The organism is Clostridium lapidicellarium (genome assembly GCF_041224415.1).
GTDB classification, from domain to species: Bacteria; Bacillota; Clostridia; order Clostridiales; family Clostridiaceae; genus Clostridium_B; species Clostridium_B lapidicellarium.
The window spans coordinates 1-57,671 of the sequence record NZ_JBGFFE010000008.1; the positions used below are offsets into that span (position 1 = coordinate 1).

The following is a 57,671-nucleotide window of genomic DNA, read 5'->3' on the forward strand; positions in this document are numbered from 1 at the left end:
AATTGCCGGTTCTTACTTTAAAATCAGCTCCGGCAAAAGGGAAAGCGGCGGTTCGGTTCCAAAAGTGCAATAGTTTACAATAATTTAGTTTAAAAGAGCAGCGAAGGTTATTATAATTAATAATCAGGTGACTCTAGATATAAAAAGAAAGATCTTATTTTTTAAATAGGATCTTTCTTATTTTTAGTTTCACGTTTTATTATAAAATTTTTAGCGGCCATTTCAAATTTATCATCCAGGGGTTTTAACTCTACATTTTCATATTTTTGCGAAAGAGCTTCGTATATAAGCCTATCTGCCAATTCAGGGTTCTTAGAAAGAAGAGAACCGTGAAAATACGTGCACAGGCAGTTCTTATAAATACATCCTTCAAAACCGTCCTCACCGTTGTTTCCGTAACCCTCGATTACTTTTCCAAAGGGCTCAAGATCATTTATGTAAGTTCTTCCGGAATGATTTTCAAATCCTACGTAGGTCTCATTGAATTTTTCGTTGTGTATAACGGTATTTCCAATGAATCTTTTATTTCCACCTTCCGTATATATGTTCAGTACACCGAGACCCGGAAGCTTTTTTCCATCTGGTGTACAGTAGTATTTTCCCAAAAGTTGATAACCGCCGCAAATTGATAAAAACACTCTTCCGTTTTGGATATATTTTGTTATTTCCTCTTTTTTATTTTGAACTAAATCTTTTGATACAATGGACTGTTCATAATCCTGTCCGCCGCCAAAAAAGGTTATATCATATTTAGAACTGTCAAAAGCGTCATCAAGGGATATATTGGATACATTTACGGATATTCCTCTCTGTTGTGCCCTGTATTTCAATATAAGAATGTTTCCAAGATCGCCATATACATTTAGCAGATCAGGGTATAAATGACATATATTCAATTCCATTTTATATACCTCCTGTTGATTCAAAAAATTACCACAATTTTTTTATATAGCCCTTTGCATTGAGAAATTTTCTTAAATTTATCATGGCAGTATAAGTGGCCAATATATACACGGTGTCCAATTTACAGCTTTTTATTTCTTCCACCAGTTTTTCATAGGTTTTGCAAAGTATGAAGTTTTCTACCGGCAGTCCTGCTATCTTCAATCTAACAGCTATATCGTATAATCTTATACCGGATATCATTATTTTATCTATACTGAGAGATGATAATTTTTCAAAATTTACATCCCATATCCAGGATACATCTCTTCCATCGGCATAATTGTCGTTTAAAAGTACAGCCAGATTGAAAGTGCTATTGTCGAGGCTTATAGTGTTTATGGCCTGATCATAACCTGCCGGATTTTTTACTAAAATTATCTTAGCTTTTTTGTCTCCTATATTTATAATTTCCTGCCTTCCGAAAGAGCTTTGCTGTTTCTTAAGGGAGTCATATATGTAATCAGTGGATATCTTGCATGTTCTAGCTGTGGAATAGGCACACAGGGCATTGTACATATTATATATGCCCGGCTGGTTTATACAGTATTCAGCGCCGTCTATTGAAACCAATGATTTTTCAGGTGTCTGAAGTTTTATTTCATCCAGTGTGTATTTTAAGTCCGGCCTCTTGTAGCCGCAGTTTTCACAATAATAATCACCTAGGTGATTATATGTGATGAAATTATATTTGTAGGGACTCTTGCATTTTTTACAAAACTTGGCGTCGGCATTGATATTTACTTTTTTATTTTTCAGCGGAGAACAGTTAAATCCGTAGTAAATGATCTTATTTGGTAAATCCAAATCTCCTAACAGTGATTCGTCCCCATTTAGAACCATGGTTGAAAGAGGAGTTTTTTCAACGCCCTTGAGGATTTTGTTCAAGGTAGTATAAACTTCCCCGTATCTATCCAATTGATCTCTGAATAGATTTGTAATGACTATAATTTCCGGAGTTGCGTATTCTGTGAAAAAAGATACATTTGCTTCATCACATTCTATAACTGCATAGCGTGGTTTACGATGTTTCCCAAATGAATAGTTTTCTATGAAACAGGAGGTTATTCCGGTTATCATGTTCGCCCCTGTGCTGTTGGTTATTACAAGTTCATTTGCATCTTTTAATATATTGTATATCATGCTTGTAGTAGTGGTTTTACCATTTGTACCAGTTATGAGTATGATTCTGTAATTCTTACATATAACCTTTAAAATATTTTTATCTAATTTCAATGCTACTTTTCCGGGAAAATTACTTCCACCCTTAAATAAAATTTTTGACAGCTTTATTATGATTTTGGAAATAATGATACTAAAAAAGGATTTTATATTAATTTTTCACACCACCTTTATATAAGAAAAAACTTAAGTAGACTAACTCGTAAATATTATAATACAATACAGTCATTTTTTACATTAAAAAAGCAAAAAAAATTTTTGACTGATCGGAAAATTGCTTATTTAATATGAGATACTATATATGAAAAAAGAATAGCATAATATTAAAAAAATAGTGATAAAGAGTATGTTATTGCAACATTTCAATCAAAAATCTTTAAAAATATATTGTTTATAATTTTTTTACTGCATTTTTGTTGCATTTTTCTTTAAATAGTATATTATATAAGTATAAGATTGTTTGGGGGGAAGAAACATGAACGCTGACTTGTCATATTTGAATATTAGTGAATATAGAAATATGTATGAAAATTTATCACCGGCGCAATTGGTGGAATTCTCAATTAAAAGAGGTGAGGGGATTCTGACCAATAAGGGAGCATTGGCAATCAACACAGGTAAATATACGGGCAGATCTCCTAAAGACAGATTTATAGTTAAACAGGGAAGTACAACGGATAAGATAAATTGGGGTAAGACAAATTTACCTATAGACGAAAAGATATTTGATAAATTATATGATAGTGTCATAAAATATTTAAAGGGTAAGGATATATTTGTGTTCAATGGATTTGTAGGAGCATTGAAAGAGTACTCCATGCCCATAAGAGTGATATGTGAAAATGCATCTCAAGCTCTATTTGCTACCCAGATGTTTAGAAGACCAAATTATGATGAGCTTGGAAATTTTCAACCGGAATTCAATGTAATAGCCGCTCCCGGTTTTAAGGCCAGGGGTAAAGAAGACGGAATTAATTCAGAAGCATTTATACTTATAAATTTTGATAAAAAAATCATATTGATAGGTGGAACTCATTATTCCGGTGAAATAAAGAAATCCGTATTTTCGGTGATGAATTTTTTGCTGCCTCAAAAAGGAGTTATGCCTATGCACTGTTCTGCAAATATAGGAGATGACGGAAAGACGGCATTGTTTTTTGGACTGTCGGGAACAGGAAAGACAACTTTGTCGGCAGACGGCCGGAGGAAATTGATCGGGGACGATGAACATGGATGGTGTGATAAGGGTGTATTTAATTTTGAAGGCGGATGTTATGCTAAGACCATAAGACTTGACAGCGAAAAAGAGCATGAAATATATGAAGCTATAAAATTTGGAACTGTTCTTGAAAATGTAGTCTTAGATAAATATAGAATACCTGATTACAATGACGATAGATATACGGAAAATACAAGGGCAGCTTATCCTATAGAGTATATAGGAAATGTGGAGAAGAGCGGAGCTGGAGGAAATCCGAAAGCTGTGATATTTTTGACAGCAGATGCGTATGGGGTAATGCCTCCTATATCAAAATTGTCCAAAGAAGGGGCAATGTATCATTTTATGTCCGGCTATACCAGCAAGGTTTCCGGAACGGAAAGGGGAATAACTGAACCTGAAGCTACTTTCTCTGCGTGTTTTGGTGAGCCTTTTATGTTAATGAATCCCATAGTTTATGCCAAGCTGTTGGGTGAAAGAATAGATAAATACAATACGGAAGTATACCTGGTGAATACAGGCTGGATAGGCGGTATATACGGAGTGGGGAAGAGAATAGATCTGCCGTATACAAGAGCTATGGTAAGGGCGGCCCTGGAAGGCAGACTTAAAGATGTAAAATTTACAGAACATCCTGTATTTAAAGTGATGATACCTACAGAATGTCCTGGTGTTCCAAAAGAGATACTGAACCCAAGAAATTTATGGAAAGACAAAGGAGCCTATGATGACAAAGCAGAGGAATTGGCTGTAAAATTTTATGATAATTTTAAAAGGTTCGATGGAATTTCAGAAGATATAAAAGACATAGCAGGTGCGGGCCCAAGAGTTAAATCCTTAAGCCATATGTAGATGTGATATCTTAACGGAGCACTGTAAAACTGCTTTGAAAAGCAATTTTGCAGTGCTCTATTTTTAATTTGTTTTTAATTTAATTTTTATGTATTGTTAAAGAACTTATAATAATAGTATAATGGTAATATTGTATTAATTATAAGTATAAATATAAATATAACAAGACATTGATGTCTTGAATATCAGACGGAAGAGGGTAAGTAAAAAATATGGAAATAATCTTTATTATCAAAGCTGTTATTATTGGAATAGTGGAAGGGATAACTGAATTTCTTCCAATATCATCTACAGGACATATGATAATAGTGGGGAATTTGATAAATTTTAAGGCACCTGCTTATAATAAAGTATACATAGATATGTTTGAAGTTGTGATTCAACTTGGGGCAATACTGGCTATAGTAGTTCTCTACTGGAACAAGATATTTAACTCCTTTAAAAATCTTGCGCCTGGCAAATGGGGGTTCAGGCTCTGGTTTAGTATTTTAGTTGCTTTTATACCTTCTGCAGCTGCCGGATATTTTTTAAAGGACATTATTCAGGAAAAGTTGTTCAATTCAATTACTGTTGCCTGTGCGCTTGTGTTTGGCGGTGTGCTCATGATATGTATGGAAAACAAATATAGGAAGGGGAACAGTACCAGAAAAATTGAAGATGTAAATGTAATACAGGCATTTAAAATTGGGTGCTTTCAGTGTCTGGCATTATGGCCGGGGATGTCGAGATCTGCATCTACCATAATAGGCGGCTGGGTTGGCGGACTCACCAATGTAGCTGCGGCAGAATTTTCCTTTTTCCTGGCAATACCAACTATGATAGGGGCGGCTGGATTATCTCTCATAAAACTAAAAATATCCATGAACTCCATTCAAATAATTGGACTTGTCATAGGATTTGTAGTGTCATTTTTAGTGGCGCTGGTAGTTGTAGATAAGTTTATAGGTTTTTTAAAGAGAAAGCCCATGAGAGTTTTTGCAGTATATAGGATATTTGTTGGAATACTGGTTATTATCTTAGCTTTTACAAAAGTTATAAATGTTTAAAAATTTCTGGTGCTGCTGATTCATCGGTGAATATATATAAATATTGTACTTCATAATATGTTGTGTACCGAGAATGGTTTGTGTAATTTTTGATTCTAAATAAAAATTATTTTCATTAACATATTTCAGTAATTTAGTGTAAAATATTTAATAAGGTTATGGCAGCTGATTTTATAAATTTTAAAAGGGGGTCACTGACGTGAGTTATAATGTTGCGGTAGTCGGATGTACTGGAATGGTTGGAAGAAAATTCCTTGAGATATTGGAAGAGAGGGACTTCCCGATAAAAAACCTGTATCTATATGCTTCTGCCAAATCCAGAGGTAAGGTATTGAAATTTAAGAATAGTGATTTTGTCGTAGAAGAACTGGAAGAGAAAAACATAAAAGATAAGAAAATAGATATTGCACTTTTTTCAGCAGGTGCAGGTGTGAGCCTTAAGTTTGCACCTATATTTTCAAGATATGGTGCAGTGGTTGTGGATAACAGCAGTGCCTGGAGAATGGATGAAAAGGTGCCTTTAGTGGTCCCTGAAGTGAATCCGGAGGACATAAAATGGAATAATGGAATAATAGCCAATCCAAACTGTTCTACCATACAGGCGGTGGTGGCAATTAAACCCCTGTACGATAGATATGGTATAGAGAGAATAGTATATTCTACATATCAGGCCGTATCTGGCGCCGGAATGGGCGGTTATAATGATCTTTTAGAAGGCTACAGGGGAAAACCTCCCAAGAAATTTCCCTATCCGATAGCGGGAAACGTACTTCCCCATATAGACGTTTTTTTAGATAACGGCTATACTAAGGAAGAAATGAAGATGATAAATGAAACCAGAAAAATCCTTCATGACGGCACTTTGAGAATTACGGCCACTACGGCTAGAGTCCCTGTAGTATACGGACACAGTGAGAGTATAAATATAGAACTTAAAAAGGACTTCAATGTAAAGGACATATTCAAACTGTATGAGAACTGTGATGGGGTAATATTAAAAGACAATGTGAAAGATTTAGTATATCCAATGCCCCTGGATTGTGCCGGAAAAGATGAGGTGTTTGTAGGCAGAATAAGGAGAGATTTTAGTTTGAATAAGGGACTTAATCTCTGGGTTGTAGCAGACAACATAAGAAAAGGTGCTGCTACAAATGCTGTTCAAATAGCAGAATGTATAATCAAGTGATTCTTAGGTCCTGCGCAGCAGTGCCTATCTTCCACTTTGAGAAGCTGGAAGTGTTAGCAGCGGCAGCGTTCGGATAAAAAGTGAAAAATAATGTATTTATTAAATATTTTAATAATGAGGTGTTATTATGAGTTTGTTTAAAGGCTCAGGAGTTGCCATAATTACTCCCTTCAATGACAATGGAGTGGATTTTAAGAAATTGGAAGAATTACTTAAGTGGCATATTAAATGTGGTACTGATGCTGTTATAATTTGTGGGACAACTGGAGAAGCTTCTACCATGACGGAAAAGGAGAAAAAAGATACTATAAAATTTACTGTAGATACGATTAATGGAAAAATTCCGGTTATAGCTGGAACAGGAAGCAATTGTACTGAGGCTGCCGTGAATATGAGCAAATGGGCGGAGAGTATAGGTGTAGATGGAGTTCTAGTAATTACACCTTATTACAATAAGACTACGCAAAAAGGGCTTGTAGAGCATTTTAAGGCAGTTGCTTCAGATGTAAAGGTTCCTATGATAATATACAATGTACCGGGAAGGACCGGATTGAATTTAAAACCTGAAACACTTGAAGAATTGTGCCAGGTAGAGAATATTCAGGCTGTTAAAGAGGCCAGTGGTGATATAAGCCAGATTGCCAAAGTGAAAGCACTGTGCGGGGATAAAATAGATCTTTATTCGGGAAACGATGATCAGACAATACCGATACTTTCTCTGGGTGGAATAGGCGTCATATCTGTACTTGCCAATATTATACCAGAAGATATGCACAAGATGTGTAAACTGTTTTTGGAGGGAAATGTGAAGGAAGCAGCGGCTATGCAGTTAAAAGCACTGCCTTTGATGAATGCCATGTTTATAGAAACAAATCCCATACCTATAAAGACGGCCATGAATATATTGGGAATGAATGTGGGTGGCTTGAGGCTTCCACTTTGCAGTATGTCAGAAAAAAATCTTGATGTGGTAAAAAGGGAACTTGGAAATTATGGCTTATTGAAATAAGATTATTGTGAGTATTTTGTGAATAGAAAGTTTATTTTCTTGAATTTAACGTGGAAGACGAATTTCTTTCACGTTAAATTGCATATAATGAGCAGCTTGAGAAAGGAGATATGTGAAATGGTAAAGATAATACTGAATGGCTGTAACGGCAAGATGGGTAAAGTTGTAAGAAGCTTGGCAGAGAAATATTCAAATCTATCCGTAGTGGCAGGAATAGATAGAAAATCAGGGCAGGGACAGGGTGTATTTCCTGTATTTGACAATATACGCAGATGTTCTGTAAAAGCCGATGTCATATTGGATTTTTCAAGACCTGATGCGATGGATTCACTTATTGACTATGGAAAAGAAAAGAATATTGGAGTAATATTTTGTACCACCGGATACAGTGAGGAGCAGATAGAAAAGATGAAGGAAGCTTCAAAATTCATACCAGTATTTCGATCCGCAAATATGTCCATAGGTATAAATGTTATAAATAAGATATTGAAGGATATAAGTGCTTTCTTATATAAAAACTTCGATATAGAAATAATAGAAAAACATCACAACCAGAAAGTGGACGCACCCAGCGGCACAGCTTTGATGCTTGGAAATACCATAAGGGATTCAATCAAAGAAAATATAGATTTTGTAAATGGAAGAGAGGGAATTAGGAAAAGAGCCCATAATGAAATAGGGATTCATTCCGTGAGGGGCGGTAGTATAGTAGGAGAACATGAGGTCATATTTGCAGGTCAGGGTGAAACTATAGAAATAAAACATACTGCTATTTCCAGAGAAGTTTTTGCAGTAGGTGCCTTAAAGGCCTGTGAATTTATGTCTGGACGAAAAAACGGACTTTATTCCATGGACAATTTGATTTCATAGAACATCGAATCAATATCTAAAAAAGAAATGGGGTGAGAGACGGTCAGTCGGAGAAATCATCCACAAAATGTGCCGGCAATTTCTCCGATCACCTGACACAGAAGCATATGAAAATATCTGAAATTATGAAACAAAGAATGATATTCTCTTTTGAAGTATTTCCGCCAAAAAAGGATCAGCCTATGGATTATCTTTTAGACACTTTGAAACATCTTTATGTTTTTAATCCTGATTTTATTAGCTGCACTTATGGTGCAGGGGGAACTAATGCGGGCCGGAATATCGAAGTCTGCAGGGCAATTAAAAAAAGTGGGAGGACTGTTCCTGTAGCTCATTTTACCTGTATTGGCAATAGCATGGAAAATATAAGAAAAAGCTTGCAGATATATTTGAACATGGGCATTGATCATGTCCTGGCACTGCGCGGCGATTTTCCAAAAGGATGGAAAGGTACAATGGGCGATTTTAATTATGCAAATGAATTGGTTGCATTTATTAGAAAAAATTTTCCTGAATTCTGTATTGCTGTAGCAGGTAATCCTGAGAAGCATTTTCAGGCTAATTCTTTTGAAGAGGACATTGCCCACCTCCGTGTGAAACAGGACTCAGGTGCGGATTACATCATGACACAGCTGTGTCATGATGTGGATCAGTATGAGTGGTGGGTTGAAAAAATCCGGAAAGCGGGCATTTCACTGCCGATTGATGTAGGAATAATGCCTGCCCTTTCAAAAGACTCCATTATCCGTATGACAGTATCCAACGGCAGTTCAATTCCAAGAGAGCTTGCAGAAATAATTGCCAGGTACGGTGATAACCCAGAGGATTTTAAAAAGGCAGGAAAAGAATATACGATAAAACAAATGTACAGGTTCATAGATGCAGGGATAAATGGACTCCATATTTATTCTTTAAATAGGTGGAAGGATGTGTCTGATATTTTAAATGAGTCCGGTATTATGGGATTTAAATAAACAAGTGCGGCAATTAAAAGTTATTTATTATCCAGCTTTCCATTCTTCCCATGGAGGACTTAAGTTTGTCCATACTGTATGCATAGGATATCCTGATATGTCCTTCGCCCTTTTTACCAAAGGCGGAACCTGGTACTACGGCTACTTTGGCTTCTTTTAAAAGTTTTTCGCAGAATTCATCACTTTCCATGTTGAAGTTTTTTATGGATGGAAAAACATAAAAGGCGCCTTTGGGTAAATTCAGTTCAAATCCCAGATACTGCAATTTATCATACATATAGTCCCTTCTTTCCTTAAATCTTGAACGCATGTAGTTGACATCTTCCATACAGCGCTTTAATCCCTCATAAGCCCCCCACTGGGAAACAGATGGAGCACAGGATACATTGTACTGGTGAACTTTTGCAATTTGATCCATAAATGTTTTTACTGCACATACATAACCTATTCTGAGTCCTGTCATTGAAAACATCTTGGAAAAACCACTGACCAATATAACCTGATCTTTTATATCACTGTATTGGGCCGGGGAATAATGCTCTCCCTCAAAGTTTATTGAAGCGTATATTTCATCGCTTATTACAACCAGTTTATTTTCCTTAATCAAATTATGAAGTTTCTTATTGTCATTTTCGGATAATACGGCACCTGTGGGATTAGATGGGTAGGATAAAACCATTGCCTTGGGTTTTTCATTTTCAAGTGTTCTTTTCAAATAGTCAAAGTCTATGGAAAAATCATCTTTTAAATTATAGGTGACTGCATTTCCACCTAAAATTTTCACACAGCTTTCATAAGCTGGATAAGCTGGATCCGGTATGAGCACTTTATCACCGGGATTTATAAGGGCGGCAAACACATCCATCAGTGCTTCACTTCCACCTACTGTAACATAGATTTCATTTCTGCTGTAATTTATTTGAAGGTTCTTTAGATATTTTGATATTTCCTCTCTGAGTTCTATAATACCGGCATTTGGCGTATATGTAGTTTTGTTGTCTTCAATGGCCTTTATCATGGCTCTTTTGATTTTATAAGGTACATTGAAATCAGGTTGGCCTAGAGTTAGTGATATTGCATCCGGGTATTTCAGAACTTTATCGTAAAATTTTCTAATACCTGATATTTTTACAGATTGTACACTTCTTGATACTCTGTTCAAATTTACACTTCCCGTCTATTTCAAATTTATTTTTTCTTTATTTTTAATATATTTTTATTATACTTTTATATTTTACAATTTTAAATGGATATAGTAAATAGATTATAGAGAGGAGAATAATAATATTGATACAAAAAGTACTGGAATTAAAGAGCATTTCTAAGAAAAGAGGAAAGTTGCGGGTATTAAAAGATATTTCCTTTTCTATAAGTAAAGGTGAAATCTGCGGATTTGTAGGAAAAAATGGTGCTGGGAAGACTACGCTGATCAAAATTATAACGGGTATGTTATTTCCAGATGAAGGTGAAATTATAATAGGAGGAAAGAGTCTTGAAACTGAAAGAGAAGAGGCATTGCAAAATGTGGGCGCTATAGTGGAAACGCCGGAGTTTTACGGATACATGACAGGAAGACAAAATTTAAATTATATAGCAAGTATGCTGGAAAATGTTACAAAAGATAAAATAGAAGATGTTATTAAATATTCTAAATTAGGTGTAAAAATTGATAAAAAAGTGAAGACCTATTCTTTGGGAATGAAGCAGAGGCTGGGCCTTGCCCAAGCTCTTATGGGTGAAATATCTCTTTTAATATTGGATGAACCTACGAATGGTTTGGATCCAATTGGAGTTGTGGAACTTAAAAAAACTATAAAGATTTTAGCTGAAGAGAAAGGGGTATGTGTTTTTATATCCTCACATATTTTAAGCGAAATAGAGAGTATATGTACAAAGGTTATTTTTATAAATGAGGGTAAAATTGTGGGAACCTGTTCTAATTTAAAACAAAATCTAGAAGAAAAATTCATAGAAATGATGGGGGAAAATGATGAATAAGTATATATGGGAGGAAGTAAAAAGAATAATAATTAAAAAGAAAATTTGGATTGTTATTGTTATTATGATTACAATTGGCTTTGGATTGATAAGTATATTGAAGACAAATACCCTAGAAGTACAAATCCAGAAATATAAGGCTCTTCTTGTCAACCAAAAAATGGGCAGGGATAAAGCTAATTCAGAACTCAAAAAAGCTGAATTTTCCAGAGATATAGTGAGTACCCAGAAGGAGATAAAGGATAAGGAAAAACAATTGAATGAAATAAAAAGTTATGATAGATCAAAACTGGATCAGCGGATTCAAAAATTGAAAAAGAAAAATAATCCTGAGAATGAATACAAGCTGCTTCAATTGAAATATGAGAAAAAATACAATATAGGAAAAAGTGAACTTATACCAAAGGGGATGTATTCAGCTATGGAAATTCTGACATATTTTATACCGGTGTTTTTTTTACTTATTCTCATTGTATTTTTATCCGATATAGTGTCAGGAGATTATTCCCCAAATACAATTAAAAATTTGGTTACAAAGCCTATTTCAAGGAAGAAAATCATTGTGTCCAAATTTGCTGCTTCCATGATTTTAAATATAGGTATGTTGATTGCAAGTACCTTAATATTCATATTGGAAGCTGGAATTCATCTGGGTTTTTCAGATTACAGACTGCCTTTTGATGTAGGTGCAAGGTATGTTTTTGACAGTTCTCTTACGTTAAGTCCAATAACTTCACAGATGAAGTATGTGAGTGGAAGCAGATCAATTATTCCACTCTGGAGTGCAATTATCGAATTGCTATTGATTGCAATAATTGTTTCAGCTGCTATTATATCAATAATTTTGCTCATATCGGTTTTCTGCAGAAATTCACTTGTTTCCTCCCTTGTAAGTTTTATACTAATTGGAGGAACAGCTGTCTGGTACCTTTTTGGTTTTGCAGGCAGATATGTTGTATCGGCAAAATACGGAGCTTTTGTAAAATTTCTGCCCATTCCATATATAGTTGATGTAATGGGGGTTTTAAGCGGTGATATTTCTGTGCAGCTTACCAGCACTATAAATGTGTTTTCTGTATTGATGGTCTGTTTGGCATGGACTTCAATTATGCTGTTTTTGAGCAGTTATGTTTTTGGTAAGAGGGATTTTGATTGAAAATACAAAGTGCTATAATTTTAAATTGGGTGATTGTTGTGAAGAAAAATATATTGATAATAGATGATGACAATGACATAAGAAATATGCTTGTGAATTATTTTAAAAAGGAAGATTACTTGGTGTATTATGCTTCTGATGGAGAGAAGGGTCTGCAAATTTTGGAATCCAAGTCAGTTTCTCTGATAATTCTAGATATTATGATGCCAAAGATGGATGGCTATACCATGTTGTCTAAACTCAGAGAATTCTCAAGTGTGCCTGTTATACTTCTCACTGCAAAAGACCAGCAAATGGACAAGATAAGGGGATTTATAGTTGGATGTGATGATTACATAGTAAATCCCTTTGATTTTACAGAACTTTCATTGAGGGTGTTAGCTGTACTCAGAAGATCTAAAGTCAGTAATACCCTGCAGAACCACGTGTTGAAAATTAGGGATATAGAAATAAATACCCTGGAACATACAGTAAAAAAAGATAATAGGGAAATTGTACTTACTCCGAAGGAATATGAGATTTTGTATACACTGGCATCAAATAGGGGTCGGGTATATTCCACCAGAATGCTCTATGAAATAATTTGGAAAGATACCTTTATGGAAAATGACAATACTGTAACCATGCATGTTAAAAATTTAAGGAGAAAACTAGGAGACAGTGTTAAACAGGGAAAATATATAAAAACCATATGGGGAGTGGGCTATAAAATTGAAAAAAATATTTAAACTCAGAAGTGAACTGGTTTTTTCTGCAGTTATTTCGGTAATTGTATCACTTATACTTGCAGTTTTTTTAAGAGAATTTGTTTTGGGTTCTTTTTTAAATAGTTATAATGATACCCCCGAATATATACATAAAAATATGATTACTCCAGTTGAACGGGACTTGAAGAACATGGATATGAATGATCCTGGAGAATTACAGAAATATATGAGTGAAGAATATAGCATGACTTACTATATTTTTGTAGTGAGAAAAGACGGAAAGGTGATAGCTTCAAACAACAGGGAAATTAAAAGTCTAGATAATAATCAGATTGAAAATGGAAAGAAGACATTTGAATTTTTAAATGCCCATAGAGATAATCTGGTTAAAATAACCAGGTGTGATTATGTAAAAGATGGGTACTATTTGTATTACATATATACGGGTTATGGTAAATTGGATAATAGCAATATTGTAGGTATGATGGCAGTTTTAATCTTCATAATTGTATTTTTCATGCTCATATGGAGGCGTATATCTTATATATCCCAAATAAAATCAACGGTTAGAAGTATCGCTGAAGGTGATCTATCCAAAAGAGTTCCTCTTAAATACAAAAATGAACTCAGGGAATTATCCGAAGATGTAAATTACATGGCTTCAAAAATAGAAAGGGAAGAGAAAAACAGAAACGAATTTTTTACTAATATATCCCATGATCTGAGAACTCCTTTGACCACTATACTGGGATATATAGATATGATTAAAAATGGAAAATATGATTCAGAACATGAACTCAATGATTATATAGATATAATGAACAGAAAAGGATTGTATTTAAAAAACATGCTGGATGATTTCTTTGAATATTCAAAATTGGCTTCCAATGACATAATACTGGAAAAACAATATTTGCAGTTAAATGAACTGGCAAGGCAGGTAACCGAAGAAGATGAAGATGAATTTATACGGAAGGGCTTGAAGTTTTCACTCAAATTACCTCAGGAATCTATTGGTATTGAGGTAGATCCCGATCTATTTTTAAGGACAGTAAACAACCTTTTAAGTAATGCACTTAAGTATTCTAAGAATGGTACGACTGTTGAGCTCAAGGCAGGTAGGGAAAAATACAATGATAGTTTTTATTCAGTAGTTTCAGTGTCAAATATTCCTAAAGTTCCAATTGATGATGAAGATATGGAGAATTTTTTTGAGAGATCATACAAGAGGGATTTATCTAGGAAAGAAGAGGGCAGCGGCCTTGGGTTGTCAATTGTAAAAGAAATAGTTAAACTTCATGGTGGGTTTGTAAAGGTGTTTAGAGAAAATAAAAAACTGACATTTAAAATATTTCTACAGATGAAATGTTAAATTTAAGTGAATTGATAATTTGATTTATAGGGTGAAAAGATATAACTTGATTGCTGAATTTCAGTAACTAGGTTATATCTTTTTGGGTTTGGAGGCGCCACCCAGATTTGAACTGGGGATGAAGGTTTTGCAGACCTCTGCCTTACCGCTTGGCTATAGCGCCCTATCTAAAATGGAGCGGAAGACGGGATTTGAACCCGCGACATCCACCTTGGCAAGGTGGCACTCTACCACTGAGTCACTCCCGCATGCTTCAAAATAATGGTGGCCAGACCAGGAATCGAACCAGGGACACGAGGATTTTCAGTCCTCTGCTCTACCGACTGAGCTATCTGGCCCAATGGCGACCCAGAAGGGGTTCGGACCCTCGACCTCCGGCGTGACAGGCCGGCACTCTAACCAACTGAGCCACTGGGCCGTAATCATAATATGGTGGGCACAACAGGGCTCGAACCTGTGACCCCCTGCTTGTAAGGCAGATGCTCTCCCAGCTGAGCTATGCGCCCATAAGCACATTATTACCACGACAATTCATATTATATATTGAGTTCTAGATATTGTCAATACTCTAGGCAAAATTTAAAGTTAAAAAAGTGATTTTAGATTTATCCAATTTTGCAATGTCGATATTTGACAATAGAAATTTGAATATAGATTTTGTTTGGATGCATACTATTTTTGAAGGGAGTGTGAAAGATGCTGCTATTAACAATAGTTTACGATAAAGAAAGAAAAGAGATAATACAGGGAATTCAAGAACTAAAAGAGTATTTCAGACATAAAGGTGTGCTTATTGGAATATATGAAAGTATGGAATCTAATACTCACTTCCTTAAGTTATTTTGTGATAGGGAAATTGATAACAAGCTTAGAAATATATTTAATATGTATATTGCAAATATTATATACAATATAGTGATAGAAGAATTTTGTGAAGAGGATATCTTAGCTTTTTTATCCAATGAATATTTTTTCCTTAAATATGATGAGCTGGAAGAAATCAGGCTGGAGAGCATGAAGGTGCTTGAAGGCGGAATGAAAATTATAGATGAAAATTCAATATCATGTATAAATAAAAGAAATGATATACTGGATAAAATATCTAAGTGCATAAGTGAAAATAATGAAATAAATATAGATGGATTCATAACTTTTAGAATAAAAGAACTTCTGGGTGATCTGGAGAGTATAGTTGACAAAGTAGTGGAAAAATATATGGTAAACAAGGAATACAATGAATTTATAAAACTTTTAAAATATTTTGTAGAAATTCAAGAAAGTAAAATAGATTATTTAAGTATAATAATTGACAATAATGGAAAATATATAATAAAAGATGGAGAGAGGGATATAACAAGAAGTTTTTTTAAGGAATTCACAGAATTAAATCATGACGAAAATATGACTTCGGATTTGGATGACATTTTGATAAGTGCACTTATAACTGCTTCACCCAGTAAAATTGTAATTCACTGTGCTGAGAATTGTAGGAATCCAGAACTTATAAATACTATTGAAAAAGTTTTTACCGGCAGAGTTAAATTTTGCAATAATTGTAGTATATGTGAGTCTATAAAAAATAATTTTAATAGAATTTAATTTTTTTATTGACAGAGTCATTTTAGAATAATATAATAAAGCCAAATAGAAGTAAAAACTGTGAAAGGGAAAAGTAGACGGATCAATTATTTTAAGAGAGAGGAATTGCAAGCTGAAAAATTCCTTAGGTAAAATCTGTTGAAAAACCACCCGGGAGTTGTATACTGAATTTTTATTAAGTATTTCCGCTGGCCAGCGTTAAAGGTTGAGAGAATAGTGTATGAGATCTTTGGCTTTATACTGTTAAGTTGGGTGGAACCGCGGTAATACTCGTCCCATAAGAGGGAGGAGCTTTTTTTTATTCATTTTTATACTTTAACCAAAGATTGGATATTTTTATTTTATTATCAGGTGAATGATGAAATTACTTGAAAAAGGAAATTTTTGAAATCGGAAGATTTATTAAGGAGGAATAAATAATGTTAAGTATAACTCTTATAGACGGTAAAAAAATAGAAGTGGAGAAGGGTCCAAAGGTAATTGATGTGGCCGGAAAATTGAGTACTTCTCTGAAGAAAAAAGCACTTGGAGCTAAATTAAATGGAAAAGTAGTTGAACTCAATCAGCCGATAAATGAGGACTGTAAACTTGAAATCCTAACTTTCGATGATGAAGACGGTAAAAAGATATTGAGGCATACTGCTTCCCATGTGCTTGCTCAGGCCATAAAGAGACTTTATCCGGAAGTTAAACTTGCCATAGGGCCTGCCATAGATTCGGGATTTTACTATGATGTGGATGCAGATTTTTCATTTACACCGGAACTTTTGGTTAAACTTGAAAATGAAATGAACAAGATAGTAAAAGAAAATATTAAATTGGAAAGATTTGAACTTCCGAGAGAAAAAGCTATAGAGTTCATGAAAGACAGAAAAGAACCATATAAAGTACAGTTGATAAAGGATTTGCCGGAGGATGCAGTCATATCTTTTTACAAACAGGGTGATTTTGTAGATCTCTGTGCAGGGCCGCACTTACCTTCTACCGGAAAGATAAAGGCGATAAAACTTCTTTCTATAGCAGGTGCTTATTGGCGTGGGAACGAAAAAAATAAGATGCTGCAGAGGATATATGGAACTGCCTTTGAAAAGAAAAGTGATTTGGAAAACTATTTAAAGATGATGGAAGAGGCTAAAAAGAGAGATCATAGAAAACTGGGCAAAGAATTGGATCTTTTCAGCATGCATGAAGAAGGACCCGGATTCCCGTTTTTCCATCCAAAGGGAATGATAATTAGAAATGAACTTCAGAATTTTTGGAGAAAAATGCATAGAAAAGCCGATTATGATGAGGTAATGACTCCAATTTTATTAAATGAGGAGTTGTGGCATCAATCGGGACATTGGGATCATTATAAGGAAAATATGTATTTTACTAAAATAGACGGCGAAAATTATGCTATAAAGCCTATGAACTGTCCGGGAGCTATACTCATCTATAAAAACAGCATACGTTCTTATAGGGACCTGCCTAAGAGATATGCTGAAATGGGAATTGTGCACAGACATGAGAAGTCAGGGGCACTTCACGGACTTATGAGAGTAAGGTGCTTTACTCAGGATGATGCCCACATATTTGTGGCAAGGGATGACATCACTCATGAAATCACTCAGGTTATAAAACTTATAGATGATTTTTACAAGGTATTTGGATTTGAATATTTTGTTGAACTTTCAACAAGACCTGAAAATTCCATGGGAACTAAGGAAGAATGGGACGCCGCAACTGACGGACTTAAAGATGCACTTAAAGTGTCCGGCCTTGATTATAAGATAAATGAAGGAGATGGGGCTTTTTACGGACCCAAGATAGATTTCCATTTAAAAGACTGTATTGGAAGGACATGGCAATGTGGAACAGTGCAGTTGGATTTCCAGATGCCGGAGAAATTTGATCTAACTTATATAGGGGCGGATGGAGAAAAACACAGACCGGTTATGGTACACAGAACTGTATTTGGTTCCATAGAGAGATTTATAGGAATACTCATAGAGCACTATGCAGGAGCATTTCCAGCTTGGCTTGCACCGGTACAGGTAGAAGTCATGGATATTACAGATGATCAGAAGGACTATGCAGATAAGATAATCAAGGAGCTTAAGGATGAGGATATAAGAGTGGAAGCTGATCTCAGAAATGAGAAGATAGGCTATAAAATAAGAGAAGCCCAGATGCAGAAAGTACCTTATATGATTATTTTGGGAGATAGAGAAGTGAAGGAAAAGGGTATATCTGTGAGAAGTAGAAAAAATGGAGATTTGGGTTCCATGTCACTGGATGATTTTATAGCGAAACTTAAAGAGGAAATTTCTCAAAAAGTGAGTGATGTATAAGATTGGAAGAATTTGATGTTGACTTGCAGTGACAAAAATAGTATAATATAGTTCGTTAAGTAGAAACCAGCCGTTTCTCACCTTACGGCATGGCCAGTAAGGTTTGTGAAAGCTTTTTATGAATTTTTATTTCATGTATGTAGAGGACGGCAGAAGCCGTCCTTTTTTATTTTAATGTTTTTGTTTAATTCACTTAGGAGGTGAAGAATATAAAGAAAGGTTTTCTTTTAAATGATAAAATAACTGCAAAAAAAGTAAGAGTTGTTTCCAATAACGGAGGTAATAAGGATGAGATTGTGCCTTTAGAAAAGGCTTTGAAACTTGCGGAAGAGCAAAATTTGGATTTGGTTTTGATATCTCCGAGGGCGAATCCCCCTGTTTGTAAAATAATGAATTATGGGAAATTTATCTATGAACAATCCAAGAAGGAGAAAAAGGCTAGGAAAAAACAAAAAGTTATAAATATAAAAGAAGTAAGACTCAGTCCTACTATTGAAGAACATGACATCGACATTAAAGCGAAAAATGCAAAGAAGTTTTTGCTTACTGGAGATAAGGTCAAGGTTACTGTAAGGTTTAGAGGTAGAGAAGCCGGTCATTCTTTCATGGGTAGAAAGATTTTGAATAATTTTTATTCCAAACTTGAAGATGTCAGCTTAATAGAGAAACAACCAAAACTTGAAGGCAGAAACATGACTATGACATTGTGGACAAAGAAAAATAATTGAAGGGAGGAAATTGTTATGCCAAAAATGAAGACAAAAAGAAGTGCGGCAAAGAGATTTAAGGTTACAGGAACAGGTAAGTTAAAGAGGGCAAAAGCTTATAAAAGTCATATATTGACTAAAAAAAGCACAAAAACTAAAAGAAATCTTAGAAAAGCGGGATATGTATCAAAAACTCAGAAAAAAATAATGAAAAAATTGATACCTTATGTATAAGTAAAAAATTCTAAAAAGGAGGTTTTAAAATGGCAAGAGTAAAAAGGGCTGTCAATGCTCGTAAACATCACAGAAAAGTGTTAAAGCTTGCAAAAGGATACTACGGCGGTAAAAGTAAATTGTTTAAAGCAGCTAATGAAACAGTTATAAGGGCTTTGAGAAATGCATATGTGGGAAGAAAATTAAAGAAGAGGGATTTCAGGAAACTCTGGATAGCTAGAATAAATGCAGCAACTAGGATGAACGGACTTTCTTATTCGAAATTCATAAATGGAATAAAAACGGCAGGTATTGATATAAATAGAAAAATGCTTTCGGAGATAGCGATAAAAGATCCTGAGGGATTTACAGAACTGGTTAACATAGCTAAAAAACAATTGAGTGCATAGATTAGAACTTAATGTTGACAATAGGTAAAACTACAGGTATCATTTAAAAGTATAGATAATAAAAAAGTTTAAATTCTTATACTGTGAAGGAGAAAGTAAGTATATTTGATATTTTTCAGAGAAAAAAAGTTAAGGCTGAAAGCTTTTTTAAAATGCTGTATGCTGAAGTTCACTCCGGAGTACTGTCTGTGAAATAAAAGTAGCAGTTGGCGGTAATGCCGTTAGATTTTCAAAGAGAATATTATTTATATAATATTAATTTGGGTGGTAACGCGGAATGCAGAAATTCGTCCCTTGTGGGATGAATTTTTTTTATTTAAATTTAAAGCTGGGAAGGAGAGAATTTAATATGATTAGAGAAAAATTGGAGAAGATTAAGGAAGATGCTCTTAAAGAATTAAAGAACAGGGAAAACAGCTTCAGCATAGAGGATATAAGAGTCAAATATCTGGGTAAAAAAGGTGAATTGACTAAGATACTGAGAGGAATGAGAAACCTTTCCCCGGAAGAGAGACCTGTAGTTGGAAAGCTTGCCAATCAAATAAGATCAATTCTGGAAAATGCCATAGAGGAAGAATCAAAAAAGGTAAAGAAACTTAAGACGGAGGAAAAACTCAAAAGTGAAACAATCGATATAACAATGCCCGGCATAAGACAAAATATCGGGAAATGCCATCCACTTGAACAGGTTCTGGAAGATATGAAGGAAATATTCATCTCCATGGGATTTACTATAGAAGAGGGACCTGAAATTGAAAAGGACTATTATAATTTTGAGGCATTGAATATACCTAAAAATCATCCGGCTAGAGGAGAGCAGGATACGTTTTACATAAACGACGATGTAGTACTTAGAACTCAGACGTCGCCTATACAGATAAGAACTATGGAAAAACAGAAACCACCCATAAAGATGATATCTCCGGGGAAGGTTTACCGCGCGGATTCAGTGGATGCCACTCATTCGCCTATATTTTACCAGATGGAAGGCCTTGTAGTAGATAGGGGTATAACTTTTGCAAACTTAAAGGGGACTTTGGAATTATTTGCCAAGAGGATGTTTGGAGAAAACATGAAGACAAAATTCAGGCCACATCATTTTCCTTTTACAGAACCCTCTGCAGAAATGGATGCCACCTGTTTTGTATGCAACGGCAAAGGCTGCAGGGTATGTAAGGGAGAAGGATGGATAGAACTTTTGGGGTGTGGTATGGTTCATCCCCAGGTGCTTAGAAATTGCAATATAGATCCAGAGGTTTACAGTGGATTTGCTTTTGGAATGGGTGTTGATAGGATGGTTATGATGAAATACGGCATAGATGATATAAGAAATATGTATGAAAGTGACATGAGATTTTTAAATCAGTTTTAATTTAAACAATAAAATAAATGGAAGGGAGATCTTTTTATGAAAGTTCCGGTAAATTGGTTGAAAGATTATGTGAATGTAGATATTACAGGAAAAGAATTGGCAGATAAATTGACTTTGAGCGGTTCGAAGGTAGAAGAAGTGATTACAACTGGTGACGAGATTAAAAATGTAGTTACAGGGAAAATAATGAAGATAGAAAAGCACCCTAATGCAGATAAATTGGTAATATGTCAGGTAAATATAGGAAAGGATGAACTGCTTCAAATCATAACAGCTGCCACTAATATGAAGGAAAATGATGTAGTTCCTGTTGCACTTCATGGTTCTGTAATTCACGGAGGTGTGAAAATAAAGAAGGGGAAATTGAGGGGAATCATGTCAAACGGTATGTTTTGTTCTGAAGAAGAGCTGGGGATTGCCGGTGATAAGCCAGTGTATGGACTTATGATTTTACCTTCAGACACTCCTGTTGGCAGGGATATAAAGGATATATTGAATATGACAAACACCATATTGGATTTTGAGATAACTTCCAACAGGCCCGATTGTCTCAGTATCATAGGAATGGCCAGGGAAACTGCGGCAACTTTAAATGAAAATTATAAAATGCCTCCATGTAAATATACTGCATCTTCAGATAAGTACATAAATGATAAATTGAAGGTTGAAGTGAAAGATAAACTCTGCAGGAGGTATATGGCCAGAGGAGTGGAAGATGTAAAGATAGAAGATTCTCCCCAATGGATGCAGGAAAGGCTTTTGGAGGCAGGAGTCAGACCCATAAATAATATGGTTGATATAACCAATTTTGTTATGCTTGAAACGGGCCAGCCAATGCACGCTTATGATATGAGATATGTGAGGTCCAATAAAATAGTGGTTGAAAGATCAAAAGGCAAAGAAGAATTTATCACTCTGGACAATGAAAAAAGATTGCTGGATGAAAATATGCTTACCATAAGAGATGGAGATAGAACCATAGGTATTGCAGGAATAATGGGGGGACTTGATTCGGAAGTCAGGAGCGATACTTCGTCTATAGTATTTGAAAGTGCTAATTTCAATGGGACCAATGTAAGAGTTTCCTCTCAAAATCTGGGAATCAGAACAGAAGCTTCATCCAGATTTGAAAAAGATCTCGATCCCAATTTAGCTGAAATGGCCGTAGACAGAGCTTGCTATTTAGTAGAAAAATTGAATGCAGGTAAAGTTATGAAGGGAACTATTGACATATATGGTGAAAAAATTGAACCCGGCATTTTGAAAGTGAATTACAATTGGATAAATAGCTTTTTGGGTACTGAAATACCTGAAGATGAAATGGCCAATTGTTTGAACAAACTTGAATTGAATACTCAGGCTGAAGGTGAAATTCTAAAGATATATATACCTACCTTTAGAAGGAGGGATATAAAGATAAAGGAAGATATTGCCGAAGAGGTAGCACGAATGTACGGATATGATGCCATACCTTCTACTGTAATAAAAAGTGTAAGTACCAGAGGAGGAAAAAATCCAAAACAGAAATTAGATGATAAGATATTGAGTACACTTACATCCAGCGGGTTAAATCAGTCTATAAGTTATTCCTTTATTAGCAGAAAGGCTTTCGATGAGATACTTTTACCGGAAGACAGCATCCTTAGAAATGCAGTGGCTATAAAAAATCCATTGGGAGAGGATTACAGTATAATGAGAACAACCACAATTCCCTCCATGATGGAATCTTTAAGCAGAAATTATTCCAGAAAAAATGAACTGGCCAGATTATTTGAAATAGGTAAAGTGTATATACCGGAGGGAGATATAAACAAACTGCCCCAGGAAAAAAATATCATAACTATCGGTATGTACGGCAAGGTGAATTACTTTAGTTTAAAGGGTGTAGTTGAAAATATATTGGAAGCATTGAATATAGAAAGATTTTCTTTTGAAAGGGAAAGCGATAATCTGACTTTTCATCCGGGGAAAACTGCATCACTGTATATAAAGAGGGATTTTGCAGGTATATTGGGTGAAATTCATCCCGGTGTATTGGATAATTACAGGATCGATGAAAAATGTTATGTGGCTGAATTGAATTTGGATGTGCTCTATAAATATGCAAACAGGAAAAAGGAATATAAACCGCTCCCTAAATTCCCAGCAGTTACGAGAGATCTGGCAATACTGGTGGATGAAGATATTTTGGTAAAGGAAATAGAAGACGTTATAAAGAAACAGGGAGGAAGTATGATAGAGAGCGTAAAGCTATTTGATGTATATAAAGGCAAGCAGGTTGCAAAAGGGAAAAAGAGTGTAGCCTATTCCATATCCTACAGGCTTGAAAATAAGACCCTCACAGATAAAGAAGTAAATAAAGTTCACGATAAGGTATTGAAGGCATTGGAACATAAGTTTGGAGCACAACTCAGATAAATGTAAGTTATTCTGAGGTTCAGCTGTAAACTTCTCTGGACCTTGGAATCACTTGATGAATATTTAAACTTGAATATAATATTTAACATATACAGTATTTGTGATAAAATATTCTTATAGAGAATAGGGAGAAACAGGATGGATCTGAGAGGGTGTTTAATAAATGAATGTAGTTACGGTGTTTATAAATGGAATTGAATATAATTTAAAGGGCGACGAGCAAGAGGAATATTTACATAAAGTAGCCAGTTATGTGGACAAAAAGGTAAAAAACATATTAGAAAATAATAGTAAATTAAGCACTTCCTCAGCAGCTATTCTATCTGCTCTTAATGTGGCGGATGATATGCTGAAGGTTAAGGATCAAAATGCTGATCTGTCAAAGCAGGTGGGAGAGCTAAAAAAAGTTGAGAAGGTTTATGAAGATCAGCTTAATTCTTTAAAAAAACAGCTTAAATATACGGAAGAGCTCAATGAAGAGCTTAAAGAAAAATTAAAAAAAATTCAAAACAGCGGCCAGTTGAAGGAAAAGGACAAACAAATTGAAAAACTCCAGGAGGAAATAGAAATAATAAAGGAAACCACCCAGAAATATGTAAAGGAAAATACAAAAATTGTAGAGGAAAATAAGGAACTGAAATTTCAAATCCAATCCGAGAAGTATAAGATAATAGATCTTCAGCACAAATTAATAGAAAATCAAATAAATTTAGCAAAAGAAAAAAAACAGAAAAATCCTCTTTTAAATAAAGGGACAAGATAGAGTTCGAACTGATAATAATATTAGTTCGAATTTTTTTTATATCCGATGAGCAAGATATGCATATAATAAGTTGAGAGATAACTTGTCTGGAAGGATTTATTTGTTATGAAAATTTTATTTTGCATTAGGGGGGACTGTTTTAGAGATTTTGCAGGGGATTCTGTACAGCTTATCAAGACGGCCCAGTATTTAAGAGAAAAGGGATTAGAAATTGATATAAATACAGGTTCTGTGCGTGATTATTCTCCCTATGACATAATACATCTTTTTAATTTAACCAGGGTTGAAGAAACTTATGAATACTATAGGAGAGCTAAAGTCTATGACAAACCTGTAGTGCTGTCACCCATATACTGGAATCTAAAGAAATATTATAGTTATACAGGAGATGAAAGAAATTTATTTTTATGGGATAAACTGGATACACATAGAAAAGAAATATTGAAAGGGTGTAAATTAATATATCCCAATAGTGAATTGGAAAATGATCAGATCCGGAAGGATTTTAAAATAGATATTCCCTACAGGGTAATTTATAATGGTGTGGAAACCAATCATAAAACTTCATATAATTTTAAGAAAAAATATGGATTAAGGGATTATGTACTTTGTGTGGCAAGAATATGCAGCAGGAAAAATCAATTTGTCTTGAGTAAAATATGCAGCGAATTGAAACTGCAGTTAGTACTTATAGGAAGTATAAACGACATAAGTTATTTTAACAGATGCATGTCCTATAAAAATGTGAGATATTTGGGCTTTATGGATGAATATAGTTTATACAGTGCCTATAAATATGCAGGAATCCATGTGCTGCCGAGCTTTGTGGAAACGCCGGGCTTATCTTCTTTAGAGGCAGCCGCTGTAGGCTGTAATATAGTTTCAACTGTAGAGGGAAGTGCAAGGGAGTATTTTGGAGACATGTGCGTTTACTGCAATCCATATGATGAACACAGTATAAGAGAAGCTATAATTGACTGCCTTAAAATTAAAAAACATAAAGAACTGAAAAACCATGTAATTGAAAATTATAACTGGAGAAATTGTATAAGTCCCTTATTTGAAAGTTATAAATGTATTGCAGATTGATATAAAGCGGGAGGATACGTAAAATGGCCACTTTTATCCAAATGCCTACGATCCCTTATAACAGGATGTACCAGAGACCCCAGCAGATAATGAAAAAGTTGAGTGAAGTAGGATATACTGTTTATTATACAGATAATATAAATAAAAAATACCTTATAAAAATAAATGACAATTTATATGAGATCGGTAAAAAATATAATATCAATTATGAAAAATTAAGCAGACCTATAATATTGTGGTGTTCTTCACCGGAGCAAATAACTAGAATAAACAGTATGATCTATGATTATATAGTATACGATGTAGTAGATGACTGTTCCTGTGAATTTGAAACCTGGAGCTTATATATAGAAGATATGTTAAATGCGGCAGATATAGTATTTACAGCATCGGACAGGCTTTACCGAAAGTTTTTTTCAAGGCACAGTTATGTCTATGCAATTAAAAACGGATTGGATATAGATAATTTTTCCCCGGGTAGAAACAAGATTCCGGAAGATATTCCCCGAAATAGAAAGATTGTAGGATATGCAGGAGCTATAGCAACCTGGATAGATTGGAATTTAGTGAGATATATATCGTCAAACAACACCTATAATTTTGTGTTTGTAGGAGCCAAATGTGGGAAAATAAACATAAACTTGAACGGCAATGTATATTTTTTAGGGGAAAAGAGATATGAAGAGCTTCCCTATTATATCAATAATTTCAGCTGCTGCATCATACCGTTTAAAGTAAATGAAATGACAAATTCCTGTAATCCCATAAAATTGTATGAATATATGTCTTTGGGGAAACCGGTAGTCAGTACTGCTATAGAAGAGGTTGTGAAAGTAAAAGATCTCTGTTATATATCAGGTGGAAAATATGATTTTATGGAAAATATAATTAAATCGGTTGATGAAGACAATGAAAAATTGTCTTTATTGAGAGAAAAATTTGCATTTGACAACAGCTGGGATGAAAGAGTATGCAGTGTGCTTAAAATACTTAGATTAAATCATATATTGTAAGGTGAAAATATGGAAAATAATTTAGATAAAATCTACAGCGTACTCTGCAAAGGGTTGGAGTCAGATCCGTTAAATGTAAATTTGCTGTATGTTATGGCCGGATTATATGAGATCCAGGGTAAACTTATAAATGCTTATGTTTTATACAAAAAAATAGGTTGCATTTCTAAAGATGAAATGCTTAGTGCAGTCAAATTAAAAATTGCCAAGTATGAAAATTTAAAGAAAATAGAAGATTATAAGAGGAGAAAAAAAGTTTTAATTATTGCATATATATTCCCGCCCATAGGGGGTTCAGGGGTTCAGAGAACCTTGAAATTTGTAAAATATTTGAGAAAATTCAATTATGAACCCATAGTTGTTACGGTATTGTATTGTGAGTTTATGCCTAAAGACAATACATTGCTCTGTGAAATTCCGGATGATATTCAGATTGTTAGGATAAAAGAAGCAAGTGCGGATGAAAGGTATTATAAAGATTTTGTAGATTTTTATGCGGGGATTGTAAAGGACGATCGTCTGACAGAACAATATGAGTTTCAGTTACTAAAACTTCAAAACAATTTTAAGAGACTTGCTTTTGTCACTGATATAAATGTTACCTGGGCCATGGAAGTTGTAGATAAAATAGGAGATATCATTGATTTTGATGGCATAGATCTGATCTATTCAACTTCCGGACCCTATTCTGATCATATAGCAGGTTATTATTTAAAGAAAAAGTATAGAAAACCCTGGATATCTGATTTTAGAGATGAATGGACAAACAATCCCTATTTCGATTTGGATAGGAAATCTATATTGTATAAAATGCAGAGAAAAATGGAAGATAATATATTGAAATATTCGGATAAGGTACTGACTGTAAGTGAAATTTCAAGTGAAAATTATATAAATGAATTTCATTTACCTGAAAATAAGGTGATGACCATTACAAACGGGTACGATGAAGATGATTTTGAAAGTGTAGAAGGCTATGATAAAAAGCGAAATGATAAATTTACAATAATTTTCAACGGCTCTCTTTATTTTGAAATAGATCCGTCTTGTTTTATAATTTCTGTAAATCAGTTGATAGAGGAAAAGAAGATACCCAAAGAAAAAATAAGTGTAGAAATTGTAGGAGAAGTTGAAAGATACATTCTAGATAAAATTGTCAGTATTGATATATACGGGATAATAAAAATCTTGAGTTATATGCCGCATGTGAATAGTTTGAAAAATGCCAGCAGGGCGGATTTGCTTCTGCTGATAATTGGTGGCAGTACAAGACTAAAATCAGTTTATACAGGCAAGGTTTTCGAATATTTAAGGCTGTGTAGACATATAATATCCTTATCTCCCAGGAACAGTTTGGTTGAAAAATTGATTCTTGAAACCCGGAGAGGTAGAAATTTTGAAATCAGTGATACAGATGGTATAAAGGAGTATGTATTAAAATCTTTTGAGAATTGGGAGAGCGGTGGCAGAGAGTCCTTAGAAGTAACTGATAAAATTAAAAAATATGGAAGAAAACATCTTACGGATATTTTAACTAATACATTTGATGAAGTCATTTTTAATTTTCCCGAAGATAATTTTCATTTTGAGGAAAAACGGAGTTCATTCTATGACTTGTTATACAGAAATGGAGGTCTAAATGAAACCTATTTTGAACACTACAGCAGAACAAGGTATTTTCCTGTTTGGAGCAGGAGTATGGAGATTATAAGGAAGATAAAAGATGCCAGCATTATAGATATAGGCTGTGGTGCGGGTCAATTTGCCAATCTTGTATTTGACAATGGCATAGTGAAATACAGGGGCATAGATTTTAGCAGTGAAGCAATTAAAATAGCTAGAATAAGGAATGATAAATACAGAAATTTATTTAAAGCGGATGATGCCTATACTTCTGATATAATAAAGGAAGATTATAATACAGTCGTTTTATTTGAGGTATTGGAGCATTTGAATAGAGATTTGGAGCTGATATGGAAGCTCAGATCCGGTTCGAATATTATATTTTCTGTACCTAATTTTTACTTTAAAGGGCATGTTAGGTGGTTTAACTCCAGACTTGATATTTTAAAGAGATATAGTACTGTTGTAGATATTTACAACATTTATACTTTTAACATCGGGAGAAACAGTAAAATTTATCTGGTATGGGGAGTTAGGAAAGGATCTTGAGTTCAATTCCCTTATAAAATTATTTTATGCTGCCTAAACTGAAATCATCAGTAAAAGTCGGATTTCAACAGGCAGCCTAAGAAGATGATAAAATTTGCTGCTGTGTTTTACATTTTATATATACCTATATTTTGAAAATATTTTTTATTGAACAGTATTCGCTTGTCATTGGGCCTGAATTTACCGGCCATTTCATTATGAAAATAAGCTAATTTATGATTACCGAGCTTGTCATAACAAACGCAGAGCTGAAGATGTGGAATCCAAGTCCAGTAAGCATCATTAAAAAAGCCCAGGCTGTTTTTGGGTTTCTCTAATTTTAAAGCCATCTCATACCAGAATACAGCTTGATGTAATTTATTTTCCATTAGAAATGAAAATCCAACTCTGCAGCACCCCTCAGCCCTGGGATTGTCATACTCAAAACTTTTAAATATATATTTTCTGGACTTCTCAAATTTGTTTACTGATAAACAGTAATCGCTTATATTGCTGCATATTCTTATCTTATCTTCTGACCATCCTTTGTCTGATTTTAAAAATTTAGAATAATACTGAAAAGCCATGTTATATCTTTTATGATCGTAGAGCTCATTTCCATAGTAGAGAATGTCTCTCAGGGAAAAATGTATGCCTTTTTTTAATTTGTTTTCATACATTTGTATATTGCGGTTTGGACTATAGTTTATTTTCTTGTGTGTTACGGCAATGTCGGAATTAAAGATATTGCCATGTACTTCTAGATATTCATGAACAAAACCCACCCATTTAAAATTTCTAGAAGCCTTAACTAGCCTGTTTCTTCTATAGCTTAAGGTGGTGTTCCCATATTCATCGAATCCAACATTATATTTCATGGTTACAGAGTCTAAAGAAGAATCAAAAGACTCTTTCATGATTTTAAATTTCTTTATATCTTCGGGAAGCAAAATATCATCTGCGTCAAGCCACAGTATATAGTCCTCAGTTGCCATGCTAAACGAGAAATTTCTTGCCGATGAAAAATCGTCTGTCCACTCAAAGTCATATATTTTGTCCGTGAAATTTTTACATATATCTTTCGTGCTGTCGGAAGAACCGGTGTCTACTATTATTATTTCATCAACTAAATCTCTAACTGACGATAGACATCGTTTTATTGTATTTTCTTCATTTTTTACTATCATACATAGACTTACAGTTATGGGATCTTTCAATATATCATCTCCATTCTTTCATTTCATTGAGTTTTGAATTTTGTACTTTGATATCCGTGTAGAAGGATATATAATTTTAAGGCAGTAAATGACGGCTTATGTTTGAGAAGGTATTTTTATAAAGAACTTACTGCATAATTCAATTATGCAGCAGTCCTTTTAGTAAGAAATTGGATTAATTAATATCGACGCCTGCACTTGCATAGCCTGCGATAATTGCTGCTACATCAACACCAGATGTTACATCTGCTGAAAACACCATTAATAAACGAGTTCCTATATTTACCGGTATTGAAAGACCTGAAATTGATCCACTGCTGATTGAGCCAATTGAAATTATATTTGTCAATGCTGGCGATAATGTCACAGAAGCACCTGGAATAGGAGTAAAGGTATTATCTGGAGCGGTCGACTGATATAACTGTGCAGTAATGCTTATGGTTGATCCTATGAGGGTTAATGAAGCCGTGGTGCTAAAGTATGCAGATATTGAAGTAATAGTGCCTGTGCGGGGAACCGAAAGTGCAAAATTAAGCAAGGTATCTGCAGCTCCTGTTAGATCAATAGTGCCACCGCTTTCAATGTCAACGCCAACTGCTGCATTTCCAAACCCAATAAGGCTTACATTGCTTAAAGTTCCGCCTAAAATGGTTGTTAATGAAGTGGGAAGACCTGATGCAAATGGAATTATAGCACCGCCTCCACCAGTAGCGCCAGTAGCTCCTGTCGGCCCTGTTGCTCCGGTAGCACCGGTAGGTCCTTGTACACCTTGAGGCCCGGTAGCACCTGTTGCACCAGCTGGCCCTTGAATTCCTTGTGGACCGGTAGTGCCAGTTGCACCAGTAGGCCCTTGAATTCCCTGAGGTCCGGTTGTACCCGTTGCACCAGTAGGTCCCTGAATGCCCTGCGGTCCGGTAGCACCTGTTGGCCCAGTGGCACCTTGTACACCCTGAGGCCCAGTATCTCCTGTTGGACCTTGAATTCCCTGAGGTCCGGTTGTACCCGTTGCACCAGTAGGTCCCTGAATGCCCTGCGGTCCGGTAGCACCTGTTGGCCCAGTGGCACCTTGTACACCCTGAGGCCCAGTATCTCCTGTTGGACCTTGAATTCCCTGAGGTCCAGTAGCGCCTGTTGCTCCAGTCGGTCCCTGGATACCTTGAGATCCAGTAGCACCGGGTACTCCTTGAATACCCTGAGGTCCTGTTGGACCAATTGTTCCTGGAGAACCAGTAGCTCCAGTGGCACCTGGTGCTCCAGTCGGTCCCTGGCTACCTTGAGATCCAGTAGCACCGGGTACTCCTTGAATACCCTGAGGTCCTGTTGGACCAATTGTTCCTGGAGAACCAGTAGCTCCAGTGGCACCTGGTGCTCCAGTCGGTCCCTGGATACCTTGAGATCCAGTAGCACCTGTTGCACCGGTTACTCCTTGAATGCCTTGAGGTCCAGTTGGACCAATTGTTCCTTGAGAACCAGTAGCTCCAGTAGCACCTTGTACACCTTGAGGTCCAGTATCTCCAGGTGGTCCTTGAATACCGTGAGATCCAGTAGCACCTGTTGCACCGGATACTCCTTGAATGCCTTGAGGTCCAGTTGGACCACTTGTTCCTTGAGAACCAGTAGCTCCAGTAGCACCTTGTACACCTTGAGGTCCAGTATCTCCAGTTGGTCCTTGAATACCTTGAGATCCAGTAGCACCTGTTGCACCAGCTGGTCCTTGAATTCCTTGAGGCCCAACAGCGCCAGTAGCTCCTGTCGGCCCTGTTGCTCCGGTAGCACCGGTAGGTCCTTGTACACCTTGAGGCCCGGTAGCACCTGTTGCACCGGTTACTCCTTGAATACCCTGAGGTCCAGTTGGACCAATTGTTCCTTGAGAACCAGTAGCTCCAGTAGCACCTTGTACACCTTGAGGTCCAGTATCTCCAGTTGGTCCTTGAATTCCCTGCGACCCAGTAGCTCCGGTGTTTCCAGTAGGACCTTGAATACCTTGAGAGCCTGTCGCTCCAGTGGCACCTGTTGCTCCAGTCGGTCCCTGGATACCTTGAGATCCGGTAGCACCTGTTGCACCAGCTGGCCCTTGAATTCCTTGTAGACCGGTAGTGCCAGTTGCACCAGTAGGACCTTGAATTCCCTGAGGTCCGGTTGTACCCGTTGCACCAGTAGGTCCTGTAGGACCCGTTGGACATATAGGTGGACATATTGGATGGCAGGGATCTTCACAGGGATCCTGGTAGCAATCATCTTTTATCAATAAATATGGAGTGTGATTACCTCTACTGCTGTCATAACCTATTATTGTATTTATAATGTCTTCTGAATTAACCNTGTAGGACCCGTTGGACATATAGGTGGACATATTGGATGGCAGGGATCTTCACAGGGATCCTGGTAGCAATCATCTTTTATCAATAAATATGGAGTGTGATTACCTCTACTGCTGTCATAACCTATTATTGTATTTATAATGTCTTCTGAATTAACCAGAGTTATTCCATTATTTGTAACTGTATTTTCATACCAGTTAATAACTAGACTTGTAATATCTATCTGTATATAATTGCAAACATCTTCATCTGTTACCATTATGGTATATGGTGTTAGGGAAATATTAGGCATATTGTTCCAAGTGACTGAACTTTCGTCAAAATCACTTAAATTATTATAAATATTCACCTGCTGACACATATGCTGGCAATCGGATTGTTCTTTTCGATTTACATAAAGAAATAAAGTCGCATTTGTTATCGTGACTTCAGAAGGCAACGCATTTGTTATATCAAATTTTAATAGGCTTCTATAATTATCTGGGCATCTATTGTATTGAACATATTCTCCTGTATACAAAACAGATGATGAAACAAAATTTTGATTTGCAAAGAATTGAGATATATATACATCATCTGTCGGATAAGCCGTATAAAAAGCCATAAATTTTCCTCCTCACTTTTCGAGTACTATTCTCTTGTATAATAATTTAAAATTGTTTCAGTTATAATATATAAATTTTTTTGCTTTTTTGTTACAAATTTTAAGTGGTATTTGGTTAAAAAGATAAAAAAGATAAAATAATATATGATTTTCAATTATATTGATTTATTATATAATCTATATGGAGGAAAAAATTGATGAAAAAAATAGAACTGTTGGCCCCGGCGGGAAATCTGGAAAGCATGTATGCTGCAATTGGAGCGGGGGCAGATGCCGTTTATCTTGGAGGAAATAGATTTTCAGCAAGAGCTTATGCACAGAATTTTGATGATAAAAATATGGAAAATGCAGTAGAATATTGTCATCTCAACAATACCAAAGTGTATGTGACTGTAAATACTATAATTAAAGAAAAAGAACTGGATAAAGCTTATAGATACGCAAAACTTTTATATAATATGGGAGTAGATGCTCTTATAGTGCAAGATATAGGACTGTCTTCCGTTTTGCAGGAGATGATTCCAAACCTTGAATTACACGCGTCTACGCAGATGACTGTACATAATGGAGAAACTGCCACTTTTTTAAACAAGAGAGGATTTAAGAGAATAGTGCTTTCAAGGGAACTTTCCCTGAAGGAAATAGGGCATATATCCAAAAATCTTGGAATAGAAACAGAAATATTCATACACGGTGCACTCTGCATTTGCTATTCGGGGCAGTGTCTTATGAGCAGTATCATTGGGGGAAGAAGCGGAAATAGAGGAAGATGTGCTCAACCCTGCAGACTGCCTTATGAGATAATAGATGCAAAAGGTAAAAGCAGGAAAAAGGGATATCTTTTAAGCCCTAAGGATATGTGTACTATTGAGAATATAGGAGATATAATTAAAACTGGTGTATATTCTTTGAAAATTGAAGGCAGGATGAAAAGACCTGAATATGTTGCAGGGGTAGTAAAAGAGTATAGAAATGTGATAGATAATTTTTATAAAAACCCTGTAATGTTGAAAAATATATCTTGTCTAAATCACAGCAAGAAAAATCTTTTGCAGTTATTTAACAGGGAAGGTTTTTCAAAAGCCTATCTTTTTGGGAATACTGGAAGAGATATGATGTCTTATTCTTTTCCCAATAATACTGGAATAAAAATAGGCCGTGTTAATAGGGATGGCAGGATGATTTCCCTAACGGGAGATATATCTGTAGGTGATGGTGTGAAAATTGCAAATCAAGGTTTTGCTGTTTCAAAAATATTTAGAGGAAATAAAGAAGTACTGAAAGCCCACGGTGGTGAAAGTGTAAAGTTGAATTCCCCTGATTATAAATACAGGGAGAATGGGGAAAATGCGGTATACAAGACTTCTGATTTTTCTCAAAATAAGAATTTACGGGGAATTTATAGAAATGCACTTCTGAAAAAGTTCAAATTGTCTCTGATAGTGCGGTTTCAGCAAAAAAAGCCCATTGCATTATGTACTAGTTACGGTGGTATTGATTTTAAGGTGGAAGGCAAGAAGGTTGAAAAAGCGCTGAAATGTCCTTTGAGTAAGGAGAGAATATGCAAAAGTTTAAATAAAACGGGGAAAGAAATATTTGAATTTGAAAATATAGAATTTAAATGTTTTGAAAATGGCTTTTTACCCATATCTGCTTTAAATGAAGTTAGAAGAGATCTCCTGAAGAAAATTAAAGAATATGTATTAATTGAAAACAGAAGAGATAGCAATTTGAAAGATGAAATTCACCATCCGGCTGTTGTGAAAAATAGATTTGCCGATAAAAAATTACCTTCTAAAATAATATTTGTGAGTACCGATGAACAGTTGAGGGCGGTGCTTGAATCGGATTTTCAGTATATATGTATAAATCCATTTCAAAGAGAAAAAATTAAAGTTGATTTGGGAAGTCTTGAGCCTAAAAAAATATATGTCAAAATACCCAATATAATAAGAGGAGAATTCAGCTGTGTAAAAAAATTTATAGACGAAAATTTAGACAGCATTGAAGGCATAGTTACGGCTAATTTAGGCATGATAAATGAATTTAAAAATAAAGTGAGGATTTTAGGGGATTATAAATTAAATATAACCAATAGTCCAGCACTAGATTTTTATGGTAAAATTACAAATGGAGATTGTCTAAGTGTAGAATTGAACAGGCATGAAATAGAGGATATTATAAAAAAAAGCAATACTGAGACACAGTTATTGATATATGGGAAGATAGAACTTATGGTAAGTGAATACTGTGTTATAGGAAGTACAGTTGGAGACAAATGTAGTTTTAGGAACTGCAGCGGAGTTTGTAGAGAAGAAACTTTTTCACTTTTAGACAGAAAGAAAAAAAGTTTTGCGTTGAGAACAGATAGATTTTGCAGAAGCTATATATACAATACAGTCCCTGTTAATTTGATATCAAATGTAAAGGAATTGAGAGATATGGGAATTGACAGTTTTAGGGCAGATTTTATTGATGAAGATTATGATGAAACTAAAAAGATACTGTCATATTTTCAAAAAGAGGTATTTGAAGGTGATTTTAGCCGCTTTACCCGGGGACACTATAAAAATGGTGTGAAGTAAATCGATATTGACAGATTCATTTTTTAACTGAAGGGGTAGATATATTTAAATGAATGAAAAATCTTTAAAAATATTGGAATTCTATAAAGTAAAGGAAAAACTGAAGGAATATGCAAATACTGGTGCGGCAAGGGACTTGGTAGATAAACTTGAGCCCTATGACAATGTTTATGAGGTCAAACGACATCTTGCAGAAACTCAGGAGGCGCTGGGTCTTCTGGTATTTAAAGGCAATCCGCCTTTTGAAGGTGTCTATGATGTAAGAAAGGGCATAGCAATGGCTCAAAAGGGCTTTGTACTGGTGCCGGGGCAGATTTTGAAAATAGGTGCCATCTTAAAAGCTGCAAGGAGATTTCAAAAGTATATAAGTACTAGAGAAGATGAAAATCATTTCCAGATAATAGAAAATATATGTTCAAATATTATAATCTTAAAAGATTTGGAAAATAAAATTTCTATGTCCATAGAAAGCGAAGAGGAGATATCAGATAAGGCAAGCCCTCAATTATACAAAATTAGAAGAGATCTACAAAATAAGAATGCTTCTGTAAGAAGCAGGGTAAACTCGTTTGTGAGGACTTATTCTTCCTATCTGCAGGATAATTTGTATACTATGAGGGGAGACAGATATGTGCTGCCTGTGAAAGCAGAAAATAAAGCCATGGTACCGGGTCTTGTTCATGATCAGAGTGCAAGTGGGGCCACACTTTACATAGAACCCATGGGGCTTGTGAATTTAAATAATGAAATAAAAGAATTGAGATTGAAAGAAAAAGCAGAAGTTGATAGGATATTGACTGAATTATCAGGAGAGATATATGAAAATATACATGCAGTTGAAGTTGATGCAGATATAATATGGGAATTGGATTTTGTGTTTGCAAAGGCTAAGTTTGGAAGTGAATTAAATGCAGTCGTACCGAATGTAAATGAAAATGGGCTGGTTGATATAATAGAGGGCAAACATCCTCTTATAGATAAAAAGGCAGTAGTGCCAATGGATATGCATATAGGCAGAGATTTCAACTGTCTGGTTATAACGGGACCAAATACGGGGGGTAAGACCGTGGCTCTCAAGACCATAGGACTTTTACATATTATGGCATTGAGCGGTCTCATGATACCTGCAAAAGAAAATTCAACTATAGGTTTTTTTACTGAGATATTTGCCGACATTGGGGATGAACAGAGTATTGAACAGAATTTATCCACTTTTTCATCCCACATGACTAATATAGTTAATATAATTCAAAAATCGGATAACAGGTCTTTGGTATTATTTGATGAACTGGGTGCAGGTACAGATCCCACAGAGGGTGCAGCTCTGGCGGTATCCATACTTGAAAATTTGAAAAATAGAGGGTGTACGATAGTAGCTACAACACATTACAGCGAATTGAAAATATATGCATTGAAAAGTAAAGGTGTGGAAAATGCTTCAGTGGAATTTGATGTGGAGACTTTGAAACCTACATATAGGCTTATGATAGGAATACCGGGGAAGTCAAATGCTTTTGAAATATCAAAAAGACTTGGACTACCCCAATATATAATAGAAGATGCCAGAAAAAATATAACTGGGGATGCTCTAGAGTTTGAAGATTTAATCCAGAGCCTTCAGGAAAAAAGGGCAAAAGCTGAAAGTTATGCCAGGGAAGCGGAAATTTTGAAAAATGAAGCGGATAAGATCAGATCAAAGTATCAGCAGAAATCAGATAAGCTCCAGAATATAAGAGATAAATCCATAATTGAAGCAAAGAGGGAAGCAAAAGAAATATTGAAACAGGCCAAAGAGGATGCGGACAAAATTTTAAAGAATATGAGAGAACTTGAAGAAGCCGGGTATACTTCTTCGGCAAGACATGAATTGGAGGAAAATAGAAAAAAATTAAAAAATAAATTGGAAAAAACTGAGGAGGAACTGTATAAAGGCAGGACTGAAAAAGGAGAAAAACTTAATTCGGTTGAAGAGGGCCAGAAGGTATTTATACCTTCTTTAAATCAAAAAGTGGTGGTCTTAACTAAACCTGATGCTAAAGGAGAACTGCAGGTTCAAGCTGGGATCATGAAAATAACCGTGAAATTAAAGGATTTAAGAGCTTGTAAAGATAACTCGGACAATGGGAAAAAGAGAGTTAAGAGAGAGGCAAAATTGAATTTGAGGAGTGTTTCTCCTTCCCTGGATGTGAGGGGAATGGATTCCCTGGGAGCAATTTATACAACGGATAAATATTTAGATGATGCTTATTTAGGCGGCCTGAAGGAAGTGACTATAATACATGGAAAAGGTACTGGGGTACTTAGAAATTCCATATCGGATATGCTCAAGCGTCATTCCCATGTAGAAAGCTACAGGCTGGGAGAGTATGGTGAAGGTGGTACAGGTGTTACAGTGGTGGAGTTAAAGTAATCAAATATGATATAATTGTTATGTAAAATTTTATATTATGGATAAATTACAAAAAAGGGGGGAGAATTCATTAAATAATTGGAATTTAATATATTATTTAATGATATTATTTGCTATGAACTATGATGATGTATTAAAAAAGGCACGTGAAAATTTAAGAGGAAGCTGCAGGGTATGTCCTGTGTGCAACGGGTATGCCTGTGCCGGTGAAGTACCAGGTATGGGAGGAAAGGGAACAGGAGATTCCTTCAAGGAAAATTTTAATGCACTAAATAGATATAAGTTGAATATGAGGGTTATACACGACGCCAAAAATCCGGACACTTCTGTAGAACTGTTCGGAAAGAAGATGGACATACCTGTGCTGGCAGCTCCGGTTTCCGGAACTACTCTGAATATGGGGGGAAAGTTTACTGAAGAAGAATATATATCCTGGATTATAGGAGGATGTCTGGATGGAGGAATATATCCCATAGTAGGGGATACTGCCGTAGATTCTTTTTTGATAACTAACTTGCAAAAATTAAAGGAATATGGCGGCAGGGGGATAGCTGTAATAAAACCCTGGGAAAATGAAAATGTTATAGGTAAAATAAAAATTGCAGAAAAAGCGGGAGTGTTTGCCGTAGGTATGGACATAGATGCAGCAGGTCTTATAACTTTGGCGATCCATGGAAAGCCTGTAGGACCTAAGACAATAGACGAGATAGAAGAAATTGTTAAAAGTACCGAGCTCCCATTTATATTGAAGGGTATAATGACGGCCGATGAAGCAGAACTTGCTGTAAGAGCCGGAGTTAGTGCAATAGTGGTTTCAAATCACGGCGGCAGGGTTTTAGATCAGACACCGGGAGTGGCAGATGTCCTTCCGGATATAGCTAAAGCAGTCAAGGGCAGGGTTACAATATTAGCAGATGGCGGAATTAGGAGCGGTGTAGATGTACTTAAAATGCTGGCGCTTGGTGCAGATGCCGTGCTTATAGGAAGACCTTTTGTAACTGCATCTTTTGGGGGCCAGCGGGATGGAGTAAAATTGTATGTTGAAAATTTAAAAAGTGAATTGAAATCTGCTATGGTTTTAACGGGATGCAAGTCTGTAAAAGATATAGACAGCAGAATATTGTATAACAGATAATGGAGAATTGGTGTTTTTAATTGTGGGGATATGGAAAGGAAGAAATAAAAATGGTGAAAAAATTAGAGGAGATTTTGGATATAGCTGCAGGAAAAACTAAAAAGGTACTTTCTGTAGCTGTAGCTCAGGATGTAGAGGTTTTGAAAGCTGTTACGGAAGCGGTAAAACTTGGAATCGTAAATGCCATTTTAGTTGGGGATAAAGAAAATATAGTTGATATTTTAAAAAGGGAAAGTTTGCACAGGGATAATATAGAAATAATAGATGAAAAAGATCCGTTTAAAGCGGCGGCTGAGGCTGTAAAGCTTGTATCTGAGGGGAAAGCCCAATTTATAATGAAAGGTATGCTTAAAACGGCGGATATGCTAAAAGCTGTTCTAAACAAAGAAGCTGGGCTTAGAAGCAGCAAGCTTTTGTCCCATGTAATGATCTATGAAGTACCAGCTTATCATAAATTATTGTTTCTGACAGACGGGGGAATGCTGACTTATCCTAATTTGGAAGAAAAAATTGGAATAGTGAAAAACGCGATTTTTGTAACCAGTAAACTTGGGATAACACTGCCTAAAGTTGCCCCCATATGTGCGGTGGAAGTTGTAAATACAAATATGCAGTCAACTTTGGATGCGGCAGTACTGACTCAAATGAATAGAAGGGGTCAGATAAAAGGATGTATAATTGACGGACCAATATCGCTGGATGTGGCAGTGTCTAAAATTTCCGCAGAACGTAAGAAAATAGTAAGCAAAGTGGCAGGTGACGTGGATATATTATTGGTTCCCAACATAGAAGCCGGCAATTTGCTTGGAAAATCCATGACATATTTTGCAGGTGCGAAAAATGCAGGAGTCATAGTTGGAGCCAAATGCCCTGTAGTGTTGGTGTCCAGGACAAATAGCGCTATGTCGAAGCTTTATTCCATAGCTCTTGGAGCGGTTGTTTCTTAATGTAAATCAAAATGAAAAGGTTATTATGAAACTTGTATTTATATATAGAGTACAATATTGTACTCTATATATTGATCTTAGAATTATCTGATTTCACGACTTTTATATATTCAACCTCGGGGTCTTCCGTACCTTGAATGGACAAACCGGTGCTTTTCAATTCCCGGACATAATCTACTATTTCTCTTGTTATTTCCTCTCCGGGACAAAGTACGGGTATTCCAGGTGGATACGCCATTAGAAATTCACCGCTTATCATACCTACACTGTCCTTTAAGGCTACTGGAACTTTTGTAGAGTTAAAAGCCGTTCGGGGAATTATCAGTTGTTTTGGTATCGCAGGTATATCTAGAAAATCTGATTTTCTGGTTCCTTTACCGTAGTATTCACTGCTTATTTCTCTTAAGGCATGGATGAGAGCATCCATGTTTTCCCTTGTGTCACCAAAGGAGCCCACAGCCAGGACATTGTATATATCCGACAGTTCCATTTGGATGTGGTATTTGTTTGACAGAATCATCTCCAGGTCATAGCCGGTAATTCCCAAATCCCTGCAGGTTATAGTTATTTTAGTGGGATCCAGGGAAAACACACCTTCATTTCCGATTATTTCCTCTCCAAAGCAGTAAAAACCTGGAATGCTGTTTATTTCATATCTGGCATAATTTGCAAGGCTGATAGCTTTATCCAAAAGCTCTTTTCCGTGAAGGGCTATTTGTCTTCTGGCACAGTCCAGTGAAGCCATCAAGATATATGAAGGTGAAGTGGTTTGAATCAGTGATAAAACCTGTTGAACTCTCTTTGCATCTATATATTTCGATTTTACATGAAGTAGGGAACATTGAGTCAGAGCGCCAATTATTTTATGTGTACTTTGAGAACACATGTCTGCGCCAGCTTGTATAGATGAGATTGGTAGGTTGTCGTTAAAAGCAAGGTGAGGTCCGTGGGCTTCATCTACAATCAATGGTATGTCATAGCTATGTACAATATCTGTAATCTTTTTTATATCTGTAGCCACTCCATAATAAGTTGGATTTATTATAAGAACTGCTTTTGCATCGGGATTTTCCCTTAATGTTTTTTCTACGGTTTCAGGTGTGACACCCTGTGCAATGCCTATTTTTTTATCCAGGGCAGGCTGCATGTAAACAGGTACCGCTCCACTTAATATGATACCGGCAGTAACTGATTTATGGACGTTTCTGGGAATTATCAGTTTATCTCCAGAAGTTACTACAGACATTATCATGGCCTGTATGGCTCCGGATGTACCTTGAATTGAGAAAAAGGCAGCATCAGAGCCGTATGCATCAGCAGCGAGCTGCTGGGCTTTTTTTATAGGACCATTGGGATGATGAAGGCTGTCAACCAGCTTAAACACGGTGACATCAATTTTAAAAGGATTTTCACCCATAAATTTTTTAAACTCTGGATCTGCTCCGACACCTTTTTTATGACCCGGGACATGAAAAGGTATGGTTTTCCTATTTACGTATTCCATCAGTGCGTCAAACAGCGGTGTTTCACTTTGATCTAATCTATACAACTTGATAAAGCACCTTCCTTCATAAAAATACCCCTCTAATTCTTGAAATTAAAGGGATGAACGTTATTAATAAAAACTAATATAATTATATGTTAATTGATCTATAAATTCAACTTTTAAACCGTATTTTTATATAAATATAAAATTATAAGCTCAAGTGCTTTTAATCTTGTTTTATAGTATAATAGTAGTTATCAAATATTGCATATAGGGGGAAAATAATATGAGTATTTATAGAAAAAAATATGAATATTGGATAAACTCACCTTATATAGATGAGAAAGGAAAATCGGAATTAAAAAATATAGACGACGAAAAAGAAATAGAAGATAGATTTTATAAAGATTTAGAATTTGGCACAGGCGGTCTCAGGGGAATAATAGGAATGGGAACAAACAGAATGAACATATATACCGTAGGAAAAGCCACGGAAGGATTATCCAGGTATCTCATAAAAAAGTATAGAGGAGATATTTCCGTGGCAATAGCTTATGACTGCAGAATAATGTCCAAAGAATTTGCACAGACTGCCGCATGTAATTTATGTGCCAACGGTATAGAAGTCCAACTTTTTAAAACACTTCATCCAACACCAATGCTTTCCTATGCAGTGAGAAAGCTGAAATGTAAAGCTGGCATTGTAATAACGGCATCTCATAATCCGAAGCAATATAATGGATATAAGGTATATGGCGAAGATGGCGGCCAGATAACGGATGCATGGGCAAATGAGATATTTTTAAGTATAGAGGATATCAAGAGTTTTTCAGAAGTAAGACATATCAGCATGGATGAAGCTGTGGACAGAAACCTTCTCCACATTATAGGAGAGGAAATAGATACGTCCTATATAGAAAAGGTAAAGAATCTGGTAATAAGGAAGGAATTTGTACGCTCACATGCAGAAGATCTGAAAGTTATATATACGCCTCTCCATGGAACTGGGAATATACCGGTTAGAAGAACTTTAGGGGAACTCGGATATAGAAATGTATTTGTGGTTAAAGAACAGGAAAAGCCGGATGGGAATTTCCCGACTGCAGCTTACCCCAATCCCGAGGATCCAAAAGTTTTTCACATTGCCCTGGATATGGCAGAGGATATAAAACCGGATATAATATTTGGAACGGATCCGGATTGTGATAGACTTGGCGTAGTGGTAAAAAATTCTCAGGGTGAATATAAAATACTTACGGGTAATCAGGTTGGAGTACTTTTGACAGATTATATACTGTCTTCCTTGAAAGAATTTGACAGGCTTCCTGAAAATGGGGAGATAGTCAAAACTATAGTTACTACGGATATGGCGGCTGATATAGCAGGAAATTATAAAGTGGGCCTTATAAATGTGCTTACCGGATTTAAATATATAGGAGAAAAGATAAAGGAGTTTGAAAAAAACGGAGATAGGAAGTTTATATTTGGATTTGAAGAGAGCTATGGGTATTTAGCCGGGGATTTTGTAAGGGATAAGGATGCTGTGATTGCATCTACTTTGGTTTGTGAAATGACTTTGTACTATAAGATGAAGGGCAAGAGCCTCTATGATGCCCTGATGGATCTGTATAAAAAATATGGATTTTACAGGGAGAAACTTATTTCGATAGAACTTAGAGGGAAAAAGGGACACGATAAAATTGAAACCATAATGCACTGCCTTAGACATTCCATGAAAAGAACCATCGGCGGCGTGAAAATAGTTGAAAAGTTCGATTATAAACTGGGTGTGAAGAAGGACTTGATGAATATAAGTGAAAGCAGTATAAAGTTACCTAGGTCAAATGTACTTAAATTTGTTATGGAAGATAAATCGTGGTTCGTGGTAAGGCCTTCTGGAACGGAGCCCAAAATAAAAATATACCTCTCTGTGATAGGAAACAGTTTGGAGAATTCTCGAAACAAAATGACAGCACTTGAGAAAAATGTCATGGATGTAATTAAAAGTGCGGATTGATGATGAGTATTGTAGGTGATAGAAATTTATGGATATAAAATCATATTTTGCAGAAAAATTATCTGAATTTTTATTTCTGGAAATCAGCAGGGAAAATGTAGAAAAAATATTTAAAGTCAAAATTCCACAGGATATATATTTGCCCGTGAATTCCAAATATATTGTAGAGGATGTCAAATCTGAAAAAAACATGGAGAATATACCTCTGGGTTATTTTGTCGAAGGAATGTACTATGTGTTGGGGGCAGATGAAAATTTCAAATTTGGTAAATATTATAAGATAATATTGGGCAGCCATAGAGGCAATGGCAAATTTATAAAAGGCGTAGTTGCAAGGTATGTTAAAGAAAAAAACTATGAGGATGCCTATATAAATTTGAAAGGACTGTCTATTTTAGAAGATACCGTAGAACTATATGATAAACTCATAATTATGGTGGATAAACTCAGGAGAAAAGACAATGTATATAAAGAAGAAGAAATGAATATTCTAGAGAAGGCCGAACTTAAGGAAAATTATGCGCTTCCTTATTTTTATGAAGCCCTTTTAAAAAAAGAAGACGGTGATTATGAAAGGGCATTATTTTGCATAAATACCTATATAGAAAAGGGTGGAGAGGAAACTTCAGATGTGACAAATTTAAAGCAGTGGATGATATCCATTGTGAACTATGACAAAGGTAAAGAGCTGTTGGAGAGTGATCCTGGCAATCCCACTGAGGCTTTAAAACTTTTAATACCGCTTTTGGACATATGGGGGGACAATGCCCTTTTATACTATTATATAGCTGTTGCATACAGGATGCTGGAGAACTACGAAAAGGCTATTTATTATCTGAATGAAGCGTTGAATATAGATAGCAGTATAGTGGAAATTGTAAATGAAATGGGAATTAATTATGCTTCTCTGGGGAATTATGAAACCGCCATAGCTTATTTGAGAAAAGCTTTTGAAGCCACTAAATCCGTGGAAATATGCACGAATCTTATAATGTGTTATTTGAATTCAGGAAAATTGAAGGATGCAAAAATACATCTGGAAATAGCAAAGAAGCTGGATCCAAAAGATGAAGTTGTGCTGCAGCTGGAGAATATAATTAAAAATATACCTGATTAAAAGGCATTTAACATGAATATTTATTGGGGAGATCTATAAATAAAATTATGGAAGGGATGCTTTGAATATGAAAGTAAAAAAAGCTATAATACCGGCAGCAGGACTTGGAACCAGGTTTTTGCCTGCTACCAAGGCCCAGCCTAAGGAAATGCTTCCTATAGTGGATAAACCTACTATACAGTATATTATAGAAGAGGCAGTGGCTTCTGGAATAGAGGAAATACTTATAATAACCGGGAAAAACAAGAGGGCAATAGAAGATCATTTTGACAAGTCGGTGGAATTGGAACAAGAATTGGAAAAAAAAGGTAAAAAAGATCTTCTTAAAATGGTACGGGATATATCCAATATGGCGGATATCTATTATATAAGGCAAAAAGAACCCAAGGGATTGGGCCATGCTATAAATTGTGCCAGAACTTTTGTAGGGGATGAACCTTTTGCAGTAATGCTGGGCGACGATGTAGTGGACAGCAAAATTCCCTGTTTAAAACAGCTTATAAATTGCTATGATGAATATAAAACTTCAATTATAGGCGTGCAGAAGGTAGATAAAAACGAGGTCTATAAATACGGCATAGTCAAGGGTATGTATATAGAAAACAGAGTATATAAGGTCAAGGATTTAATAGAAAAACCTAAGGTGGAGGAGGCCCCTTCCAATGTAGCCATACTTGGGAGATATATAATAACCCCTTCTATATTTGAAATATTGGACAATACTACACCGGGGAAAGGGGGTGAGATTCAGCTTACAGATGCACTCAGGACACTTGCAAAAAATGAAGCTATGTATGCATATACTTTCGAGGGAAGGAGGTATGATGTAGGTGACAAGCTTGGCTTTTTACAAGCTACAGTGGAATATGCACTTAAGAGAAACGAGCTGAAAATACCTTTTATGAAATATCTGTTGAATCTGAAAAATCAGGAGCTTTTCAAGGGTGTATATAATAAATTGAAAGAGAAATAAATTGTTTGTGACTTGATTGCGGTAAAGATCGCAAATTAAAAATATGTTGAATAATTTTACTTATGATGTAAAATAGATAAAGAGAGTTTTTATACAAGACTTTTACAATGATCCTAGGAAGTGTTGAAATGCAAAAAGATAAAAAACTTGTAATATACGATGTACTTTTTCTGATAGCTTCACTTTATTTTGCTCTGCTGCTCAGATTTGATTTTAATATACCTCCGGAATATATGATATTCTTAAAACTTTCCATTATTCCTGTAGTGATTATAACTTTGATAATGAATAAGATATTCAATCTATATGACAGAATATGGAAATATGCTTCTGTAGAGGAGCTTTTTTCCATAGTATATTCCGTATCTCTGGCCAATCTGATATTTATAATTTACAGCTATCTTATAAATTATAAATTTCTTGAAAACAGGTTCTATAGATTTCCCTATACAGTTCACATAATTTTTTGGATATTGTCAGTGCTTGCACTGGGAGGAATAAGATTTGTATATAGGGTGTCTGAGGATAGAAATAAAGGGGAGTATAAGAATAGGAGAGAAAAAAGACTCCTCATAGTTGGGGCGGGCGATGCTTCAGCCATGCTTATAAGGGAAATAAAAAAACATAAGAATTTTAATTACGATATAATAGGTCTTATAGACGACGACAGGGCAAAGAAGAAAAAGCTTATAAACGGAATAAAGGTTTTGGGTGGAAGAGATGAAATCCAGAGAATATGTAAGGACAAAAGTATAGAAGAAATAATAATAGCAATGCCTTCGGCAGATATTAAGACCAAAAGGAAAATTATAAACATATGTAAAACCACAAAATGCAAACTTAAAACTTTACCCGGAATATATGAAATGATAGATGGAAATGTCAACATGTCCAAAATAAGAGATGTGAACATTGAAGATCTTTTGGGGAGAGAAGAGGTAAAGCTGAACAATGAAAATATAAATAAATACATAAAGGGAAAGGTTATACTTGTAACGGGCGGAGGAGGATCCATTGGCTCTGAACTGTGCAGGCAGATAGCCAGGTTCGGACCTGGGATGCTTTTAATATTTGACATATATGAGAACAATGTATATGATGTGGAAATGGAATTGAATTATAAATATCCCAAGTTGAATAAAAAAATAATTATAGGTTCTATAAGAGATGTGAATAGACTTGAAGATATATTTCAGAAATATAGGCCCCAGGTGGTTTTTCATGCAGCGGCCCACAAGCATGTTCCGCTTATGGAGAACAATCCTGCTGAAGCGGTTAAAAATAATATAATTGGAACGTACAATGTACTTAAATGCTGTGATAAATTCAAGGTGGGAAGATTTGTGCAGATAAGCACGGATAAGGCTGTTAATCCAACTAGTGTTATGGGAGCCACTAAGAGATTCTGTGAAATCATGGTGCAGGCTTTTGACGAGGACAGTGAAACTGAGTATGTAGCTGTGAGATTTGGAAATGTGCTTGGAAGCAATGGTTCAGTAATTCCACTTTTTAAAAAGCAGATAGCCCATGGAGGTCCTGTGACAGTAACCCACCCTGAGATAAACAGGTTTTTTATGACTATTCCCGAAGCTGCACAGCTTGTTATTCAGGCAGGTGCTATAGCCCGTGGGGGTGAAATTTTTGTCCTGGATATGGGTAAACCCGTAAAAATAGTAGATCTGGCAAAGGATCTCATAACTTTATCCGGATATGAACCCGGTGTGGATATAAAGATAAAGTATACTGGACTCAGGCCGGGAGAAAAGTTGTATGAAGAACCGCTTATGAATGAAGTAGCTTTGACTTCTACAGAACACGATAAAATATTTGTGGAAAAACCAAACAGGATAGATATGAATTTTGTAGAAAAATCCATAGAGGATTTTGGAAAAGTAGTAAATGGCGATAGAGAACAGGTAATTAAACTTATAGAAGAAAAAGTGCCAACTTATAAGAGAAAAAAATATCAAAAGGATGAATAAGACCATGAAGAATGTGCTAGTTATTTCACATATGTATCCTTCACCTATCAATAGTGTTTTGGGTATTTTTGTCCATAAGCAGGTTCAGAAACTTATAGGTGAGGGATGCAATGTAAAAGTGGTATGCCCGGTGCCTTATGTTCCAGCTTTTTTAGGTGTAGTAAAAAAATATAGAGCTTATATTCAGGTTCCGAACAAAGCAGTGCTTGATGGCGTGGAAGTTTTTTACCCCAGATATTTTGAAATTCCCAAGGGAATTTTTTTACAGAATTCAGGCTTTTTTATGTATCTTGGGATAAAAAAGACTATAGGTAAAATATATAGGAATTTCAAATTTGATGTCATACATGCCCATACTGCGATACCTGTCGGATTTGCCAGTATGATTCTTGATAAAAAGTATAAGGTACCTTTAGTGGTGACAATTCATGGCCAGGATTTTCAATATACTATAAAAAAGAATAAAAGCTGCAGAAAGAATGTGTTCAGGGTCCTGAAATTTGCAGATAAAATAATAACTGTCAGTAATAAATTGAGGAATGTGATAAAAGAAAAATACCTTTTAGATAAAACTGTAGTTATAAATAATGGAATTAATCCGGAAGAATATGCCATAGATGAACAAATTGAACTTAAAGGACAGTATGTTATGCTCAGTGTATCATCTTTGATAAAAACCAAGGGAATTGATCTGAATATAAATGCATTGTCAAAACTTGTAAAAAAATATCCCAATATCATGTACTATATAATTGGAGACGGCGAGGAGAGTAAAAATTTAAAGAAACTTGTAATGGATTTGAATCTGAGCAGAAATGTAATTTTTTTGGGGAAATTACCCCATTCGGAGGTGATAAAGTACATGTCTTCAAAATGTGATGTATTTTCACTTCCAAGCTGGCAGGAAGGATTTGGCATAGTTTACATAGAGGCGATGAACAATGGCATACCTGTCATTGGTATTAAAGGACAGGGGATAGAAGATGTCATTGAAGATAGGAAAAACGGTTTTCTAGTCGAACCTAAAGATGTGGATGATCTGGCAGATACCATAGATTATATATTGAGTCATAAAGCCGCCGCAAAGAAAATTGGAAAAAATGGGAAAAATACTGTACTCAGTGAATTTACATGGTTTAGAAATGCACAAAAAACTATTGATATATATGATGAAATTATGAGGTGAGAAAATTTTGAACATTGCTATGCTGCTTACAAATGGATTTGATCCTGATCCCAGAGTTTATAAGGAGGCAAAATCTCTTACAAAACTGGGACATAAAATCACTATTTTATGTTGGGACAGGGATGGAACATATGTGGATAAACCAGAAGAAAATTTAAATGGTATAAAAATAGTAAGATTTTTTGGAGAAGCCCAATATGGTTCCGGATACAGACAGATTTTTAAATTTCTACAATTTAAAAAGGAAGTATATAGCTATCTGAAAAATAAGGATTTTGAGGCCATTCACTGTCATGATTTTGATGGACTTTTCATAGGGACCGGTGTAAATAGAAAACTTAAATTGAAACTTGTATATGATGAACATGATCTCTTTTATATGTATTTTTATAACAGGCCTGGTTTTATAAATAAATTTATTTGCAGGGCAATTGTCTTGATGGAAAGACATCTTCTTAAAAAAGTGAATGCCCATATAGTTGTTACCCCAAAGATGAAACAGCTTTACAGTAAAATAAGCAAGAATATCTACATAGTAAATAATGCACCTTATAAAAATCTATTTGGGAACATAGAAAAAGTGCCCAGCTCCAAGCTTAGAATTGGTTTTATAGGGTCGGTGAGATATTATGATGAGATAAAGGCACTCATCGATGCTTCCCAAAAATACAACAAATGCGTACAGATCATAATCTGCGGAAGAGGAATATATTCTGAACAACTTGCTGAATATTCAAAAAAGTTTTCCAATGTATATATAAGGGGAGTATATCATATAGATGAGCTTGAAAAATTATATAGAAATATTGATGTGACCTATGCCTTTTACCCGGGAAATACGGCAGCTATATCTATGCCAAATAAATTCTTTGAGAGCATAATAACTGAAACTCCAATTATTGCAAATGCTGCAACTGAATTTGGATTTGAGGTTAAAAAGAATAATTTCGGATACGGAATAGATGGAAGTGATCTTAAAGGAGAATTGGAGGATATAATAGGAAGGTTTGTGGAGAACCCGCATGAAAAGGAAAAGATGATTGGCAGTATGAGAAAAATGAAAGATAATTATTTCTGGGAATCGAATGAACCTACGTTAAGTAGAATATATGGCAGATGATTTACAGCGGCGGGAGAACCACCTGATAAAAGATTAAGAGGAGATTTGTATGTGTAACAGAAATTCAGTTTCAATAATAATTCCAGTATATAATGAGGAAATGTATATAGAAAAATGTCTTAAATCCATAGTGGATCAGACTTATGAAAACATTATTGAGATATTGGTATTAGATGGAATGTCTACAGATTCTACGAGGGATATAATAGGGAAATTTACCAATGAAAAATTGCTGCTGATAGATAATGAGAAGAAAATTCAATCTGCGGCACTCAACAAGGGGATAAAAATGGCAAGGGGAGACATAGTTGTGAGGGTTGACGCCCACGCGATCTACGATAAGAATTATGTTGGCCAGTGTGTAAAAACCCTGAATAGAATGAAATCGCAAAAAGTTGTAAATGTGGGAGGACCCACATATCTTTTGAGATCAAAATCCTATATAGAGAATTGTATAGTTTTTTTACATGAAAGTAAGTTTGGCATAGGGGTTGCCAAGTTCAGGCAGAAAGATTATGAGGGTTTTGTTGATACCGTCTGGAACGGGGCGTTTTGGAGATGGATATTTGATGAAATAGGTTTTTATAATGAGAATTTATCCAGAAGTGAAGATAATGATTTAAACAACAGGATACTGAGGGCTGGATATAAAATATACCAGAACAAAGATATAATTTCCTATTACAGGCCCAGGAGCAGCGTAGGAAAAATAATCTCCCAGAATTTTAAAAATGGAGAGGCCATAGGCGGCTCTATTGTAAATAATAGAGAAATAGTTAGAATAAGGCACCTTGTTCCTCTTGTATTTTTTTTGACCATAGTGATATTTGGGATAACTTATAAGTTTTTTCTTGTAAGTAGAATTATAGAGATTCTGGCTCTGGCCAGTTATTTTGCAGTGGATATTCTGGAATCCATGAATATAGGGATAAGAAATGGAATAAGATATATGCCCTGCATGTTTGTACTGTTTTTTTTGCTGCATATAGCTTACGGATTGGGAACTATATGTGGATTCTTTAAATCAATTGAATAAGGAGGTCCGCTTGATGATAGATGAAATTTATGACAGGCAAAGCAGAAACGGAAAAATATTGTCTGTTGCAGTATACCTGCTTATAGTAGCAGGATTGACTGTAGGATACATATGTTCCATTAAATATTATAAATCTTTTAATTTTGTAATAAACTCTGGAATTCTTAGAAGGGCGCTTGTCATGCTCCCGCTGGTGATAGCTGTAATTTATACCGTTGTATTTTTACTGCCAAACAGAATCCAGGGCCTTACCAGTTTGTATTGGTTCTTATTTTTGTTTCTCAGTATTACCCCCCTTTTAGTTGTTTACACTATGAGCGGTCTTGGAGAAAGCAAAAATTCGGGAATATACATATATATAATAACTGCGGCTGCCGTTATTGGAGTGATTTTGGTAAGTAGGATGAATTTTAAGATACCGCAGATATCAGTAAAACCCAGGGTTTTTTGGATAGGTGTTGTGGGATTCATGATTATTGGTTATTCCTATTTGATATATAAATTGGGACTTCCAACCAGAATATTGGAATCCTTTCAAAATGTATATGCTGTAAGGTTAAATTATAGACAAGAAGCGGGAAGGCTTACAGATTATTTTGTCCAATGGCTTGGAAACATAATAAATCCTTTTATACTTGCTTATTTTATCTATAAGAAAAAATATAAGTTCGCGATTATACCTGTTGCATTACAAGTTGTTTTATATGGATATGCAGCTTATAAAAGTCAGTTTGCAGTACTGCTTTTAGCTCCATTTTTTGGAATGATATTGAGGTACGGCATAAAGAGAAGTTTGATTGAAAAGATGATGGCACTTGCCGTAATACTTGGCCTTGCTGCTTTCTTCCTCAAAAAATTGTCAATATATCTTCTTGTAATAATAAGAATATTTCTGTGGCCTTCCCTTATAGCACTGGAATACTATGATTTTTTCTGGATGTATCCCAAGATGCTTTTATCCCAGAGCATACTAGGTCACTTTTTTAAGAATATATACAACATGGACCCTAATTTTTATATGGCAACGGTCTATTATGGAAGGCCCGACATGAGGCTCAACGTGACGTGGTATGGAGACGCCTATATGAATTTTGGCATTGTAGGGGTAATTCTATTTTCAATACTTCTCTATTTTATAATGATAATAATTAAATCTGTGGAAACCAAGAATATATTTCTGGTAGGTACAATTTTATTTGGCGGAATAATGGCTTTATTTAATGGACCCATACTTACTACACTGCTTACGAATGGACTTGGGCTTGGACTTGTTTTGGCCTATTTGCTTCCAAAAGAGCTTTAACTATTTGATTCTGGGAGGTAACACATGATAAAGAAGTACTATAAAGATATGGATATAGCTAGGGGGATAGGTATATTTTTAGTAGTTCTAGGACATTCTTTCCCTGATTCGCAGTTCAATAACAGCAATTTTTATGCATATATATATAAACTTATATATTCTTTTCATATGCCATTTTTTTTCATTATATCAGGGTTTTTTGCCTATAAGATATATGAAATAGAGAATTTAAAGGGTTATGGCTCTTATGTATATAAAAAGATAAAGAGGCTGATGGTTCCATATTTTACAGTTTCGCTGGTGGCAGTTCCCATAAAATTATACATGAATAATTTTGCTGCACGCCCTGTCAAATTGAACAGTCTTATAATAAATATACTTTTTTATCCGCTTGATATTCCAATACAGTATTTTTGGTTTATCTATACGCTGTTTTTCATATTCGTAGCAGCTCCTATTTTTAGCAAAATACCAGTTCGTATGGCACTTTTGATAACTTTGGTTCTGAATCTTGTTTTCACAAAACAGGTTGGTTTATTTTATATATATGGAATAATACATTATCTGTTTTATTTCTTTTTTGGTATTTATTTGAGAACTGTTTATGACAAATGGAATAATATTGAGAATAGAAATAAATATATAGTGATTACAGTATTTTCATTATTTCTTATAACTTTGAATATTTTTGATGTGAGAAAGGCTATATATCCCTATTATAATTTATTGACGGCCCTTCTTGGAAGCAGTATATTTCTGCTGGTATCCCAGCTTATGGTCAACTCTTCAATGGGAGAGCTGTTCAGGAGATTGGGAAGATACAGCTATGATGTATATTTATTGTCATGGTTCTTTCAAACAGGAGCCAGAGTTTTATTTTACCAGATGTTCAAATTTAATTACAGCGTGGTAATTGTAATAATGCTCTTTATAGGTTTTATGCCCATATTGATGTCCAAATTGATATTTGACAGAATACCTGTATTGGGAAAGATATTTTTAGGCCGCAAATAAATTGTATATAAAATTAATTAGTGATAAAATACTTAAAGTAAGTGCAGTTAATTATTTTGGAGGAAAACATGGAAAGTAATAAGCTTGTAAAGTCTGCTGGTGTGGTAATGGTTATTTCAATGGCAAGTAGAGTCTTGGGCTTTGTGAGAGATGCTCTTATTGTAAGTGTTTTTGGTGCTTCTGTTAGTTCGGATGCTTACACTATGTCACTTGCAATACCCAATCTCATGTTTAATTTATTCGGCCTTGCCATTACTACAACTTTTATTCCGATACTCAGTGAATGTTACAGTAAAGATGGCAAAGATGAAATGTTCAGATTTGCCAATTACATAATGAATATATTGATGATCATATCCTTATTTTTGTGTGTCCTGGGATGGATATTTACCGACGACATTGTAAATATAATTGCCAGCTTTACAGGAGAACGATATAATTTAACTGTGTTTTTGACAAAAATAAGTATGATAAATATACTTTTCCTGAGTTTGAACAGCGGGTACACTGCAATACTTCAAACTTTGGATGATTTTACTGCTCCCGCCTTAGTGGGAATAGTGATGAATATACCTATAATATTGTACATATTGACCGGAACACATTATGGAATAGTGGGACTTACAGTGGCAACTATGATTGGAAATGGGCTTCAAATAGTTATACAGATTCCGTGGCTTATAAAAAACAACTACAGGTACAGCTTTAAAATAGATTTTAAGGAACCCAGGATAAAAAAAATGATGTCGCTTATCACACCGGTCATTATTGGAACGGGTGTAAATCAGGTCAATGAAATTGTTCAGAAAAGAATGGCATCAGGTCTTGCAATTGGCAGCATAGTGGCACTTGATTATGCAAATAAAATGAATATGCTTGTATATTTTACCTTTGCTTCTGCCATAGTGACAGTGATTTTTCCTTCACTTTCCAGGGATGTAAGTACTAAAAATTTCAATGAATTTAAATATCACATAAGTTCCGCGGTGAATAACATAAATATTATAGTTATTCCTGCAGTCGTAGGTCTGCTTATATTGAGAGTCCCCATAATAAGTGTTCTTTTTATGCACGGTGCTTTTAATAAATCAGCAGTTGATATGACAGCGGAAGCTCTTTTTTTCCTGGTTTCAGGATTGGTATTCTGGGGAATAAGGGATGTTTTCAACAGATCCTTTTATGCACTGCAGGATACAATAACACCCATGATAAACGGGGCCATAGGAATAGGGGTAAACATAGTGATGAGCATTATGCTTGTAAAAAGGATGGGAATAGGAGGACTGACTCTTGCTACCACCATTTCTGCTTTTGTGAGCTGTGTGCTTTTGGTCAAGGATCTCAGAAAGAGAGTTGGAAGTGTAAATGGTGTTAACATGTTTATGGTTGGAGGCAAGATAACAGCTTCAGCATCTGTTATGGGAATATGCATATTTTTCATATATCGTTTTTTAGGAAATTTTCTAGTTGGATTCAAAGGACAGCTTATTATAATAATCATCTGCATAGTTACTGCAGTGGGAATTTATGTTCTGATGCTGATATTATTGAAAGTGAAGGAACTTACAAATATAATCAATATGATTAAAAGTAAATTTAAAAGATAGATTCAGATATATTATCAATGCGGTGAAAAGGAGAATAGAGTTCTAATGAAGAAATTTTGTAAACTCGTAACTGTGATTTTAATATTTATGTTTTTTTCAACAGGATGTGCAGATACAGCTGGAAGGAATAACAACAGAGAAATAGTAGTTTGGTCTCATTTTACGGATCCTGAAATAACTGAACTCAGAACTCTTGCTGATAAATGGTCAAAGACTTCAGGGTACAAAGTGGTAATTCATTCAGACAAAGGTGACAATAGGGCATATATTGAGGCATCTTTAAGAAATATGGAACCGGATATAGAATTTGGAGTATCACATGAAAGAATGGAAAAACTTCACAGTGAAAATCTTTTGACTAAAATTCCTGACAACTTGATAGATAAAGATAAATATATACCGTCAGCTCTTGAAACTGTTACCTTTAACAATAAAATGTACGGTATCCCGCTGTCTATAGAAACCTATGGGTTATATTATAATAAAGACAAGGTGAAAAAACTTCCCCAGACCTTTGAAGAATTGATTTCGATGGGTCGGAAACAGGGTTTTCAATATGATATAAATAATTTTTATTTGAGCTTTCCGATACTCCAGGCCAACGGAGCATATATTTTTGGAAAAAATAATAAGGGATATAATGTGAAAGACATAGGACTCAACAATGAAAATGCAGTTAAAGGGTATTCAATGATTAGGGATATGGTTCAGAAATACAAGTTGATGCCGGAAACTGTAGACAGTATAACCGCCAGAAATAATTTTAAAGACGGTAAGACCAGTTTTTACATAAGCGGCTCCTGGGATCTTCAGGAGCTGGATCAATCGGGACTTAATTATTCTGTAGTGCCCTTTCCAAAATACAATGGCAGGCAGATGACATCATTTGTCACAGCCCAGGTGGCTTATGTGAGCCCGAGATCGGAATATAAAAAAGCCGACTGGAGCTTGATAAAATATCTTATAGATAATTCCAGCAAACCGCTTTTTAAGATAACGGGAAGAATTCCCCCCTTTAAAACGGACTACAATATAAAGGAAGTAAAAAACGATGCAAAAGCCAGGACTTTTGTAAAACAGTCGGAATATGGGGAAATATTGCCCAATGTGACTGAAACACAGGCTCTTCAAAATACTAACAAGATAATGCAGAATTTGACATCGGGGAAAATAACCCCGAAAGAATGCGGACACCAAATAGAAAAAGACATACTGGATTTTATTGCAAAGGAAAAGCAATAAAAAAGCTTAAGGTGACAAAGAAAAAAGTATGTATTATAATGAAAAACGTATGAGCAAGTTAAACTAGGAGGTAAAAACATGTCGCAATTGAAAGATGAATTAATAGAAAAATTGGAGAACAGAAAAGCTAGATTGGGTGTAGTTGGTTTAGGTTATGTAGGGCTTCCACTTGCTGTAGAGAAGGCAAAAGCAGGATACCAGGTTATCGGATTTGATGTTCAGGATAAAAAAGTCAAATCGGTAAATGAAGGAGTTAATTATATAGGTGACATAGTGGATTCGGACTTGGAAAGACTGGTAAAAGAGGGGAAACTCAAGGCAACTACTGATTTTAGTTTTGTCAAGGATGTAGATGCAGTTTCAATATGTGTTCCAACTCCACTGGATATTTATAAACAGCCGGACATATCCTATGTGGTAAATTCCACTAAAAGTGTTGCAAAATATCTTCACAGGGGAATGCTTGTAGTACTTGAAAGTACGACTTATCCAGGCACTACGGAAGAAGTATTAAAGCCCATACTTGAAAAGGGTGGATTGAAATGTGGAGAAGACTTTTTCCTGGCATTTTCACCGGAAAGGGTGGATCCGGGCAATAAACATTACAAGACTAAAAACACTCCAAAAGTGGTAGGGGGATGTACACCTGAATGTACGGAAGTTGCAGCAACTCTCTATAGAAATATACTTGAAAGTGAGATATACACCGTGTCCTGCCCTGCAGTAGCGGAAATGGAAAAGATACTTGAAAATACCTTTAGGAATATAAACATAGGTCTTGCCAATGAAATGGCTGTACTTTGCAAGAGAATGGGCATAGATATATGGGAAGTTATAGATGCGGCAAAAACTAAACCTTATGGATTTATGGCATTTTATCCTGGACCAGGGTTAGGAGGGCATTGCATACCGCTTGATCCATTCTATCTTTCATGGAAAGCCAAGGAATATGACTACCATACAAAATTAATAGAGACCTCCGGAGAAATAAATGATTTTATGCCTGAATTTGTAGTCGACAATGCCATGAAACTTTTAAATCAATATGGAAAGGCAATGAAAGGATCAAAAGTACTCCTGCTTGGGGTGGCTTATAAGAAGGATATAGATGATATAAGGGAATCTCCAGTTCTTAAGATCATAGATCATCTGAGGAAAAATGGGGCAAAAATAGTTGTAGACGATCCATTTATTCCTGAATTTAAACGCGGCGGCAAAGTGTATAAAACAGTGAACTGGAAAAATGAGATTGATAGTTCGGATATAGTGATTATAACTACGGATCACAGCTGTTATGATTATCAGACCATAGTAGACAGGGCCAAGATAATTTATGATACAAGAAATGCAACAAGAGATGTAAAAAATAACAGGGAAAAAATCCATAAATTATAAATTGAGGGCAATTATTGATAAGAGGTGTTTTTATGAAAAAATTGAAGTTTGCCATTATAGGGTGCGGCAGGATATCTTATAAGCACGTTGAGGCCCTGGCAGCTAATAGAGAAGAAGCGGTTCTAACTGCAGTGTGTGATATAATCTGTGAAAAGGCCGAAAAGAGAAAAAATGAATATGTTGATAAAGTGGGAAAAGATCATGTCCCGGCAGTCTATACCGACTATAAGAAAATGCTCAAAGAACAGGATATAGATGTAGTTACTGTAGCTACTGAAAGCGGATATCATCCCGAGATAGCCATCTACTGTATGAATAATAGGAAAAATGTTATCTGTGAAAAGCCCATGGCACTTTCAATACAGGACGCAGATGCGATGATAGTTGCGTCTG

44 protein-coding genes, 5 tRNA genes, 1 pseudogene and 3 other annotated features (1 of these 53 running past the window's edge) are annotated in these 57,671 nt (G+C 35.4%); of the genes and pseudogenes, 38 read left to right on the forward strand and 12 right to left on the reverse strand.

Going from position 1 to position 57,671, the window contains the following annotated elements; genetic code table 11:
- Positions 1 to 161 precede the first annotated feature (161 nt).
- Complete coding sequence (locus tag AB8S09_RS07270) at positions 162 to 902, reverse strand: type 1 glutamine amidotransferase (protein ID WP_294182117.1); 741 nt, start codon at positions 900 to 902, stop codon at positions 162 to 164.
- Positions 903 to 930: 28 nt separating this feature from the next.
- Entirely contained in the window at positions 931 to 2,280 is a 1,350-nt protein-coding gene (locus AB8S09_RS07275; protein ID WP_369868863.1) for a MurT ligase domain-containing protein, read from the reverse strand.
- A 319-nt stretch (positions 2,281 to 2,599) separates the two neighbouring features.
- Here AB8S09_RS07275 and pckA point away from each other — a divergent pair, with 319 nt between their 5' ends.
- The 6 genes from pckA to AB8S09_RS07305 all read left to right on the forward strand — a co-directional run bounded on the left by pckA (position 2,600) and on the right by AB8S09_RS07305 (position 9,280).
- A complete protein-coding gene (pckA, locus tag AB8S09_RS07280) occupies positions 2,600 to 4,195 on the forward strand; it encodes a phosphoenolpyruvate carboxykinase (ATP) (RefSeq protein WP_294182118.1) in 1,596 nt (531 codons plus the stop codon).
- Between the two features lie 212 nt (positions 4,196 to 4,407).
- The gene (locus tag AB8S09_RS07285) at positions 4,408 to 5,241 is read left to right on the forward strand and encodes an undecaprenyl-diphosphate phosphatase (RefSeq protein WP_294182119.1); all 834 of its coding nucleotides are present in this window, start codon (positions 4,408 to 4,410) and stop codon (positions 5,239 to 5,241) included.
- A gap of 199 nt (positions 5,242 to 5,440) precedes the next feature.
- Positions 5,441 to 6,427 carry an aspartate-semialdehyde dehydrogenase gene (locus AB8S09_RS07290; RefSeq protein WP_294182120.1) on the forward strand — a complete coding sequence of 329 codons (987 nt, stop codon included), beginning with the start codon at positions 5,441 to 5,443 and terminating at the stop codon, positions 6,425 to 6,427.
- Positions 6,428 to 6,554: 127 nt separating this feature from the next.
- Positions 6,555 to 7,436: a 4-hydroxy-tetrahydrodipicolinate synthase gene (dapA, locus tag AB8S09_RS07295; protein ID WP_294182121.1), complete on the forward strand. Its 882-nt coding sequence runs from the start codon at positions 6,555 to 6,557 to the stop codon at positions 7,434 to 7,436.
- 117 nt (positions 7,437 to 7,553) lie between these two features.
- Entirely contained in the window at positions 7,554 to 8,306 is a 753-nt protein-coding gene (gene dapB / locus AB8S09_RS07300) for a 4-hydroxy-tetrahydrodipicolinate reductase (RefSeq protein ID WP_294182122.1), read from the forward strand.
- Between the two features lie 125 nt (positions 8,307 to 8,431).
- Positions 8,432 to 9,280: a methylenetetrahydrofolate reductase gene (locus AB8S09_RS07305; protein ID WP_369868834.1), complete on the forward strand. Its 849-nt coding sequence runs from the start codon at positions 8,432 to 8,434 to the stop codon at positions 9,278 to 9,280.
- A 13-nt stretch (positions 9,281 to 9,293) separates the two neighbouring features.
- Here AB8S09_RS07305 and AB8S09_RS07310 read toward each other — a convergent pair whose 3' ends face one another.
- Positions 9,294 to 10,442, reverse strand: coding sequence for a pyridoxal phosphate-dependent aminotransferase (locus AB8S09_RS07310; protein ID WP_294182124.1), 1,149 nt, complete (start codon positions 10,440 to 10,442; stop codon positions 9,294 to 9,296).
- A 125-nt stretch (positions 10,443 to 10,567) separates the two neighbouring features.
- On the opposite strand from AB8S09_RS07310, the pseudogene AB8S09_RS07315 reads away from it, so the two are divergent.
- The 4 genes and pseudogenes from AB8S09_RS07315 to AB8S09_RS07330 all read left to right on the forward strand — a co-directional run.
- Positions 10,568 to 11,206, forward strand: a pseudogene (locus AB8S09_RS07315) (ABC transporter ATP-binding protein); the annotation flags it as partial.
- 64 nt (positions 11,207 to 11,270) lie between these two features.
- A complete protein-coding gene (locus AB8S09_RS07320) occupies positions 11,271 to 12,434 on the forward strand; it encodes a DUF2705 family protein (protein ID WP_294182188.1) in 1,164 nt (387 codons plus the stop codon).
- Between the two features lie 38 nt (positions 12,435 to 12,472).
- Positions 12,473 to 13,162, forward strand: a complete 690-nt coding sequence (locus AB8S09_RS07325) for a response regulator transcription factor (protein WP_294182189.1) — start codon at positions 12,473 to 12,475, stop codon at positions 13,160 to 13,162.
- Positions 13,146 to 14,513, forward strand: a complete 1,368-nt coding sequence (locus tag AB8S09_RS07330; RefSeq protein WP_369868835.1) for a HAMP domain-containing sensor histidine kinase — start codon at positions 13,146 to 13,148, stop codon at positions 14,511 to 14,513. The genes AB8S09_RS07325 and AB8S09_RS07330 overlap by 17 nt, the downstream gene beginning before the upstream one ends.
- Before the next feature lie 89 nt (positions 14,514 to 14,602).
- Here AB8S09_RS07330 and AB8S09_RS07335 read toward each other — a convergent pair.
- From AB8S09_RS07335 to AB8S09_RS07355, 5 genes are all read right to left on the reverse strand, one after another.
- Positions 14,603 to 14,676: transfer RNA gene (locus AB8S09_RS07335), tRNA-Cys, on the reverse strand.
- 10 nt (positions 14,677 to 14,686) lie between these two features.
- Positions 14,687 to 14,761 (reverse strand) — tRNA-Gly (locus AB8S09_RS07340).
- A gap of 14 nt (positions 14,762 to 14,775) precedes the next feature.
- Positions 14,776 to 14,851 (reverse strand) — tRNA-Phe (locus AB8S09_RS07345).
- Between the two features lie 3 nt (positions 14,852 to 14,854).
- Positions 14,855 to 14,931, reverse strand: a tRNA-Asp gene (locus AB8S09_RS07350).
- A gap of 12 nt (positions 14,932 to 14,943) precedes the next feature.
- A tRNA-Val gene (locus AB8S09_RS07355) sits at positions 14,944 to 15,019 on the reverse strand.
- 190 nt (positions 15,020 to 15,209) lie between these two features.
- On the opposite strand from AB8S09_RS07355, the gene ytxC reads away from it, so the two are divergent.
- The 11 genes from ytxC (at position 15,210) to AB8S09_RS07410 (ending at position 28,602) form a co-directional block, all read left to right on the forward strand.
- Positions 15,210 to 16,112, forward strand: coding sequence for a putative sporulation protein YtxC (ytxC, locus tag AB8S09_RS07360; RefSeq protein WP_294182126.1), 903 nt, complete (start codon positions 15,210 to 15,212; stop codon positions 16,110 to 16,112).
- Positions 16,113 to 16,163: 51 nt separating this feature from the next.
- Positions 16,164 to 16,393 (forward strand) — a binding site (T-box leader).
- Between the two features lie 138 nt (positions 16,394 to 16,531).
- Positions 16,532 to 18,445, forward strand: coding sequence for a threonine--tRNA ligase (thrS, locus tag AB8S09_RS07365; protein WP_294182127.1), 1,914 nt, complete (start codon positions 16,532 to 16,534; stop codon positions 18,443 to 18,445).
- Positions 18,446 to 18,496: 51 nt separating this feature from the next.
- Positions 18,497 to 18,619: a sequence feature (ribosomal protein L20 leader region), on the forward strand.
- A 26-nt stretch (positions 18,620 to 18,645) separates the two neighbouring features.
- The gene (gene infC, locus AB8S09_RS07370) at positions 18,646 to 19,173 is read left to right on the forward strand and encodes a translation initiation factor IF-3 (RefSeq protein WP_294182128.1); all 528 of its coding nucleotides are present in this window, start codon (positions 18,646 to 18,648) and stop codon (positions 19,171 to 19,173) included.
- A 15-nt stretch (positions 19,174 to 19,188) separates the two neighbouring features.
- Positions 19,189 to 19,386 carry a 50S ribosomal protein L35 gene (gene rpmI, locus AB8S09_RS07375; protein WP_294182129.1) on the forward strand — a complete coding sequence of 66 codons (198 nt, stop codon included), beginning with the start codon at positions 19,189 to 19,191 and terminating at the stop codon, positions 19,384 to 19,386.
- Between the two features lie 29 nt (positions 19,387 to 19,415).
- A complete protein-coding gene (rplT, locus tag AB8S09_RS07380; protein WP_294182130.1) occupies positions 19,416 to 19,775 on the forward strand; it encodes a 50S ribosomal protein L20 in 360 nt (119 codons plus the stop codon).
- A 74-nt stretch (positions 19,776 to 19,849) separates the two neighbouring features.
- Positions 19,850 to 20,073, forward strand: a binding site (T-box leader).
- Between the two features lie 54 nt (positions 20,074 to 20,127).
- Positions 20,128 to 21,147: a phenylalanine--tRNA ligase subunit alpha gene (gene pheS, locus AB8S09_RS07385; RefSeq protein ID WP_294182190.1), complete on the forward strand. Its 1,020-nt coding sequence runs from the start codon at positions 20,128 to 20,130 to the stop codon at positions 21,145 to 21,147.
- Between the two features lie 36 nt (positions 21,148 to 21,183).
- Positions 21,184 to 23,565, forward strand: coding sequence for a phenylalanine--tRNA ligase subunit beta (gene pheT / locus AB8S09_RS07390; protein ID WP_294182131.1), 2,382 nt, complete (start codon positions 21,184 to 21,186; stop codon positions 23,563 to 23,565).
- 163 nt (positions 23,566 to 23,728) lie between these two features.
- Entirely contained in the window at positions 23,729 to 24,328 is a 600-nt protein-coding gene (locus AB8S09_RS07395) for a cell division protein ZapA (protein WP_294182132.1), read from the forward strand.
- A 105-nt stretch (positions 24,329 to 24,433) separates the two neighbouring features.
- Entirely contained in the window at positions 24,434 to 25,417 is a 984-nt protein-coding gene (locus AB8S09_RS07400; protein WP_294182133.1) for a glycosyltransferase family 4 protein, read from the forward strand.
- A 23-nt stretch (positions 25,418 to 25,440) separates the two neighbouring features.
- Positions 25,441 to 26,430, forward strand: coding sequence for a glycosyltransferase (locus AB8S09_RS07405; RefSeq protein WP_294182134.1), 990 nt, complete (start codon positions 25,441 to 25,443; stop codon positions 26,428 to 26,430).
- A gap of 9 nt (positions 26,431 to 26,439) precedes the next feature.
- The gene (locus AB8S09_RS07410; RefSeq protein WP_294182135.1) at positions 26,440 to 28,602 is read left to right on the forward strand and encodes a methyltransferase domain-containing protein; all 2,163 of its coding nucleotides are present in this window, start codon (positions 26,440 to 26,442) and stop codon (positions 28,600 to 28,602) included.
- 107 nt (positions 28,603 to 28,709) lie between these two features.
- On the opposite strand, the gene AB8S09_RS07415 is transcribed toward AB8S09_RS07410, so the two are convergent.
- From AB8S09_RS07415 to AB8S09_RS07425, 3 genes are all read right to left on the reverse strand, one after another.
- The gene (locus tag AB8S09_RS07415; protein ID WP_369868864.1) at positions 28,710 to 29,768 is read right to left on the reverse strand and encodes a glycosyltransferase; all 1,059 of its coding nucleotides are present in this window, start codon (positions 29,766 to 29,768) and stop codon (positions 28,710 to 28,712) included.
- 205 nt (positions 29,769 to 29,973) lie between these two features.
- Complete coding sequence (locus AB8S09_RS07420) at positions 29,974 to 32,046, reverse strand: exosporium glycoprotein BclB-related protein (protein ID WP_440132415.1); 2,073 nt, start codon at positions 32,044 to 32,046, stop codon at positions 29,974 to 29,976.
- A 50-nt stretch (positions 32,047 to 32,096) separates the two neighbouring features.
- Complete coding sequence (locus tag AB8S09_RS07425; RefSeq protein WP_369868836.1) at positions 32,097 to 32,723, reverse strand: DNRLRE domain-containing protein; 627 nt, start codon at positions 32,721 to 32,723, stop codon at positions 32,097 to 32,099.
- A 197-nt stretch (positions 32,724 to 32,920) separates the two neighbouring features.
- Here AB8S09_RS07425 and AB8S09_RS07430 point away from each other — a divergent pair, with 197 nt between their 5' ends.
- From AB8S09_RS07430 to AB8S09_RS07445, 4 genes are all read left to right on the forward strand, one after another.
- Positions 32,921 to 35,308 (forward strand): U32 family peptidase, encoded by a 2,388-nt coding sequence (locus AB8S09_RS07430; protein ID WP_294182137.1) that lies wholly within the window; start codon positions 32,921 to 32,923, stop codon positions 35,306 to 35,308.
- 49 nt (positions 35,309 to 35,357) lie between these two features.
- Complete coding sequence (locus AB8S09_RS07435; RefSeq protein WP_294182138.1) at positions 35,358 to 37,718, forward strand: endonuclease MutS2; 2,361 nt, start codon at positions 35,358 to 35,360, stop codon at positions 37,716 to 37,718.
- 115 nt (positions 37,719 to 37,833) lie between these two features.
- Complete coding sequence (locus AB8S09_RS07440) at positions 37,834 to 38,853, forward strand: alpha-hydroxy-acid oxidizing protein (protein WP_294182192.1); 1,020 nt, start codon at positions 37,834 to 37,836, stop codon at positions 38,851 to 38,853.
- A 50-nt stretch (positions 38,854 to 38,903) separates the two neighbouring features.
- Positions 38,904 to 39,800 carry a bifunctional enoyl-CoA hydratase/phosphate acetyltransferase gene (locus tag AB8S09_RS07445; protein ID WP_294182139.1) on the forward strand — a complete coding sequence of 299 codons (897 nt, stop codon included), beginning with the start codon at positions 38,904 to 38,906 and terminating at the stop codon, positions 39,798 to 39,800.
- A 64-nt stretch (positions 39,801 to 39,864) separates the two neighbouring features.
- Here AB8S09_RS07445 and AB8S09_RS07450 read toward each other — a convergent pair whose 3' ends face one another.
- Positions 39,865 to 41,349, reverse strand: coding sequence for an aminotransferase class I/II-fold pyridoxal phosphate-dependent enzyme (locus AB8S09_RS07450; protein ID WP_294182140.1), 1,485 nt, complete (start codon positions 41,347 to 41,349; stop codon positions 39,865 to 39,867).
- Between the two features lie 223 nt (positions 41,350 to 41,572).
- On the opposite strand from AB8S09_RS07450, the gene AB8S09_RS07455 reads away from it, so the two are divergent.
- The 13 genes from AB8S09_RS07455 to AB8S09_RS07515 all read left to right on the forward strand — a co-directional run.
- The gene (locus AB8S09_RS07455; protein ID WP_294182141.1) at positions 41,573 to 43,303 is read left to right on the forward strand and encodes a phospho-sugar mutase; all 1,731 of its coding nucleotides are present in this window, start codon (positions 41,573 to 41,575) and stop codon (positions 43,301 to 43,303) included.
- A gap of 28 nt (positions 43,304 to 43,331) precedes the next feature.
- The gene (locus tag AB8S09_RS07460; RefSeq protein ID WP_294182142.1) at positions 43,332 to 44,420 is read left to right on the forward strand and encodes a tetratricopeptide repeat protein; all 1,089 of its coding nucleotides are present in this window, start codon (positions 43,332 to 43,334) and stop codon (positions 44,418 to 44,420) included.
- Between the two features lie 67 nt (positions 44,421 to 44,487).
- Entirely contained in the window at positions 44,488 to 45,393 is a 906-nt protein-coding gene (gene galU / locus AB8S09_RS07465) for a UTP--glucose-1-phosphate uridylyltransferase GalU (RefSeq protein WP_294182143.1), read from the forward strand.
- A 128-nt stretch (positions 45,394 to 45,521) separates the two neighbouring features.
- Positions 45,522 to 47,375: a polysaccharide biosynthesis protein gene (locus tag AB8S09_RS07470; protein WP_294182144.1), complete on the forward strand. Its 1,854-nt coding sequence runs from the start codon at positions 45,522 to 45,524 to the stop codon at positions 47,373 to 47,375.
- A 4-nt stretch (positions 47,376 to 47,379) separates the two neighbouring features.
- Positions 47,380 to 48,561 (forward strand): glycosyltransferase, encoded by a 1,182-nt coding sequence (locus tag AB8S09_RS07475; RefSeq protein WP_294182145.1) that lies wholly within the window; start codon positions 47,380 to 47,382, stop codon positions 48,559 to 48,561.
- A 7-nt stretch (positions 48,562 to 48,568) separates the two neighbouring features.
- Entirely contained in the window at positions 48,569 to 49,681 is a 1,113-nt protein-coding gene (locus tag AB8S09_RS07480; RefSeq protein WP_294182146.1) for a glycosyltransferase, read from the forward strand.
- Between the two features lie 49 nt (positions 49,682 to 49,730).
- On the forward strand, positions 49,731 to 50,717 hold the full coding sequence (locus AB8S09_RS07485; protein ID WP_294182147.1) for a glycosyltransferase family 2 protein: 987 nt from the start codon (positions 49,731 to 49,733) through the stop codon (positions 50,715 to 50,717).
- 13 nt (positions 50,718 to 50,730) lie between these two features.
- Entirely contained in the window at positions 50,731 to 52,020 is a 1,290-nt protein-coding gene (locus tag AB8S09_RS07490; RefSeq protein ID WP_294182148.1) for an O-antigen polymerase, read from the forward strand.
- A gap of 24 nt (positions 52,021 to 52,044) precedes the next feature.
- Entirely contained in the window at positions 52,045 to 53,034 is a 990-nt protein-coding gene (locus AB8S09_RS07495) for an acyltransferase family protein (protein ID WP_294182149.1), read from the forward strand.
- Between the two features lie 68 nt (positions 53,035 to 53,102).
- Entirely contained in the window at positions 53,103 to 54,641 is a 1,539-nt protein-coding gene (gene murJ, locus AB8S09_RS07500; protein ID WP_369868838.1) for a murein biosynthesis integral membrane protein MurJ, read from the forward strand.
- 45 nt (positions 54,642 to 54,686) lie between these two features.
- Positions 54,687 to 55,883, forward strand: coding sequence for a sugar ABC transporter substrate-binding protein (locus AB8S09_RS07505; protein ID WP_369868839.1), 1,197 nt, complete (start codon positions 54,687 to 54,689; stop codon positions 55,881 to 55,883).
- Positions 55,884 to 55,961: 78 nt separating this feature from the next.
- A complete protein-coding gene (locus AB8S09_RS07510; RefSeq protein WP_294182152.1) occupies positions 55,962 to 57,278 on the forward strand; it encodes a nucleotide sugar dehydrogenase in 1,317 nt (438 codons plus the stop codon).
- Between the two features lie 32 nt (positions 57,279 to 57,310).
- On the forward strand, positions 57,311 to 57,671 hold the beginning of the coding sequence (locus AB8S09_RS07515; RefSeq protein ID WP_294182153.1) for a Gfo/Idh/MocA family protein. 746 nt of this gene lie beyond the right edge of the window; the window shows 361 of its 1,107 coding nt (coding positions 1-361); it begins with the start codon at positions 57,311 to 57,313; the stop codon falls past the right edge of the window.

Bases quoted from the DNA above. Each gene is read 5' to 3' on its own strand.
- AB8S09_RS07270 (WP_294182117.1), bottom strand. From the start codon at position 902: ATGGAATTGAATATATGTCATTTATACCCTGATCTGCTAAATGTATAT.
- pckA (WP_294182118.1), top strand. From the start codon at position 2,600: ATGAACGCTGACTTGTCATATTTGAATATTAGTGAATATAGAAATATG.
- AB8S09_RS07285 (WP_294182119.1), top strand. From the start codon at position 4,408: ATGGAAATAATCTTTATTATCAAAGCTGTTATTATTGGAATAGTGGAA.
- dapA (WP_294182121.1), top strand. From the start codon at position 6,555: ATGAGTTTGTTTAAAGGCTCAGGAGTTGCCATAATTACTCCCTTCAAT.
- dapB (WP_294182122.1), top strand. From the start codon at position 7,554: ATGGTAAAGATAATACTGAATGGCTGTAACGGCAAGATGGGTAAAGTT.
- AB8S09_RS07305 (WP_369868834.1), top strand. From the start codon at position 8,432: ATGAAACAAAGAATGATATTCTCTTTTGAAGTATTTCCGCCAAAAAAG.
- AB8S09_RS07320 (WP_294182188.1), top strand. From the start codon at position 11,271: ATGAATAAGTATATATGGGAGGAAGTAAAAAGAATAATAATTAAAAAG.
- ytxC (WP_294182126.1), top strand. From the start codon at position 15,210: ATGCTGCTATTAACAATAGTTTACGATAAAGAAAGAAAAGAGATAATA.
- thrS (WP_294182127.1), top strand. From the start codon at position 16,532: ATGTTAAGTATAACTCTTATAGACGGTAAAAAAATAGAAGTGGAGAAG.
- rpmI (WP_294182129.1), top strand. From the start codon at position 19,189: ATGCCAAAAATGAAGACAAAAAGAAGTGCGGCAAAGAGATTTAAGGTT.
- rplT (WP_294182130.1), top strand. From the start codon at position 19,416: ATGGCAAGAGTAAAAAGGGCTGTCAATGCTCGTAAACATCACAGAAAA.
- pheT (WP_294182131.1), top strand. From the start codon at position 21,184: ATGAAAGTTCCGGTAAATTGGTTGAAAGATTATGTGAATGTAGATATT.
- AB8S09_RS07395 (WP_294182132.1), top strand. From the start codon at position 23,729: ATGAATGTAGTTACGGTGTTTATAAATGGAATTGAATATAATTTAAAG.
- AB8S09_RS07400 (WP_294182133.1), top strand. From the start codon at position 24,434: ATGAAAATTTTATTTTGCATTAGGGGGGACTGTTTTAGAGATTTTGCA.
- AB8S09_RS07405 (WP_294182134.1), top strand. From the start codon at position 25,441: ATGGCCACTTTTATCCAAATGCCTACGATCCCTTATAACAGGATGTAC.
- AB8S09_RS07410 (WP_294182135.1), top strand. From the start codon at position 26,440: ATGGAAAATAATTTAGATAAAATCTACAGCGTACTCTGCAAAGGGTTG.
- AB8S09_RS07415 (WP_369868864.1), bottom strand. From the start codon at position 29,768: ATGATAGTAAAAAATGAAGAAAATACAATAAAACGATGTCTATCGTCA.
- AB8S09_RS07430 (WP_294182137.1), top strand. From the start codon at position 32,921: ATGAAAAAAATAGAACTGTTGGCCCCGGCGGGAAATCTGGAAAGCATG.
- AB8S09_RS07435 (WP_294182138.1), top strand. From the start codon at position 35,358: ATGAATGAAAAATCTTTAAAAATATTGGAATTCTATAAAGTAAAGGAA.
- AB8S09_RS07440 (WP_294182192.1), top strand. From the start codon at position 37,834: ATGAACTATGATGATGTATTAAAAAAGGCACGTGAAAATTTAAGAGGA.
- AB8S09_RS07445 (WP_294182139.1), top strand. From the start codon at position 38,904: ATGGTGAAAAAATTAGAGGAGATTTTGGATATAGCTGCAGGAAAAACT.
- AB8S09_RS07455 (WP_294182141.1), top strand. From the start codon at position 41,573: ATGAGTATTTATAGAAAAAAATATGAATATTGGATAAACTCACCTTAT.
- AB8S09_RS07460 (WP_294182142.1), top strand. From the start codon at position 43,332: ATGGATATAAAATCATATTTTGCAGAAAAATTATCTGAATTTTTATTT.
- galU (WP_294182143.1), top strand. From the start codon at position 44,488: ATGAAAGTAAAAAAAGCTATAATACCGGCAGCAGGACTTGGAACCAGG.
- AB8S09_RS07470 (WP_294182144.1), top strand. From the start codon at position 45,522: ATGCAAAAAGATAAAAAACTTGTAATATACGATGTACTTTTTCTGATA.
- AB8S09_RS07475 (WP_294182145.1), top strand. From the start codon at position 47,380: ATGAAGAATGTGCTAGTTATTTCACATATGTATCCTTCACCTATCAAT.
- AB8S09_RS07485 (WP_294182147.1), top strand. From the start codon at position 49,731: ATGTGTAACAGAAATTCAGTTTCAATAATAATTCCAGTATATAATGAG.
- AB8S09_RS07490 (WP_294182148.1), top strand. From the start codon at position 50,731: ATGATAGATGAAATTTATGACAGGCAAAGCAGAAACGGAAAAATATTG.
- AB8S09_RS07495 (WP_294182149.1), top strand. From the start codon at position 52,045: ATGATAAAGAAGTACTATAAAGATATGGATATAGCTAGGGGGATAGGT.
- murJ (WP_369868838.1), top strand. From the start codon at position 53,103: ATGGAAAGTAATAAGCTTGTAAAGTCTGCTGGTGTGGTAATGGTTATT.
- AB8S09_RS07505 (WP_369868839.1), top strand. From the start codon at position 54,687: ATGAAGAAATTTTGTAAACTCGTAACTGTGATTTTAATATTTATGTTT.
- AB8S09_RS07510 (WP_294182152.1), top strand. From the start codon at position 55,962: ATGTCGCAATTGAAAGATGAATTAATAGAAAAATTGGAGAACAGAAAA.